Genomic DNA, 53,755 nt, shown 5'->3' with positions numbered 1-53,755 from the left:
CGACGTGCCCGCCGGCGACATCGTCAAGGCCGCCCAGGGCGCAGAGCGCAAGCTGGTCACCGGGGTCGACGTGTTCGACCTCTACGAGGGCCCGGGCGTCCCGGCGGGATCGAAATCCGTGGCCCTCGCGGTGCGTCTGCAGCCCGTGGAACGGACCTTGACCGATGCCGAGATCGAGGCGGTGAGCGCGAAGATCGTGGCCGAGGTTGTGCGCCGGACCGGCGCCACGCTCCGGAGCTGAGGAGCGCCGGATGGATCGGATCGCCCTGCTCATCGCGGATCTCGCGGCGGCCGAACACCGGCCGACCGCGGCGCTGCGGGAAGCCCTGACTCATCCGGAGGCGGTCGCCGAGGCGACCCTGCCGTTGCTCGAGGCGGCAGCCGATGAACGCGAACTCACCCCGGAGGAGACCAACCTCGTCTTCTGGGGCCTGCACGTCATGGCCCAGGCCCGGGACGTGCGCGCCCTCGGACCCCTCCTGCGCCTGCTGCGCCAGGACGAGGAAAGTCTCGACGCGGTGCTCGGCGACGCCCTCACGGCGACCCTGGCGAAGGTCCTGACAAGCCTGTTCGATGGCGATCCCGCGCCGCTGTTCCGCCTGATCCTCGACAGCACCGTCGATGATTACGCCCGGATGGCGCTCCTCTCGGCCTGCACCTTCCTGACACTGGAAGGTCGGATCGACCGCGCCGCGATGCACAACCTCTTGGTCCGCTTCGACGACGCCCAGGCGGCCGTCGAGGCGGCGCCGGTCTGGGTCGGCTGGGAGGAGACGATCGCGCATCTCGGCTTCCGGGACCTCGCACCCCGGGTCGCGGCGGCCCGCGCGGACGGACGTATCACCGACGAAGTCAGTGACGCCGACTGGTTCAAGGAGGCCCTGCGCAAGGCCGAGGCAAAGCCCCAGGACCGGGACCGGCTGGGCCCTTACCAGTACGGCTATCTGGACGATGCGATTGAAGCGCTCGACTGGACCGTCGAGGGGGCGGGAGAACCGCAGCGCAACCCGTTCAAGGATGTCGGGCGCAACGATCCGTGCCCCTGCGGCTCGGGCAAGAAGTTCAAGAAATGCTGCCTCGGCAAGGAGGAGGCCGAAGGGCCCTGGATGCCGCCGGGGCCGTTATTCGGCTGAACGCCGCGTACCGCTGAGCGGATTGTCCGGATCCCAGCCGTAGCGCAGGGTCTCGAACCGCATGGAGCGGGCATCGACCATCAGCAGACGCCCGACCAGCGGTTCGCCGAACCCCGCCACGGCCCGGATCACCTCCATGGCCATCAGCGAACCCATGACCCCGGCGAGCGCCCCCAGAACCCCGGCCTCGGCGCAAGCGGGCACGCTGCCGGGCGGTGGCGGGTTCGGAAACAGGCAGCGATAGGTCGGGTTCGGTGTCCCGTCGGGGCCGGTCTCGTGTGCCCGGATGGTGGTGAGCGTGCCGTCGAACCGGCCGAGCGCCGCCGTGACAAGCGGGCGCCCTGCCTGGAAGCAGGCATCCGAGACGGCGTAGCGGGTGGCGAAATTGTCGGACCCGTCGGCGACGAGGTCGTAGCCGGCGATCAGCTCGACGGCGTTGTCCGGCCCGATGCGAAGCGGGTGCGGGACGACCGTCACGTGCGGGTTGAGCCGCGTCACCGCGTCGGCTGCGCTCCGGACCTTCGGCCGGCCGAGATCCGGCGTGCCGTGGATCACTTGACGCTGGAGGTTCGACAGCGAGACCGTGTCGTCGTCGACGATGCCGATCGTGCCGATGCCGGCGGCGGCGAGGTATTGGATCAGCGGTGCGCCGAGCCCTCCGGCCCCGATGACCAAGACCCGGGCTGCCTTCAGGCGCCCCTGGCCGGGCCCGCCGACCTCGGCGAGGACGAGGTGACGGGCGTAGCGTTCGATTTCGTCGGGAGCCAGGGCCATGGGCAGGAGATAGGCGGTCGCGTCGCCCCACGGAAGCGCCACATGAAAACGCCGCCCCGGTCAGGAGGCGGCGCTGGGCATCGGAATGCGCGGACGAATCAGCGCGGTGCCAGGATCATGATCATCTGGCGGCCTTCGAGCATCGGCTCGCTCTCGACCTTGGCGATCTCGGCCGTCTCGTTCTTGACGCGCTCCAGGAGGCGCAGGCCGATATCCTGGTGAGCCATCTCACGGCCACGGAAGCGCAGGGTCACCTTGACCTTGTCGCCCTCCTCGAAGAAGCGGTGCACCGACTTCATCTTGGTGTCGTAGTCGTGCTTGTCGATGCCGGGGCGGAGCTTGATCTCCTTGACCTCGACCGTCTTCTGCCGCTTGCGGGCCTCATTCTGCTTCTTCTGCTCGTTGAAGCGGAAGCGCCCGTAATCGAGCAGCTTGCAGACGGGCGGCACGGAGTTCGGCGCGATCTCCACGAGATCGAGGCCTGCCTCCTCGGCGAGCGTCAGGGCATCGAAGAAGGCGACGACGCCACGGTTCTGCCCGGTATCGTCGATCAGCTGCACTTCCCGCACCCCGCGAATATCGCGGTTGGCGCGCGGCCCGTCCTTCTGCGGGGCCGGCATGGCTCTCATCGGTCTACGAATGGCTTCGGTCTCCTGCTGCAACGACGAAACGGCGGACCGGACGACCCAATCCGAGGATCTCCCGACCGCCAGCCGCTCCGGTTCCGCCCGGACATACTACGTTGGCGGAAGCACGGCCAGAGTCAACGGCCGACCGGCACGGCACGCGAAATAATCGCCCGGGCACCGGCCCGATCCGCGGGGGGGCGCCCTTGACTTGGAGTGCGCTCGAAGCAGTACCTGTTCGGGCGTCGTGACGAGAACAGGCGTCCATGAAGATCGGGGATCTCGCTAAGCGGTCCGGTCTGTCGGGCCATACGCTCCGCTACTCCGCGCGAATCGGCCTGCTGCCCTACGCCGACCGGGACCGGTCCGGACGGCGAGACTACGACGCATCGATTCTAGCCTGGATCGCCTTCCTCGGCCGCCTGAAGGCGACCGGCTTGCCGATCAGCGAGATGCGGCGCTACGCGACGTTGCGGGCGCAGGGCGATCTCACCGGCCCGGCACGCCGGACGCTGCTCGAACGGCATCGCGAACAGGTCCGGCACCGGATCGACGCGTTCCAGGCCTGCCTTCTCGTCCTCGACTCCAAGACCGCCGGACATGCCGGCACCGACACGGAGACGCAGGATGACGCACACCCAACCCGCCCCCGACGAGAGCCGCTACGACCGCGGGCAGCAGGCCCTCGCCCAGATTGACGGACAGGCCGGCGCACAGGTCGTCGCGTCGCTGGCCGACATCGCCCCAGACTTCGCCCGCTACCTGATCGAGTTCCCGTTCGGCGACATCTACTCCCGCCCCGGCCTCGATCTGCGCAGCCGCGAAATCGCCACCATCGCGGCGCTGGCAGCCCTCGGCAACGCGGCGCCGCAGCTCAAGGTGCATATCGCGGCTGGCCTCAATGTCGGGCTGACCCGCGCCGGGATCGTCGAGATCCTGATGCAGATGGCGGACTATGCCGGCTTCCCGGCGGCCCTGAACGGATTGTTCGCCGCCCGGGAGGTTTTCGCGGCCAATCCGGAGACCACCAACGCGCCGGGATGAGACCCGCCGCTCAACCCTTGCGGCCGAGCAGCGCGGCGTAGACCGCCAGGGTGTCGCCGACCATGCGCTCCAGCGAGAAATGCGCCTCGACATGGGCGCGGCCCCGGCGCGCCAGGGCGTCCCGGGCGCTGGCGCCGAGCGACAGCGCCTCGGTGAGCGCCCCGGCGAGCGCTGAGGCGTCCCCCGGCGGGACGCGCCAGCCGGTGCGCTGGCCGGCGGGAACATCCGGCGGCGCCAGGACGGTCTCCGGTACGGCGCCGAGGTCCGAGACCACCACCGGCGTGCCGAGGGCCTGCGCCTCGACGGCGGAGCGCCCGAAGGCCTCGGGCTCGACGGAGGGCACCGCCACGACAGACGCGGCCCGGAAGGCGGCGGGCATGTCGGTGCAATGGCCGACCCGGCGCACGACGGCGCCGAGGCCCCGGGCGGCGATCAGCGCGTCGAGTTCCCGCTCGTAGGCGGTCCGCCCCTGGGGATCGCCGGCCAGGACTACCGCGAGGTCCGGGACGCCCCGGTCGCGCATCTGGGCGGCCGCCTCGATCAGCACGCGCTGCCCCTTCCAAGCGGTGAGGCGGGCGGCGAGGAGGATCACGCGCTCGTGGGGCGCCACCGACCAGGCCCGGCGCAGGGCCTCGACCCGGCCGGCTCCGACCGCGACCGGATTGAACACCGCGAGGTCGGTGCCGCGGTGGATCACCCGCACCCTCTCCCCGGCCTGCTCGGCATGCATCCTGTGGATCAGGTCGGCGGTGTAGCGCGAATTGGCGATCACCACGTCGCCCCGGGCCATCACCGAATTGTACAGCACCTTGACGCCGGTCCGGCCGGAATAGCTGCCGTGATAGGTCGTCACGAATGGCAGGCCGAGGCGGCGCGCGGCCCCGAGCGCCACCCAGGCGGGGGCGCGAGAGCGGGCATGGATGACCTGCACGCCCTCGCGGCGGCAGAGCGCCATGAGCCGCAGCATGTTGACCGCCATGGCGGCCGGATTCTTCGACGCCGCCGGGAAGCGGAGCCAATGCCCGCCCTTGGCCTGCAGCTCGCCGACCAGGCGTCCGCCCTCCGTCGCCACGAGGGCGCGCGCGCCGACCGCCGCCAGGGCGCCGGCGACGTCGACCGTCGTGCGCTCGGCGCCCCCGGCCTCGAGCTCGGGGATGATCTGGAGGATCCGCGCCCCCGCCAGCACCCCGATCTCGCCGGGGAAGCCCGACAGGCCGTGCGGGCCGTGACCCGCCCGCGGACCGTCGGCAAGGACCCGCAGGCCCCCGGCCGGTATCTGCCAAATGCTCGTTGCCATTGCTTGAGCATCGCCGCCGCGCTTTACGGTCCGGTAAACGGAGTTTGAACCGGACCGGCTCACGGGACGCGTTCTCCCGTGCATGCACAGGGATATTGGATTTCAGCATGACCGATCCGGAGCTCAGCTACCTCACGGTCGGTGCGGGCGCCGCCGCGCGCCGCATCGCGGTGCGCGTGCGCCCCGGCTCGGGCCCGCCCGTGGTCTGGCTCGGCGGCTTCCGGTCGGACATGAAGGCCACCAAGGCGACCGCCCTGGATGATTGGGCGGCTCAGGCCGGGCGCAGGTTCGTCCGGTTCGATTACGCGGCCCACGGCGAGTCCGGAGGCACGTTCACGGATTGCACGATCACGTCGTGGCTGGAGGACGCGCAGGCGGTGCTCGGCGCCCATGTCGAGGCAGCGCCGATCCTGGTCGGCTCCTCGATGGGGGGTTGGATCGCCTGCCTGGCAGCCCGGGATCGGGCGCTCCGAGGCGACAAGACCGCGGGCCTCGTGTTGATCGCGCCGGCCCTGGACTTCACGGAGGATCTGATCTGGAACCGTCTCGCCGAGCCGGCCCGCACGGCCCTTGTCCGGGACGGGATCCTCAAGCGACCGAGCGACTACGCGCCGGAACCGGACCCGATCACGCTGACCCTGATCGAGGATGGCCGCAGGAACTGCCTCCTCGGCGATCCGCTCGATCCCGGCTGCCCGATCCACATCCTGCAGGGAATGCGCGATGCGGACGTGCCGTACACCCACGCTTTGAAGATCCTGGGACGTCTTCCCGCCGAGGGGACGGTGCTCACGCTGATCGCCGATGGCGACCACCGCCTGTCGCGGCCGCAGGATATCGCGCGGCTCGTGGCGGCGGTGGCCGAGAGGGCCTGACGGGTCCGATCCCGGCAGCCTCAGTGCAGGCTGACCGGCTGCAGGTCGTTCGCGACGGCATTGGCCAGGACCACATCGCGGGAATCGGCCAGCATGATCGGCGCGCCGCTCGCCGAGAGCAGCGCGAACAGATCGAGGCCCGGCGTCAGCTCGGGGGCCTGCGGGAAGAAGCGGCGCACCTCGTCGGACCGGATCGGCCGGACATAGGCGATATGCCCCTCACCGAGCGCCGCGAGATCGGCCGGCTGGAAATCGGCCGGGTCGAGGTCGGCGGGCGTGAAGGGAGACGGATTCAAAGCGGTCATCAAGGCCCTCCTGGGGTGGCAGAGCGTCCTCCACCAGTCCCGTAGGCACCGGTGGCACGTCGTTGATGTGGGGATTATTGACGTCCGATCAATCCGGCTCAGTCGCGCGCGCCGATATCGATCTTGCGCACGATCCGATCCGGCTCCGGCCGGACCAGGTCGATCGACAGCAGGCCGTTGGCGAGATCGGCGCCCAGAACCTCCATGCCGTCGGCCAGCAGGAAGGTCCGCTGGAACTGGCGCGCCGCAATGCCGCGGTGGAGGAAATGCCGCTCGCGCTCGTCCACCTGCCGGCCGCGCACCACGAGCTGGCTCTCCTCCAGCATCACATCGAGCTGCTCGCGGGTGAAGCCGGCGACGGCAAGCGTTATCCGCAGCCGTTCGGGTTCGCTCTCGGTGCGCGGCAGGCGCTCGATATTGTAGGGCGGATAGCCATCGTTGGCGGCTTTGGAGACCCGGTCGAGGGCCTGCTCGATCTCGTCGAAGCCGAGCAGGAACGGGTGCCCGAAGGGCGAGTTGCGCGTCATCGCGGCCGTCATCCAGAAGGCGAAGCCTCCGACCCCAGGGCTTGCCGCCGCTCCGGGATGCCTGAGCACCTCGTTGACAGGGAGCCCGCCGGGGCAGCGCTCCGCCGGACGAGACGACGCCGGCAAGGGAACGATATGGCCGCCGTCCCGCGGGCCATCAAGAGAGACGGTCAGTTTCCCTCGCCGGACGGTGGGATGAGCAGAAGTCCGGGCCAAGACGCGTATCGGGACCATTCGGCAATCCGGACCAGGAAAGTATGGCAGGTTCGGAAAAGGTCACGCTCGCCCCTAACAATTTGGAACTGCTCTGATATTCGCGTCGGGCCTTGATCCATAGGCCGTGCGTGGCTTACTGCGCCCCTTGGTGATCGGCCCGCCCGCCGGGACGATCGCCTTGGATTTCGCCTGCGAGCCGAGGCACCGGAGCCCATGAACGCCCCCCAGATCCCGGCGAACGGTGCGGCGTTGCGGCGCGTTGCCGATGTGTGCGGCGACGAGGCCGAGATCCTGGCGTTGTCGGTGGCCCGTTTCGTCGCGGCCGGATACATGACCAGCGACGTGGCCTGCTGGAACGCGGCGTTCGACGGGGCCGAGCAATTGCTGGGACCCGCGGAAGGCTGCCGTTTCGTGGCCAGCGTCGTGGCGATCATCCGAGCTCTGCGCGCCGAGCGGGACGCAGACTGGTCGTTCATGCCGGCGAGCTGCTGCCGCGTCACCGGCCACGAATGCGCGCTGGTCGACCTGATCAACCGGGGCCGCCGCCGGCTCCGGGCGGATCTGGAGGCGGCGGCGGCGGAGATCACCGGGCGCACGGCGGCGCCCCGTCTCGTTGAGGCGGTCCGCGCGGCCGTCGAACCGCTGGAGGCAGCGGCCGCGCGTCTGGCGCCGCCGGCCTGCCGCGGTGGCGTGGTGCTTCATTGATCCTCCGGGGATCGGTCACACCGGCGGGCGCCGCGTCGCCCGACCGGATCAGAAAGGACGACGGTTCGGTGCTAGCCCTGCGTGTTCCCCTGTACCGTCGCCGGATCGGGCGCCTCGCCCTGGACACCGCGGCCTGCGTCGCGATCTCGGCGCTCCTGATCGCCTCCGCTCTCGCTCAGGACGGGGCCGAGAAGGCAGCGCCGCTGAAGCTGCAGCTCAACAAGGTGGAGACCGCCGGTGAGGCGTGCCGGATCACGATGGTGATCGACAACACCAAGGGCGCGGGCCTCAAATCCTACAAGGTCGATCTCTTCGCCTTCGACACGGACGGGGTGGCGCAGAAGCGCGTGGCCGTCGAGCTCGGTCCGCTTCCGCCGCGGAAGACGGTGGTGAAAATCTTCGATTTCCCCGGGATCGCCTGCAACAAGGTCGGGCGAGTCCTCTTGAACGATGTTCTGTCCTGCGACGGTGGCGACGCTGCCCGCGAGGCCTGCCTCGAACGGACCGAGACCGAGACCAAGGCCGGGTTGCCGTTCGACCGCTGATCGCTTCGGTCCGACGGATGACGCGACGAAACCGCCCGGCGCCACGGATCGCCGGGCGGTGAGCGGCACGCGCCGCACCCGATACGGCGGCGGCGCACGGCCGCGTGAGATCTAGGACGCCAGGAGCCCGCGATGGACCCGACACAAGCCCCGATCGAGGCGGCCCACGACTTCTCGTTCCTCGGCCTATTCCTGCAGGCCGACCCGATCGTGAAGGGCGTGATGATCCTCCTGGTGGTCGCCTCCATCGCCTGCTGGACGGTGGTCTTCGAGAAGATCATCCGCCTCGTCGCCGCCCGGCGCCAGGCGAAGGACTTCGCGACTCTGGTTCAGTCCGGCGGGAATCTCGACGGCGAACTCGACGGCATCGCCGGCCACGTCGTGCGCGCCGCCATCGACGCCTGGCGCGACCAGGACGCCTCCGAGACGCGGGCGGAGCGCCGGGAGCGGATCGAGCGGGCGATGAAGGGTGCCCTCACCCTCGAGATGAAGCGCCTGCGCACCGGCCTCTCCTTGCTGGCGACGTCAGGCTCGACCGCTCCGTTCGTCGGCCTGTTCGGCACGGTCTGGGGCATCATGAACTCGTTCTCGTCGATCGCGCGGAGCCAGGACACGTCGCTCGCCGTGGTCGCACCGGGTATCGCGGAGGCCCTGTTCGCCACCGCCATCGGCCTCGTCGTCGCCATCCCGGCCGTCATGGCCTACAACAAGCTGTCGGGCGACGTCGGCGCCGTCCAGAGCATGTTCTCCTCCTACATCTCGATGCTGGGCAACCGCCTCGCCCGCGACCGTGCCGGCGCGAAGCACCGCGCCGCGGCCGAATAAGCCCCCTCCGCGCCCGCACGCTCGGGCCGAACGCACCGGAACCGGAGACGCCCGATGGCGATGGGATCCATTCGCGCGAGCGACGAGGACGACCTCGACGACGTGCCGATGTCCGACATCAACGTGACCCCGATGGTCGACGTGATGCTCGTGCTGCTGATCATCTTCATGGTCGCCGCCCCGCTGATGACCACCGGTGTGCCCGTGCAATTGCCGAAGACCGCGGCCCCCAAGGTGGCGCAATCAAAGAAGCCCCAGGAGGTGACGGTGGACAAGGACGGCAATCCGTCCATCGCCAAGGAGGTGTTCACGATGGACAGCCTCGTGCCGCGGCTTCGGGAGATGGCCGCCGCCGACAAGAACCAGGTGATCCTGGTACGCGGTGACCGGGACGTGCCCTACGGCAAGGTCATGGAGGTGATGGGTCTCGTGGGCCAGGCCGGCTTCACCAAGGTGTCGCTGATCGCGCAATCGCCCGGTGGCGCCGCGCCGGCGGCACCCGCTGTCCCGGCAGGGGCCCCGCGCTGAGCCGATGAACCGCTTCGTGTCGACGGATCTGTCGGATGATCTCGGGGCGCGCCGGCCGTCCGGACTGGTCGCGGCGTTCCTGGTCGCGCTGGGCCTGCACGCCCTCGCGCTGGCAGCCGCGATGTTCCTGCAGCTCGCGCCGCCCACCCCCCCGGGCGAACAGCAGGTCACCGTGGATCTCGCGCCGATCATGACCGATGCGCCGACGGAAGCCCCGTCCGAGCAGCAGATGAGCCAGGCGGCGCCCCCGGAGACGAAGCCGGTCGAACTACCCCCCGACGAGGCGGTCCAGCCCCCACCGCCGGCCGAGACCGCCGAAGTGAAGCCGGAGGAGAGTCCCGCGGTCGAGCCACCGCCGGAGGCCGTACCGGTCGAGCCGCCGAGCCAGGTGATCACCTCCACCTCCGAGGCGGCCGAGCCCGAGGCGCCCCCGCCCGCCGAGGTGGCGAAGACCGAAGAACCGCCGAAGCCGACGCCTGATCCCGCCAAGCTGAAAGCCGAGCGGGAGGCGAAGCTGCGCAAGATCCGGGAGGAGAAACTTCGCGAGCAGAAGCGCGAGGAGGCCCGCCAGGAACGCCTGGAGGAGATCCGCGAAGCCAAGGCGAAGGCCGCGCGGGAGGCCAAGGCGCGTCAGGCGAAGGCCCAGGAAGGCGCCGAGGCGCGCAACTCCGCCTCGGCGTCGCGCCAGAACGCGGCTGGCCGCGCAGCGGCGGGCAACGATCCGAGCGCGCTGCGGCAATGGACCGGGGCGATCAGCGCGGCGATCCACGGGCGGATGAACGCCGGTGCCGCCAACGGCACCGGTGGCGGGACGGCGGTGGTCCGCTTCACCGTCCTGCGCTCGGGCCAGGTCACGGCTGCCGGCGTCGCCCGATCCAGCGGGGTCGGCCAGATCGACAGCGCCGCGCTCTCGGCGGTGCGCGGCAGCCTCCCGCCGGCCCCCAGCGGCGTGGCCCAGCCGAGCCTGTCCGTGTCCATTCCCCTCAACTTCCGGGTGCGGTAAACTGAGCGTCACAACGCTTGGCTAAGCGCGGTGCAGTCTGCACTGATCAAAACTTCCGCCGATCTCAGCGAATATTGTGCGCTGATCGGACGGACCCCCACGGCGGATTCGCCATCGGCTGGGCGAGCATGCTAAAGCGTCACCGGACACGCTCCCGTGTGCCTCCGGTTACGGAACAGGGGAGCGCGTCATCCGGCCTTGCCCTCCCCCCTCGAACAGGCCGGACCCGCCCAGTCGCCGCCCAGCGCAGAGTGCGCAGGGCCGGACCCCCTGGGCCGGGGCGAAAGGCACAGGATGAGCGACGAGACTGAGTTCGACCTCGACGAGGCGAATGCCATCCGCGACGCGGAAGCGGAGGCGAAGACGCGCGCTGAAAACCGCGCCGAACGTGCGGAGCGCGCCGAGCGGATGGCCCGCGAGGGCGCGCAGGCGATGGCGGAGCATCACGCGGCCATCAAGGCGGTCGATGAGCGGACCGTCAAGCTGCGCTCCCTCCGGCTCGCCAAGGAGGCTGCGGAGGCGCAGGCCAAGGCGGCTGAGAAGGAAGCCAAATCGGCCGCGAAAAGCGCGGGCAAGGGTGCCGCCAAGAAGGCTGCGCCGAAAAAGACCGCGGCAAAGGATTAGAGGCCGATGGCCGAAGATCGCAACCGCCGCCGCTTCACCGATCCGCGCGCGGCGGCCGAAGCGGCCTTCCGGGCCGCCACGTCTCCCAAGCCGGAGGCACCGCCACCGCCACCGCAGCAGTCAGCGGCCCCCCGTGCCATCGTGCCCCCCGGGGCGCGGGAGATGGTCAGCCTGCGCCTCGACAGCGCGGTTCTGGCCCATTTCCAGAAGGATGGTCCCGGCTGGCAGGACCGTATCAACGCAGCGCTCAAGGCGCTCGTCCCGGCCGCGCAGGACTGACCCGGCACGGGAACGTCCGGCCTCCGATCCTCAGGCGTTGCGCGGACGTTCGCGCAGGATCCGGTTCACCGCGCGGTCCAGGGCCGACAGGTAGGCCGACCGATCGGCGCGGGAGAACGGCTTCGGGCCGCCGGTGATCGTCCCAGCCTCGCGCAGGGATTGCATCAGATCGCGGGTCGCCAGCGCCATGCCGATCGAAGACTCGCTGAACGGCTTGCCGGTGAAGGCCAGGACCGTCGCGCCAACCTTCACGCACCGGGCGGCGAGCGGCACGTCGGCGGTGAGAACGATGCTCCCGGGCCCTGCCCGCTCGGCGATCCAATCGTCGGCGGCATCGAGGGCGGAACCGACCACGACGCGCACGATCCAGGGTTCCCGCGGCAGGTTCAGGACGCTGTTGGCGACCACGTGAACGGTGAGCCCGTAGCGGGCGGCGACCCGGTAGGTCTCGTCCTTCACCGGGCAGGCATCGGCGTCGAGGTAGATCGGCGGTCCCGCCGGCTCCGTGCTCACGACCGCGGAACGAGCTTGGAGGTGAAGCCCGCCAGGATCAGGAGGACACCGAGGGCGAATTGCCAGCGCTCGATGTCGCCGCCGACCGAGATCAGGACGGCGTGCCCGAAGACCAGCAACCCGATCAGCGGCAGACCGAAGCGCAGCGACATCTTAACGGCCATGAGCAGCGCGGAGGGCGGGGCATCGGCGGAGGCCATCAGCGGGCGGCCGCCAGACGGCGCGGTTCGAGGCCAGTTAGGGGCACGGCCTCGCCATCCCCGCGCTCAAGCGTGGCCACCGCGAGCGGGGCACCGCGCCCCCGCAGGGCGTGGGCCCCCAGCGAGCGCGCACGGACCCCGTCCGGCAGCCGCGCCAGCCGATCGAGGAGATCCTGCGAGATCAGGATCCCGACGCCCAGTGGGCGGCACAGGGCCTCGATCCGCGACGTCACGTTCACGGCATCGCCGAAATACGCGATCTTGTGCCGGTCGACACCGACTTCGGCCGTGACCACCGAGCCGCCGTGCAGCGCCGCCCGGAGCCGCGGCACCGTCCCGAACCGGGTCGTCCAGGCCGCCGCATCGGCTTCGATCCGGTCGATCACGTCGAACAGGCAGGTCACGCAGCGCGCATCCTTGAGGCCGCGGGCCATCGGCCACGTGATGATGGCGAGGTCCCCGACATAATCGTCGACGGACCCGCCGTTGCGGCGGACCGGCTCGGCCAGGGTCGCGAAGACGGCTCCGAGATAATCCTGCGCCCGGAGGTCGCCATGCGCCTCCGCGAAGGCCGTCGAGCCGACCACGTCGAGGAACAGGAAGATCCGCTCCTCCGCCACCGGCCGGTGGTAGCGGCCGATCATGAAGTTCACGAACACCTCGCCCCCGATCAGATCGCGCATCCGGATCACGAAGACCAGGAGGCCGGAGACCGCCAGGGCATAGGCGAGGACCCGCGCGGTCATCCGGGTCGCCGAGGCGAGGTCGTCGGGGGTGAGCGCGAAGGCCCAGACCAGCAGACCGCCCAGGGCGTTGCCGGCCATGATCATCAGAACGTAGGCGAGTTCGGCCGCCACAACGTAGAGCCAGGCCGGGAAACGCCGGATCCGCGCCTGCAGGCCCGCCAGGATCAGGCCGCGATCGAAGGCCAGCACCGTCGCGCCCATGCAGAGCCCGTAGGTGAACCCGGCGAGCGGCGAGGCGCCCGCCGCGAAGATGATGTTGTAGAGCAGTCCGGCGCCCGCGGCCGCCAGCAGGATTAGGACCCAGAAGACGCGGTGGGCGGGCAGCATCGGCGCAACTCCAGCATGGCCAACCGACCGGCCGCAGCCCGATCCCGGTCCCACGCGACCGGCGCGAGGGCGCGGCGGCACCGGCCTGGCGGGCCCGGGCCTCCGGACATCAGGCCATGGCCTAAAGTGCAGCGCCGCCGTCACGCGACCCCCATTGCTCAACAATCCAAGATGGCGCGAGTAAGGCGTGTCGGTCGGCACAATCGCGAAACCGTCGCAGCTCCTGCGGGGTCCGGGTCCTTCGGGGTCCGCGGCCACCGCAGAGCCGCCGAGACAGGGAAGGGAACGATGCCATGCATGCCAGGAGCTTCGGTGCGACCCGCGTCCAGGTGCCGGTGATCGGCCAGGGCACCTGGCACATCGACCGATCGGACCGGGGCGATGCGATCGCCGCGCTTCGCGCCGGCATCGACGCCGGGATGACCCATATCGATACGGCCGAGATGTACGGCGATGCCGAGGCTATCGTCGCCGAGGCGATCGTGGATTGCCGCGAGGAGGTGTTCCTGGTCTCGAAGGTGGTTCCGGGGAACGCGACCCGCCGCGGCGTCGCGCGGGCCTGCGAGGACTCCCTCCGGCGGCTGCGCACCGACCGCCTCGACAGCTACCTGCTGCACTGGCCCGGCCAGCACCCCCTGGAGGAGACGATCGCCGGATTCGAGGATCTGCGGCGGGCTGGGAAGATTCTGTCCTGGGGCGTCAGCAACTTCGATGTCGCGGATCTCGACCGGGCGCTCGCCATCGCCGGGCCGGATCGGATCGCTTGCAATCAGGTCCTGTACCATCTGAACGAACGGGCGATCGAGCATGCCGTGCTGCCCTGGTGCGAGAAGAACGGCGTCGCCCTGATCGGGTATTCGCCCTTCGGCAGCGGCGACTTCCCCGATCCCGCGAGTCCCGGCGGGCAGGCCCTGGCGGGGATCGCTGGGACGCACGGGACGACGCCCCACGCCGTGGCCCTGGCCTTCCTGACCCGCATGACCGGGACGTTCACGATTCCCAAGACCGGGCGCCGGGCCCGCGCCATCGAGAATGCCGGCGCGGCCGACCTGCGGCTGGCGCCAGCCGAGATCGCTTCGATCGACGCGCATTTCCCGAGAGGCCCGCGTCCGCGGATGCTGCCGATGCTGTGAGCATCAGCGGCGTCCGACCCGGCTACGGCCGGCGGTGCTGGTGGCGGAGAACGCCGCAACCGCAGACACGAACAGGGCGTCCGGCGAGATGCCCGTCGACGGTCAGTCCCCGATCCCGAACAGCTTCTCGATGAAGTTGCGGTCATCCTTCGGCGCACGCCGCGCCGCCGCCGCCGGACGCGGTGCTGGGGCCTCCGGCTCGCCAAAGACCTGTCCGAGGATCCCGGCCGGCGTTCCAGGGGCGGCATTGGCCACCGAGGCGGTCGTCTCCGGCGCTTTGCGCCAGCGGTTCAGGCCGGGCAGCGGCACCGGCGTCTGACCCTTAAGCGCCTGGGTCATGTAAGCCTTCCAGATCTCCGCCGGCAGGTTTCCGCCAGAGACCTTCTTGGTGAGTTCGCCATCGTCGTTGCCGAGCCAGACCCCGGTCACGAGGCTGCCCGAGAAGCCGATGAACCACGCGTCGCGGTAATCCTGGGTGGTCCCGCTCTTGCCAGCGAGGTCCCAGCCCGGAATGTCGGCCTTCTTGCCGGTGCCCGAGACGAAGGTCTCGTGCATCATGGCGTTCATCATGCCGTCGGCGTTGGGGTCGATCACCCGGCCCAGCCCGTTCTCGGAGCGCTTGTAGAGCACGGTGCCGCCCTGGCCCTTCACGGCGGTGACCACATAGGGGATGACGCCGGTCCCGCCGTTGGCGAAGGCGCCGTAGGCGCCGACCATCTCCAGCAGGGTCACCTCGGAAGTGCCGAGCGCGATCGAGCCGTTGGCCTGGAGCGGCGAGGTGATGCCGAGCCGTTGCGCCGTCTGCACGACCGCCTTCGGGCCGACCTCCTGGCCCAACCGCACCGCCACGGTGTTGAGCGACTGGGCCAGGGCGGTGCGCAGGGTCACCGGACCCTCGTAGCGGTGGGAATAGTTCTCCGGCGCCCAGGTGCCGATCCGGATCGGCGCGTCCTCTCGCACCGTGTCGGGGGTGGCCCCGTGCTCGACGGCGGCGAGATACACGAACGGCTTGAACGACGAACCCGGCTGGCGCTTGGCCGTGGTGGCGCGGTTGAACTGGCTCTGCGCGTAGTCGCGGCCGCCGATCAGCGCGCGGATCGCCCCGTCGGGGCGCATCGACACCATCGCCCCCTGGCCGACATTGTAGCGCGCGCCCTTGGCGTTGAGCTCATCCGTCAGCGCCTTCTCGGCGGTGGCCTGAAGGGCCGTATCGACGGTGGTCTGGACGGTGATGTCGGTGTCGAACTTGCCGACGTAGTCGTCGAGCACGTCCATCACGAGGTCGGCGACGTAGTTGGCCGAGCCGCCGCCGCGGGCGTTGGCGGGCTTGGCCGGCTGGGCGAGCGCCACCCGCACGTCCTGCGCCGAGGCGAAGCCGAGGTCCTGCATGGCGGCGAGAACCTGCGCGGCGCGGGCCTGGGCCGCCGGCAGGTTGCGGTTCGGGGCCAGCCGCGAGGGCGCTTGGACGAGGCCGCCGAGCATCGCCGCCTGCGCCAGGGAGACCTCCTTGGCGGGCTTGCCGAAATAGCGCTGCGCCGCCGCCTCGACCCCGTAGGCGCCGGCGCCGAAATAGACCCGGTTGAGGTACAGTTCGAGGATCTCGTCCTTGCTGTACTTGTGCTCCAGCCAGAGGGCGAGGATCGCCTCCTGGATCTTTCGCGATGCCGACCGCTCGGGGGTCAGAAACAGGTTCTTGGCGAGCTGCTGCGTCAGCGTCGAGCCGCCCTGCGCGACGCCGCGCCGGGTCAGATTCTGGCCGATGGCCCGGAGGATACCGACCGGGTCGACGCCGAAATGCTGATAGAACCGCCGGTCCTCGATCGCCACGAAGGCGCGCGGCAGGTAGGGCGGCAGTTCCTTGATCGAGACCACCCGGCCGCCGGTCTCGCCGCGGTTGGCGAGCAGCGTGCCGTCGCTCGCCAGGATGGCGATGTTGGGCGGGCGCTTCGGCACCGCGAGCTGGTCGATCGGCGGCAACTGCGAGGCGTGGTAGGCGATGAGCCCGGCGAGCCCGATCACCGCCCAGAGGCCGAGCACCACGGTCGCGTAGACGAGCCGGCCCAGCCACGAGCGCCGCCGCCGGCCCGAGGCCTTCGGACGCGCCGCCGACCTGCCCGGCTTGCGTGCCGGACCACCCGCTCGCTTGCCCACGCCGTCTCCTGCCTTGGGACGATCGTCCCGGGACAGGCGCAGATCGAGTTCGCCGCGATCCCGGACGCGCCCCTCGGGCACGTCGAAATTCGGCTCCATCCTGCCTCGACCCTTGGCCATGCATCCCGTCTGTGACTGATCGGACCGGCGCGCGTCGCCCGAAACGCGTCTCGGTTTCCGCACGCTAAATGCGGCGGTTTAAGGGGCCGTTATCGAACCGTTCGTCACCCGTTCTTCGCGACCGGACGGATGCGCCTTCGCTCAGGCGGACGGATCGACCGACGGCGCCGCACCGAGCACGCGCCGGGCCTCGGCGAGCAGAACCGCGTGCCGCGCTGCCTCAGGACCCGAATCCGGCGTCTGCCGGCCGAGCCGGACGATGCGGGCGCGGAACAGGCGACGGCGCAGGCCGAACCGCCGGAGGCTCATCACCGCGGCGGAGAGCACCAGGCGGACCGCCTCGGTCCGCTCCCGTTCGAGAACGACTTCGGCCGCGAGCGCCCCCGCGCGCCGGAGGGCGTCATCGAGCTCGCGTCGCATGACGGCGCGGCTCGCCTCGCCCCGCTGCGCCGCATCCAGCTGAATCCGGCATTCCTGCAGCGCGCTGAGGAGCAGCAGTTCCTGCGCGGACGTATCCCTCATCAGGCCCTCCCAAGGCGGCGCGCGGCGAGCACCGGGGCGCCGCGTGACGTCCTGACGTCGGTGGATCCGCGCCTGCGCGTGAAATCGAACGCCCGGCCACGCCATAACGAGCGCTGTCGCTGGCCGGAAGCCGTCGGCCGGTTTAAGCGGCACCGTCATCACGCACCATGGGGGAATCGGGGACGTGTGGAATCGGATCGCTCTGGCCGTCGCGGCCGGCTCGCTGGGGGCGAGCCTGATGGGGCTCGCTGCGGCTCATGCCTATCAGCTCGACACGGTGAACCTGGTGGGCTGCGCCCAGGAGGGCGGCGTCTGCCGGATGCCCTACCCCACCAACGTCTATTACGGGGTCCCCGGCCGGACCAACGGCCGCCCGTTTCCGCAGGGCGGCATGGTCCCCTGCAACACGCAGACCTTCGGCGACCCGGCCCCGGGCCAGCCGAAGAGCTGCTGGTATGCACCGCGCATCGCCGCGGGCCGGAACAGCGACCGCGACCGGGACGACGGTTACGATGACCGACGCCGCGACCCAGACCGCTACGGCCGGGACTACGATCGCCCGCCGATGCGTCGCCGTTACGACGAGGATTACGGGCCGGCGCCGCGCCGCTACCGGGGCGACCCGGACGATTATTGATCACCGGCATCCAGAAACGCCTAGTCTGCCGTATCCGGCCTGTTAACCGGCATCCGACATCATCCCGTGCCGCGGAGCCCGGCTCCGCGGGGTCGCGAGGCCGAGGGAGAGGCGCATGACGGAGGACCGCCGCGGCACGTTCCGCAGGAATGCCTTCACCTTCGGCTCTCTTCTGCTCGCCTGCGGCGAGGTCGCCTGCCTGGTCTGGGACGCGACCGAGACGGGTGCGCAGATCGAGGTCGAGACCGACCAGCCGGTGCCGGATCGTTTCCCGGTGCGGCTCACGGAAGGCAGCGATCCGCGGCCGGCCGCCGTGGCGTGGCGGCGCAGCCGCCGGATCGGCATCGCCTTCGAGGGTTGAAATCCCCGGTCAGGTTGCCGGCAGGGCCGGCCTCACCGGCGCGCCGCCCGCCGCGAGGTGGAAGCAGGCGGGCCGGACGAAGAGCAGGCCGAGCGGCGTGTTGCGCACGAGCCGCTCCAGCCCCAGCGGCAGCAGCACCGCGACCAGAATGACGATCAGGCTGACGACGCCGATATCGGTGATCATCCCGGCCCGGACCAGAATCTCCCGCGTCGCGGCCATCGGCAGCGAGAAGGCGAGGTAGATCACGATCGAGCGCTGCCCGCAGGTCCGGATCGCCTCGGCGACGGGGCCGCCCGCCCGGCCGATCAGCGCGGCCGCTACCACGATGGCCAGCGCACCGGCCGCACCCAGGGCAAGGCCGACCACCGGCAGGCTGGCCAGGGTCGGATGCGCGGGATCGGCCGACGGCGTCAGGGCGAGCCAGGCCTCCAGGACGGCCCAGATGCCGAGGCCGGCCAGCGCCGGGCCGACCCGCCGACGCGCCGCGTTTGCGAGGCCGAAGATCCGGTTGGCGAACAGGTACCCGGCGACGAAGTAGACGTAGCGCGCGCAGAATTCCTCGATCAGGGTCGAGTCGCTGCGGATGTCGGCGATCTGCAGCAGCGCCGCCCCCGCCAGCAGCACGCCGCCCGGGACGCGGCGCAGGGCCTTGGTCACCACCGAGAACGCCGCCAGCAGGTAGATGAACCACAAGGTGGAATAGGGCTCGACCAGGGCATGGGCCAGATGGGCCGCGAAGGCCACCGGACCGTCGTCGCCCACGATCTTCCCGTACCGGGCCGCCGACTGGATCACGAGCCACAGCAGGTAGAAATAGGCGAAGTGAACCACGCGCCGGTCGGAGAACAGGCGCCAGTCGCGGTCGATCACCCGGCCCACGAACAGGCCCGACAGCAGGAAGAAATCCGGGATCCGGAACGGCTTCGCGAAGGCGACCACAGGGTGAAGGAAGCCCTCGCCGCCCATGGCCTCGCCGGTACCCGTCACGGCGTGCATCATCACCACCAGGAGGATGCAGATCCCCTTGGCGATGTCGACCCAGGCCAGTCGATCCCGCGCGTCCCCTGCCCCAGCCATCACCGCATCCCTCGAGACAGGGGTGATCCTGGACCAAGCGAGGTTGACGGCAATGCTCGCCGCGCACGACTTCTGTGGACGTGGCGAAGACGGGGTAAACACCCGCCGCTCAGGTCCGGCGCTTGGCCCCCTTCCGGTCGCGGGTCATGCGCGTGGCGGCGTGGAAGTCGTCGGGCTTGCCGCGGACCCAGACGAGGAACCGCGCGATTTCCGGATCCAGCCGCAATGCCGCCACGTCGGCGAGCCGCTTGGCGATCTCGGCCTCGCTGTAGCGGGCGTGGATGGCCGAGTGGCAGATCTGGTGCAGCCGCACGGTGCCCCGATGCGTGCCGCCCTTCAGCTTGGGGGTCAGGTGATGGAGGCTGGAACGGGCGCGCGGCGGAATCGGCCTCTCGCAGAGCGGGCAGATCGGATCGGCCCGGGGGACGCCGTCCTGATGATCGGGATCATCGGCGCTCCAGCGCCGGGATCGCCGTCCGACCACGCGTCTCCTCCCTCACTCCGGCTCTCACCGCACGGCTCCTGACGCGGGCATGCAGGCCGGGCCGACGCGCGCGCCGAAAAGCGCTTCGGCCTCCCGATCCCGGACACCGAAGATGGAGACATGATCGCCCGGGACCACCGCGATCCGCGCCCGCGGCCCGGCCGCCGCGGCGAGCGCCAGGGCGAGCTTGGCCGGCACCACAGGATCGTCGCGGCCCTGGACGATCAGGATCGGCTCGGTGCCGTTCCGGATGCGCAGATCCGAGCGATAGGTGTCGCGCAGGAGCCAGGACGGTGCCAGCGGGACATGGAGCCGCACGGCATGAACCATCGAGTCGAACGGCGCCTCCAGGTAGAGCCCGATCGGCGGCACGCGCTCGGCCACCGCCACCGCCACGGCGGCGCCCAGGGAATGGCCATGCAGCAGGATCGGCGCGCCGGGCGCCCGTGCCGCCGCGGTCGCCACCGCCGCCAGACCGTCTCGGATCAGGCCGTCCTCGGTCGGGTGGCCGGTCGAGCCCGGATAGCCGCGATAGGTCGCGGTGAGCAGGCCCCATCCGGCCGCGCGCCAGGGATCTGCGGAGAAGCGGGCCGCGTGCGGCTCGGGGCGGGAGCCGTTTCCGTGAAAGCTCACCACGATCCCGCAACCCGGAAGCGGCGGCCGCCAGAGGGTATGGAGCGTCTCGCCGTCGGCGGTGGTGACCGTGATCGCCCCGACCCCCGGGGGGAGCGGCCAGGGCGCCGACGGCCAATAGGCACCCGGATAGAGGAACCGGCGTTGACCGAGCGCGAGCGCGGCAAGGGCCAGCCCGTAGAGCAGCAGAAGGGTGAGCGCGAGGCCGGCGAGAACGCGCATGGGGACCGGCTGGCGTGGGCGGTGCGCGGCGGGAGCCTTCCCTAAATCGGTCTCCCGACGTCCGGCAAGACGCGCGCCTGCACCGCCCCGGCTGACGGGAACAGGATCCACGCTGCAAACCCTTCCGGGCTCCGGACCAGGTTTCGCGGATGAATGTTCCAGCGCCCGGGCAGCATTGACAAAGTCGTCCGTAGTTGTGAGTCTCGAACCGTTCCGAGGGGGGCCCCGCAGGGGGCTGAGATTGGGCACGCTGCCCTGACCCTTGAACCTGATCCGGCTCATACCGGCGGAGGGACGGGAACCTGCGGTCGCGCCCGTGCGCCCGCCTCTCTCATCTCAGCCATCGCGTGAACCGGACCGCTCCAGCACGAGGAGAGGCCCACGATGAACGCACCCGTTCTTCCCAAGGACGTGAAAGGCAGCCCCGAGGCCGTGACCACCGGTCCGGTCACCGGATCGCGCAAGGTCTACGCCAGTCCGATCGGCCGGCCCGACATCCGCGTGCCCTACCGAGAGATCGCCCTGTCGGACCCGAAGGAGGCGCCGGTGCGGGTCTACGATCCCTCGGGTCCCTATACCGAGACCGACGCGCGCATCGACCTCAGCGCCGGCCTGCCCGGCGTGCGCGAGCCCTGGATCGCGGCGCGCGGCTACACGTCCGTCGCGCCCCGGGCGGTCAAGCCCGAGGATAACGGCTTTGCCGGCGACAAGCTCGTGGCCCCCTGCCCCGCCACCCGCACGATCCGCAAGGCGGCGCCGGGCCAGGCGGTGACGCAGTACGAATTCGCCCGCGCCGGGATCATCACCGAGGAGATGATCTACGTCGCCCACCGCGAGAACGCCTGCCGGGAGCAGATGCTGGAGGGCGCGGAAGCGACCCTCGCCGACGGCCAGAGCTTCGGTGCCGCGGTGCCGCCGTTCATCACCCCGGAATTCGTGCGGGACGAGATCGCCCGCGGCCGGGCGATCATTCCGGCCAACATCAACCATACCGAGCTGGAGCCGATGGCGATCGGCCGGAATTTTCTGGTGAAGATCAACGCCAACATCGGCAACTCGGCGGTGACGTCGTCGGCCGCCGAGGAGGTCGAGAAGCTGGTCTGGTCGATCCGCTGGGGCGCCGACACGGTCATGGACCTGTCCACCGGCCGCAACATCCACAACATCCGCTCGTGGATCATCCGCAACAGCCCGGTACCGATCGGGACGGTGCCGATCTACCAGGCGCTGGAGAAGGTCGGCGGCGACCCTCTCAAGCTCGATTGGGAGGTGTTCAAGGACACCCTGATCGAGCAGGCCGAGCAGGGGATCGACTACTTCACCATCCATGCCGGCGTGCGTCTCGCCCACGTGCCGCTCACCGCCCGGCGGGTCACCGGCATCGTCTCCCGCGGCGGCTCGATCATGGCCCGCTGGTGCCTGGCCGGGCACCGGGAATCGTTCCTCTACGAGCGGTTCGACGAGATCTGCGACATCATGCGGGCCTACGACGTGTCGTTCTCCCTGGGCGACGGCCTGCGCCCCGGCTCGATCGCCGACGCCAACGACGCCGCGCAGTTCGGCGAGCTGGAGACGCTGGGCGAACTCACCAAGGTCGCCTGGGACAAGGGCTGCCAGGTGATGATCGAAGGCCCCGGCCATGTGCCGATGCACAAGATCAAGGTGAATATGGAGAAGCAGCTGAAGGAGTGCGGCGAGGCGCCGTTCTACACCCTCGGCCCGCTGACCACCGACATCGCGCCGGGCTACGACCACATCACGTCGGGTATCGGAGCCGCCATGATCGGCTGGTTCGGCACCGCGATGCTCTGTTACGTCACGCCCAAGGAGCATCTCGGCCTGCCCGACCGGGACGACGTGAAGACCGGGGTGATCACCTACAAGATCGCCGCCCACGCCGCCGACCTCGCCAAGGGCCACCCCGCCGCGCAGCTGCGCGACGACGCGCTCAGCCGCGCCCGGTTCGACTTCCGCTGGGAGGACCAGTTCAACCTGGGGCTCGATCCGGACACGGCCCGCCGCTACCACGACGAGACTCTGCCCAAGGACGCCCACAAGGTCGCGCATTTCTGCTCGATGTGCGGGCCGAAATTCTGCTCGATGAAGATCACGCAGGATCTGCGCGCCGAGGTGCTGGCGATGGAGGAGGCCGGGGAAGTCGTGGGCGCCGCGCCCGCGATGTCCAAGGCCGAGGCCGAGGCCGGCATGCGGGCGAAGTCGCAGGAATTCCTCGCCGAGGGCGGGAAGCTCTACGTGGACGCCGCCGAATGAGCCGGCGGCACGCCCGATCCGGTCAGGAACGGGCGTGCCGCAGCGTGTTTCCGGATCGCCCGCCATCTGCACCTTGACCGGGAGCGGGGATCCGGGACCAGAGCCATAGTGCAGGGCCGAGAGCCTCAGATCCGCGCGTTGTCGGTTGGGTCGCCTCAACGGTGCGGCCATGCGGGCGCGGCGGACCGCGATGGGTCGATGCCGGCGGATGGCTTCGCGCGGTGTCGCGGTCACCAGCGGGACGTCCCTATGCAACCGGGCTCGCGCATCCCACTGCGACGCCGAAAACAGCATGGATTTGTGCCGCTGCGGTAACCGGATGTTCATCCCATACCCGGACGGCGCGCGGCATTCGGTGGATCAAGGCCAAGCGTTAAGGGACGCTTAGGCGCGCTCGTCCCTGAATCCCTTTTCACAGGATCGCAGGAGATCGACCATGGAGATCCGCCCGCTGACGACGCCGACGCAGGGCCCCCAGGGCCTCGACGCGCTCGGGGCCACAGCCGCCTCCGCCAGCACGCAAGACACGCCGGATCCGTCGGCGGGCGCCACGACGCTGGAGCCGGCGGTGAAGCTCGATATCGCCGCCACCAGCAGCAAGGCGCGCTTCATCCAGGACCCGGACACCAGCGCGATCGTATTCCAGGTCATGGACACCGCCTCGGGTGACGTGATCGACCAGTTGCCCAGCGAGACGGCCCTCCGCAACCGGGCTTACGAGTCCGCGCGGGATACGCACGCGTCGCAATCCGGGAGCCTGTCGCGGGTCGCCTGAGCTGCGCTGATACCTTTGCCGATCACATAGGCGCGGTCCAACGCAGGGAGGCTTTGCCCCGCACGCGCCTGCTGAACACGCACAACGGCCAAGATGTCGGCGTCCCACTCCGCGGAGGCGGCGCGGCGCGTCCCGAAGTTCCGTGTGGCGAAAGTCACGTGCGTTGCTCCGTCCGCAGGTATTGTCCGGTTCCGCGTTGCCCGCGACTCTGTGAGCGCGGCCGCTCAATGTCTGGACGTGGCGGAAAGCTATCCGTCCGGTGCGTATAAAAGGAGACGCGCTTCGTCGAATCCGGCTCCGACGTGCTTCCCAACATGCCGACCGACTCGGCGCCCGTTCTGGGACTTACAGCGAAAGATCGAGCAACCGCCCTTCGAACAGGCGGTCCCGCGACGTGCGGATATGGACGGCCATACAGCTTCGGGCCGCCTCGGCCTCGCCGTCTTGGATCGCGCGGAAGATGCCCTCGTGCTCGTCGAGCACGCCCTTCAGGCCGGAGTTCGGACCGAGAAGGGACAGGCCGTGGATCTTCATGCCGACCGCGATGTGCGAGCGCAGCGCCTGAAGAGAGGCCGCATAGTAGTGGTTGTTCGAAGCTTCCGCGATCGCGTGGTGGAACATGAAGTCGGCATCCTCGCGGTGCTGTTCCTGGCGCGTCGCCGTCGCGAGAAGATCCAGGGCTGCCGCGATGCTATGGAGGGCTGATTCGTCCCGCCGGAGGGCCGCGTGGAAGGCGGCATCCGGCTCGATGGTGAGCCGGAACTCGTAGCAGCGCTGGATGTCGGCGATGCTCTCAACCGGGGCGAAGCCCAGCGTCTGCTTCGCCTCGCTCGCCCGGACGAAGCTGCCCGCGCCGCGCCGGGACACGATGGCTCCCTCGCGCCGCAACCGGTCGAGGGCGGAGCGGACCACGGGGCGCGAGACCCCGAACTGGCCCGCGAGATCGTGCTCGCTCGGCAAGCGGTCGTTCGGTGCGTAGGTGCCGTCCGCCACGCTGGTGAGGATCGACCGGTAGACGATATCCACCAGACTCGTCGGGCGAGGCGTCGATGCCTCCGATGATAGGGCCAAAGGTGCCGTCACTGGCTGTCCGTTCCCGCACGACCACACAGGCAGGGTGTCGGTTCGAGGAGGCGCCAATCTGACACATCTGGGCGTCCCCGTCACGCAACTTGTAAAAAAGATGTCAGGTGCGGCGGGGCTCTCGACACGCCCCGTGTCGTTTCCGCGCCGTAGCAAATTCGCCATTCGGACGACGTTTGTCGCCGGAACCTGTCTGGAATTAGGCGGCCAAAGCCCCTTGACCTGTCCTATAGCCCCGCGTAATTGACTGACAACTTTATAACAAATTTTATGCCGGGGCGGGACCCCGCTCTATGGGAGGTTGCCGTGAGTGATGCTCAAGGCTTCATCGAACTCTTGGCCGCCATCGTCGGCCCTCGGAACGTGATCGGTCCGAGCGACGATCTCGCCCCCTACGTGACCGACTGGCGCGAGCGCTACCACGGCCAAGCCGACGCGGTCGTGAAGCCCGCCAACGTCTCCGAGGTGTCGCAGGTCGTCGCCCTGGCGCATCGCGAAGGCGTGGCCATCGTCCCGCAGGGCGGCAATACCGGCCTGTGCGGTGGCGCCACCCCCACCGCGCCCGGCCGCAACCTCGTGATCCGGCTGGATCGGATGCGAGCGATCCGCGCCGTCAGCCCGCTGGCCAACACCATCACCGTCGAGGCCGGCTGCGTGCTGGCCGACATCCAGGCCGCGGCCGAGGCGGCGGATCGGTACTTCCCCCTGAGCCTCGGGGCGGAGGGCTCCTGCCAGATCGGGGGCAACATTGCCACCAATGCGGGCGGGACCGCCGTGTTGCGCTACGGCCCGACGCGCGACCTCGTCCTCGGCATTGAGGCGGTGCTCCCCGACGGTCGGATCTTCGACGGCCTGCGCGCCCTGCGGAAGGACAACACCGGCTACGACCTGAAGCAGCTCTTCATCGGCGCCGAGGGGACGCTTGGCATCATCACCGGCGCGGTGCTGAAGCTCTTCGCCAAGCCGCGGGTGTCGCTCACGGCGCTCGCGATGCTGCCCGGCGTCGAGCAGGCGCTGGAGGTGATGGGCCTGCTGCGCTCCCATGTTGGCGACCGGCTGGGCTCGCTGGAGATCATGAATCGCAGCCAGATCGAGGCAATTCGCGATCACGTGCCGGATACGGCGATCCCGTTCAGCCTCGACACGCCGTGGTACCTTATCATCGAGCTCACCGACACGCTGGCCGGCGCCGACCTCGCGACGCCTCTCGAAGCCGCGCTCGGTGAGGCCTTGGAGCGCGAGCTGATCTCGGACGCGTTGATCGCATCGAGCGAGGCACAGGCCAAGTCCATCTGGAAGGTCCGCCACAGCGTCTCGGAGGGCAACAAACGCTCCGGCCTCGTCGTCTCCCACGACAGCGCCGTGCCGCTCGATCGTCAGGCCGCCTTCGCCGTGAACGTCGAGACGAGGATCCGCGCGGCGGCGCCGCACGCCGTCGTGGCGATGCACGGCCATATCGGCGACGGCAACATCCACGTCTGCGCGCTGATCGACCGGGCGAGGCTCACGGAGAGCGGCGAGGCCGACCGTGTCGTCGCCCTCATCAACGGCATCGTCGATGACGAGACGCGGCTGCAGCGCGGCGCCATCAGTGCCGAGCACGGGATCGGCCTGTCCAACCGCGGCCGGCTCGCCCGGGTCACCGATCCGCTGGAACTCGATGTGATGCGCGCGATCAAGCGGGTGCTCGACCCAGCCGGCCTGATGAATCCCGGCAAGGTCCTGATGGACTGAAGAAGCACAAAAGGGAGGATCGCGCCGTGACGGGACAGAAAACACGACCGCTGCCGAAGCAACGCTGGTTCATCGTTCTGATGTGCTTCCTCGCGGTGGCGATCAACTACATCGACCGCGCCAACCTCGGCGTCGCCGTGCCGATGATCCAGAAGGAATACGGCATCGATCCGGCCCTGATGGGCCTGATCCTGTCGGCATTCTTCTGGTCCTACGTGCTGATGCAACTGCCGGGCGGCTGGCTGATCGACAAGTTCGGCTCGCGCCTGACCTATACGGTGGCGACGCTGATCATGTCGGTCGCGACCTTGGCGACGGCGTTTGCGGGCGGCGTCGCCTCGCTCATCGCGTGCCGCATGGTGCTCGGGATCGGCGAGGCGTTCTGCTACCCGGTCAACGCCAAGGTGACCTCCCTGTGGTTCCGGCGCTCCGAGCGCGGGCTCGCCACCGGCATCTGGGCCTCGGGCTCGCGCGTCGGATCGGCGATGACCCTGCCGCTGGTGGCCTTCATCATCGCCAATTTCGGCTGGCGCGAAGCCTTCCTCGTCACCAGCGCCATCGGCCTCGTATGGATGGTGCTGTGGTACGTGCTCTACCGCGATCCGAGAAACCATTCCGCCGTCTCGGCCGAGCAGCTCGCCGTGCTGGAAGCCGATTACGCGGTGAAGGCCGGCGCCAAGAAGATCCGTTACGCCGAGCTGTTCCGCTACCGGACGATCTGGGGAATGATGATCGGGTTCTTCTGCTTGAACTTCGTCATCTACTTCTACACCACCTGGTTCCCGTCCTACCTCACGCAGTCCCGCGGCTTCTCCCTGACGAAGCTCGGCACGCTCGGGCTGGTGCCCGGCCTCGTGGCGATCCCGGCCGGCTGGCTCGGCGGCTACCTGTCCGACCGTCTGTTCAAGGCTGGCTGGAGCCTCACCGCCGCCCGCAAGACCTGCCTCGTCGGCGGCCTGCTCGCCTCCTCCGTGGTGGCCCTGGCTCCCCTCGTGCCGGGTGACGCGGCGGCCCTGACCCTGCTGGCGATCTCGTATTCCGGCCTCGCCTTCGCCGGCGCCAACATCTGGACGCTGCCGGGTGACGTCGCCCCGACCCCGGCCCATGTCGCCTCGATCTCCGGCATCCAGAACTTCGCCTCGAACCTCGCGGGCATCGCCATCACGACTTTCACAGGTGTGATGGTCTCGATCACCCAGGGCTCGTTCGTGGTGCCGCTGGCGGTGGCCGGTACGCTCAGCATCGTCGGCGCCTGCTCCTACCTGTTCATCGTCGGCGAGATCGCGCCGCTGAAGAGCCGGGAGGATGAGGCCGAGGACTCCATCTTCGCCGCCGCCAGCCCCTCGAAGGCTTGAGGCAGGCTCCGATGCCGACCCTGCGGCTGATCGCCGACGACCTGACCGGGACCCTCGACACGGCGGCCGGCCTGACCGGCCTCTGTGGCACCATCCCGGTCGCGTGGCCGGAGATCCTACCGGATCGGGCATCGGGCTCGCTCGCCATCGATTCCGGGACGCGCGAGCGCGGAGAACAAGAGGCGGTGCGGATCACGCGCGGGCTTCTGCCCCACCTCGACGGGGCGGATATCGCCTTCAAGAAACTCGACAGCCTGATGCGCGGTCCCTGGGCGACGGAGTTGGCGGCCACGGTGCAGGCAGGCGGCTGGCGACGCTGCATCGTGGCGCCCGCCTTCCCCTACCAAGGCCGGACGACGGTGGAAGGCCGGCAGCAGATGCGGCGCGGTGAGGACTGGGTCCCCGTCTCGACCGATATCGTGCGGATTCTGCGCGAGGCCGGTCTCCCCGCCCGCCGGGCCGCGGTCGCGGACGGGCCGGTGGAGGGCGTCGCCGTCTACGATGCGCGCACCGATGAAGACCTCGCAGCCATCGCGGCTCTGCCGGCGGACGGCTCCGTCCTGTGGTGCGGCAGCGGCGGGCTCGCCGCTGCCCTCGCCGGGAGGACGAAGCCGCCCGGCGATGGCCGGCTGGAAGGCCCGGTCCTCGGGCTGTTCGGGTCCGACCGCGCGGAGACCGAGGCCCAACTCGCGGCCTGCGGGCCCCTCCGGCTCGTGCTCACCCACGGCGCGCCCCGTCGAGACCTCATCATGGACCGTCTGTCCCGCGACGGGGCGGTGATGGTGAGCCTCGACCTTTCCCCCGGCACGGCCCGCCAGGCAGCGGCAGGGCAGATCGCGGAGGCCTTCGCGAGATCGATCGATGAACTCCCCCGGCCGGGGAGCCTCCTCGTCGCCGGGGGCGAGACGCTCAAGGCGCTCTGCCTCGCCCTGTCCGTCGAATGCCTCGACGTGACGGGGCAGATCGCACCCGGCCTCCCACGCTCGACGCTCCGCGGCGGGCGATGGGACGGCCTGCCGGTCGTGTCGAAATCAGGCGCCTTCGGTGCGTCCGGAATCTGGTGCGACATCCTTTCCCAGAACGGCTTTCCGCACGACAGGAGCGGCACATGACCCCCCACCTCGCCATCACCATGGGCGATCCCGCGGGCATCGGCCCCGAGATCATCGTCAAGGCCGCGGCGCGTCTCAAGGACCGGATCGATTCCGGAGACTTGAAGCTCATGATCGTCGGCAGCGTCCCGGCCCTGCGCCGGGCGGAACAGTCGTTGGGCCTCCTGACGGAGCAAATCGCCGAAGTCTCCGAAACGGGTTCCTGGCCCGCCCTTTGTTGCCTCCAGGCCGACGAGGAAGGCGCCCCCATCGAGCCGGGCCAGCTCTCCGCCGATGGCGGTCGCGTCGCCTACAAGGCGATCGAGGCGGGTGTCCGGATGGCGCTGGCCGACAAGATCGGCGGCATCGTCACGGCACCGCTCAACAAGGAAGCGCTGAACAAGGCCGGCTACCACTATGCCGGCCATACCGAGATGCTGGCTGAACTCACCGGGGTGCGCGGCTCGGTGATGATGCTGGCCCACGGCAACATGCGCGTCTCGCATGTCACCACCCACGTCGCCCTGCAGGACGTGCCCAAGCGCCTGACGCCGGAGCGCCTGCGCCTCGTCATCGACCTCACCGACAAGGCCCTGAAGGGCCTGGGCTTCGCCGCGCCCAAGATCGCGGTCGCCGCGCTGAACCCCCATGCCGGCGAGGGCGGCCTGTTCGGGCGCCAGGACATCGATGTCAGCACCCCGGTGATCGCGCAGGCCAATGCCGACGGGCTGAACATCCACGGCCCGGTGCCAGGCGATACGGTGTTCGTGAAGCTGCGCGCCGGCCAATACGACGCGGTGGTCGCGATGTACCACGACCAGGGGCACATCCCGGTGAAGCTCCTGGGGTTCGAGATCGATCCCGCCACCGGCAAGTGGATGGACCTGTCGGGGGTGAACATCACCCTCGGGCTGCCGATCATCCGCACCTCGGTCGATCACGGCACCGCCTTCGACATCGCCGGCCAGGGGATCGCCAACGAGCGCAGCCTGATCGAGGCGATCGAGTATGCCGAGCGGCTCGCCGCCAACCGCCACGCGGCGTGAGGACCAGGATGAACATCGCCTCACCGATCGACCTCGTCCGGCCACAGGAGATCGTCTTCGGCGCGGGCACCCTGTCCCGCATCGCGCGCTTCCTCGCCGAGCGCGGCTGCCGCCGCCCGCTCGTGGTCGCCGATGCCTTCAACGCCGGCCGGGTGGACCTCCTCGGCCTGTCCGGCGAGGTCACCGTGTTCGGATCGGTGAAGCCCGAGCCAGATATCCCGAACCTCGACGCGGTCCTCGCCCTGGCGGAAGAAGTCCGGCCCGATTGCGTGATCGGCTTCGGCGGCGGTAGCGCCATGGATCTCGCCAAGCTCGTCGCGGTCCTGCCGGGCAGCGGCCAGACCCTGCGCGACGTGGTCGGCCCCGAGAAGGTGCTCGGCCGCCGGATCGGCCTCGTCCAGGTCCCGACCACCGCCGGCACCGGTAGCGAGGCGGGCACGCGCTCCCTGGTCACCGACCCGGAGGCGCAGGCCAAGCTCGCGGTGCAGAGCCGCCACATGCTCGCCGACCTCGCGGTGATCGACCCCGATCTCACGATGACCGTCCCGGCCGCCGTGACCGCCGCGACGGGCGTCGATGCCTTGGCCCATTGCGTCGAGGCCTTCACCAGCCGCAAGGCGCACCCGACCATCGATCTCTACGCCCTCGAAGGCGCGCGCCTTGTCGGCCGATACCTCCCGCAGGCGGTAGCCGACGGCTCCGACCACGAGGCCCGAGCCGGGCTGGCGCTGGCCTCCCTGTACGGTGGATTCTGCCTCGGGCCCGTGAACACCACCGCCGGCCACGCCGTGGCCTATCCGCTCGGTACCCGGCACCACGTCGCCCACGGACTCGCCTGCGCGGCGATCTTCCCGCACACGCTGGCGTTCAACGCGCCCGCCGTGCCGGAGAAGACCGCGCTCGTGCTGCAGGCGCTCGGTGCCCCGGCCAGCGCCGACGAGGCCGCCGTCCGCGAATACGCTATCCGCTTCTGCGCCGATCTCGGCGTGGAACTGCGCCTGTCGCGCATCGGCGTGCCGGAGGACGATCTGGATGCGATGGCAGGCGAGGCCCACGCCATCCGCAGGCTCCTTGATAACAACCCGCGGGACATGAGCCGCGCCGACATCCTCTCACTCTACCGCGCCGCTTACTGAAGGCTCCTGCGATGACTGATCCCGCCCTTCATCCCCGCGGCGTGTTCTGCGCCGCCGCCACTCCGCTGACGGCCGATTACGCCCCAGATCACACACGCTTCGTGGCTCATGCCAAGCGGCTCATCGCGCAGGGCTGCGACGGCGTCGCCCTGCTCGGTACGACCGGGGAGGCGAACTCGTTCTCGCTGGCTCAGCGCCAGGCTCTGCTGGAGGCGACCGTCGAGGCCGGCGTCGCCCCGGACAAGCTGATGCCCGGCACAGGCGTCGCGGCGATCTCGGAGACGATCGAATTGACGAACCACGCCCTCTCGCTCGGCGTGAACACGGTCGTGATGCTACCGCCCTTCTACTACAAGGGCGTCACCGATGACGGGTTGTTCGCGGCCTACTCGGAGGTGATCGAACGGATCGGGGATGCGCGGCTTCGCGTCGTCCTCTACCACATCCCCCAAGTCTCGGGCGTGCCGATCTCCCACGACCTGATCGAGCGGCTGCGGGCGCGCTACCCGGAAACCGTCACCGGCATCAAGGATTCCTCCGGCGACATCGCCAACCACGTGGCGATGATCGAGCGGTTCCCCGGCTTCGCCGTGCTGACCGGCGCCGACCCGCTGTTGTTGCCGCTGCTGCCGAAGGGCGCCGCGGGCTGCATCACCGCCACGTCGAACCTCTGCGCGGCGGACCTCGCCTTCGTCTATCGGCACTATGCCGACCCCTCGCAGGCGGACGAGGTCGCCGCAGCGCAGGCCCGCGTGGTGACCGAGCGCGAGCGCACCGTCGGCCCCCGCCAGATGGCCGCGATCAAAGCACTCATCGCGCAGGCGACGGGCGAGGACGGCTGGCTGCGCCTGTGCCCGCCGCTCATGGCCCTCACCGCAGACCAACACCGCGCGCTGCTCGGCGGCTGAGCGAGCGTAAGCGCTCGGTGACGGCTGCCTTGCGGGGATAAGGCTTGGATCTGGATACAGGCAATGGCGCTGTATCGACCCTGTGTCTGGACCTATGGCGACCGGTTCTCACATCGTCGTCGCGGGAACGCGACGGACTTGGTCGCCCGGGCAGAAGCGCGGGATCCTCGCCGGGGCGGAGGGTCCGACGACGACAGCGTCAAAGCACGCGCATGGGCTTCGACGGCTTGGCCAGCCCCGTGCGGGATCACCGCGCGCGTAATCCCTTCCCGGGACCGGCTTCCGTGTTCCGCGGGCGGCAGGGGCACCCGATCCAGGTGCTATCGCGGGACAGCCAGGGCCTTTGCCCGTTCGCCAAGCGCTTGGAGAGGGGTCGCCTCGTCTGGCCGGCGACGGCGGGGGGCCGCCGCGCTGACGCCAGCGCAGCTTGCGATGCTGCTGGAAGGCATCGACTGGCGTGCCCCGGTGCGTGCGGACCGGCCCTGCCTCGCAGGCTGACGCTCGGGCGCCGAAACGGGCTTGCGCGCTGGTCGGGACGGCGTGAGCTCTAGATCCTGGCTCACTCTCCGGTGACGTCGATACGCTCAAGCGCATGATCGTCGGCATGGCGCGGGAAGCTGTCCATGCCAACACGCCGATCGAGGAGCTGCGCAGCGAACCCGCTCGTCACAAGCGTGCGCAGTTTGGCGTCTCGTCCGAAAAGCCGATGGCACGCGTCGAGCACCCCGAACTCGCCACTGAGCCGTCGGAGGTCGACGCAGCCTCCCGCGCTAGGCCAGCCCGCGGTCCCCTGCCCGATCACCTGCCGCGCGAGAACGTGATTTATCCCGGCCTGCGCCTGCCCGTCCTGCGGTGGGGTACTGCGTCGGATCGGTGAGGATGTGAGGAAGACCCTCGATTGCGTGCCCAGCCGCTTCAAGAGGGTCCGGCACATGCGCGAGGCGTTCGCAAGCCGGGTTTGCGAAGGCACCGTGCAGTGGCCGCCCCGCATCACGCCATCGCCCCTGGGCGCGCCGGAGCCGGGCTGCTGGCCCATAGCGCGGTGGCGAAGTGCGACGATCGTCTGCCGCTCTACCGCCGGGCCGAGATCTGCGTTCGTGACGGGGTGGATATGGCCACATCGATCCTGTCGGGCTGGGTGGGGGCGACTGCCGCCGCCCGCTCGCCGCCGGTCGACCTGCTTCACCAGGACGTCCTGGCCGCCTCGGACGGGCTTCCTCGACCGGACGGCCGCCAAGCCCAACGACGCTGACCACGTAACAGGTGTGCGCTGTGCAGTCTGACGGGCGCGGCGATCCGGTTCAACGGCCGCGCCCGTCGGCCGGTCAGGCACCCTGCAAGGCTGCCCGCACCTTGGCCGGCGTGAATGGAACGGACCGCACACGCACGCCGGTCGCATCGAAGACCGCGTTCGAAACCGCAGCCGGCACGATGGCGGCGGACGGCTCACCAGCCCCCCAAGGCTTCTCGGTCGGCCGGTCGATCAGGTCGATCACCACCTCGGGCACGTCCGGGAAGGTCAGGATCGGGTAGCTCGACCAGTCGAGGCTCGTCACGGCGCCGCGATCGAAGGTGACCTCCTCCATCAGCACCCGGCTGACCGTCTGGATGACGTTACCGTCGAGCTGGTTGCGCACACCGTCCGGGTTGATGATCTGCCCGCAATCCTGGACCACGAAGAAGCGTGGCACCCGCACCTGCCCTGTGTGGCGATTGACCTCGACCTCGGCCACACCGGCCACATAGGTGCGGTTGAGCTCGTACTTCACGTAGGAGATGCCACGGCCGCGCAGCACGTCGCCCGCGACGTCCTTCACCGGTGAGGGCCGGGCCTGCCACTTGGCGAGTTCAGCGACCCGCTTCAGAACCTCGATGCCGCGTGGGTCCTTGAGCGCACGCAGGCGATAGTCCAGCGGATCGGCGCCGGCCGCCGCCGCGCATTCATCGAGGAAGGCCTCGTTGGCGTAGGTGTTCTGCATACGCCCGGGGGTGCGGATCCAGGACGGCCGCAGCGGCGTCGAAGCCAGACGGTGGCAGACCGTGCGCACGTTCGGGAAGGCGTAGGGCAGCGCCGAGTTGCCGATGATGTTGCCCGGCGCCATCGTGGTCTCATGCGGCAGGTCGGCCAGCGAGGCCGCCACCAGCGGCACGTTGCCCGCCGCCCCTTCCGGTATGTGGAACTGCGAGGACCAGGCGGTGACGTTGCCCTGCTGGTCGAGCCCGGCCTTCAGGTCGATCAGGGTCGGCGGTCCCTTCGGATCCCAGCCGTGCTCGTCCGCGCGCGACCACTGGACCCGCACGGGGCGGCCGACCGCGCGGGCGAGGAGGGCTGCGTCGCCCGCCGCATCCTCGTGGCCATTGCGGCCGTAGCAGCCTGAGCCCTCCACATAGATGCAGCGCACCGCCTCCGGCGCGAGGCCGATCATCGCCGCGAGCTGCTTGCGCAGGGCGTGCGTCATCTGCGAGGCGGTCCAGCAGGTCAGCAGCCCGTCCTTGAGCTCCGCGATGGCGCAGGAGGGACCGATCGAGCCATGGGTATGGATGGCGAAGTCGTAGCTCGCTTCGAGCCTCCGGGCCGCCTGGCCGAGCGCCGCCTCGGCATCGCCCGTGCTGCTCGTCACGTCGTCCTTGGTCACCTTCGTGGCGCGGACATGCTGCCAGAGCTTGTCCTGCTCGGGCAGCCCCTCCCACTTGGACCACGTCGCCTTCAGCTGTCCGGCCGCCTTGATGGCCGCCCATTCCTTCTCGGCGACGACGGCCAGGAAGTTGCCCTGGCGCACCACCTTGATCAGGCCCGGGATGTTGGCGACCGAAGCCTCGTCCACGCTCTGCAGGTCCGCGCCGATAGCCGGGGGGCGGACCACGCGGGCGTGCACCATGCCGGGCACGCGGTAATCCTGCATGTAGGTGAAGCGGCCGGTCATCTTCTCGGGGATGTCGATCCGCGCCACCGGCTTGCCGACCAGGGCGAACTGCGCCGGGTCCTTCGTCTTGACCGCCGGATCGACCTTGAGGTCGAGGCGCCCGTCATTCACGAGGTCGGCGTAGGAGAGGCCCTGGCCACCGGCTTTCGGCCGCACGGTGCCGTTCTCGCTCACCAGCGCGTCGGCCGGCACGCCGAGCCGCTCGCTCGCGATCTGCACGAGGCGCGCGCGGGCGGTCGCCGCCGCCTGCCGGATCTCGACGCCGCCCTTCTGGATCGAGAGGCTTCCATAGGTCGGCCCCTGATCCGGCGTCAGCGCCGTGTCGCCCTGGACAATGGTCACGCGGTCGAGCGGGAGATCGAGTTCCTCGGCTGCGATCTGTGCCATCGCGGTCTCGACGCCGGTGCCGAGATCGACCTTGCCGGAGAAAATCGTGACGCGGCCATCGGCACCGAGGGCCAGGAAGCTGTCGACCTGGTCCGGGGCGACGGGCTTCGAGAAGCCGGTGGTGGCGACCGGCGCGAAGGTCTGCGCCTCGGCCCGGCGGCTGGGCAGCGAGAAGCCGACCACCAGCGCGCCGCCCTGGAGGAGCAGGCCGCGGCGGGAGAGGAGGGGTGCGTTCATGACGGTGACCTTCCTCAGAGCGTGCCGGCGGCGCGCTGGACGGCGCGCACGATCCGCAGATGGGTGCCGCACCGGCACAGGTTCTGCGCCAGCGCCTGCCGGATCGCGGCCTCGTCGGGTTTCGGGGTCTCGTTGAGGAGGGCCGCCGACTGCATGATCATGCCGTTGATGCAGTAGCCGCACTGCGCGGCCTGTTCGGCGATGAAGGCGGCCTGGATCGGGTGCGGCTGCTCGGGGCTTCCGAGGCCTTCCAGCGTCACGACCTTGGCGCCGACCTTCAGACTCGAGACCGGGGTGATGCAGGAGCGCACCGCCTGACCGTCGATGTGCACCGTGCAGGCGCCACATTGGCCTAGGCCGCAGCCGAAGCGTGGACCATGCAGGCCGAGATCATCGCGTAGCACATAGAGGAGCGGCGTATCGGCGTCGTCCACGCTCACCTGCGCCGCGCGCCCGTTCACGTCCAGCGACATCTGCTGCGCCATCGGGTGTCTCCGTGGAACCATTCTTGAGTGCTCGGCCTATACCCGGCGTAGATCCGGAGCAACGCGACGGCGTGACAGCGGCCCACAATCGCTGCACCGGGCCGAGCTGCCACCAGCACCGTCAGGGATGCGCATGTCCTCGCAGATCCGCCTTTGCACCCTCGCATTTGTGCTCGCGTTGTCTGCCGGTCACGCAGGGGCCGCCGAGGGCGTTGCGCAGGACTGGCCCGCGCCTTCGCGGAAAGCCGCAGAGGCCGTGACCGAAAAGTACGGCGCTCCTCAGGAGCAAACCGCGACCATGATGATCTGGCACCGGAACGGGCAATGGATCCGAACCGTGGTGCACAAGGTCGGGGCCGAGCACGACTTCCCGGCCAAGCACAGCGACGTGCTGGAGCAGAGCCTGCCCTACAAGGTTTCGCTCAACCTCTTCAGCGCCATTGCGACGTTCAACGGCAGTGTGATCCCGGATCGAACGCGAGGTACGCTCACGGCCTACGGCGCCAGTGAAGCCGAGAACGTCCTGAGCTTGAACTTAGCCCGCGCGGTGGTTCGCGGCGAGCTCACGGCGGAGCAGGCGCGCGACAAGCAGGTCGTGGCGGCACAGCAGCTGGCGAAGGGACAGGTGCCAGACCTGGCGTCCAAGCTGACGCTCGACCAGCAACAAGAGGGTGATGTGTCCGACCCGGACACCGCGATGATTATGCCGCCGGGGCAAAAGCCATAGCTCATCACGCTCAGCCAGCCGAACCGATGCGCCTGCGTTGAGCTCAGCCTAAGCGCACGGAAAGATTGCGACCCATCCCGGCCTTGGAAGCCGGTCAGGTAGACACCGTGGATGCGGATATCCGTCTCGTAGCTCGTCCGGCTAGAGGGCGATCCGGGATGTAGCCGATCCGAAGCCGCTCTTTTATCGCGAGGGAGCCGCCAAAGCGTGCCGTTCAGCGCGCCGCCGGGGACGCGACCGCACCCGAACCCATAAAGTTACCCCAAGCCACCCCCAGCGTGGTACTTCGGTGCGATCGCAGCGCATGCCACAACCCTGAAGCGAAGGTTCTGTGCGCATCCTCGTTCTCGAAGATGACCCCGTGCTTTCGGATGGCCTGGTCTCAGGATTGTCTTTGCACGGAATGATCGCGGATTGCGTCGCCACATGCGGGGATGCGGTATCGATCTTTGATGCGACGCAGTACAGTGCGGCGATCTTGGATCTGATGCTGCCAGACGGCTCCGGGCTGGACGTGCTGAGCCACATTCGCGCGCGGGACGACGCCACACCGGTCATGGTCCTCACCGCGATCGACGCCGTGGCCGACCGGATCGCCGGGCTCGACCGCGGCGCGGACGATTACATGGGCAAGCCGTTCGACCTGGGCGAACTCGCAGCCCGGCTTCGTGTGATGATCCGGCGGGCGGCCGGACGCGCCTCTGCTACCTTCGTGTGGCGCGACCTCACGATCGACCTGAGCAGCCGGTTGGTCGCGCGGGCGGGCGTCGCGCTCAACCTCTCACGCCGCGAGTTCGCGCTGCTGGAGGCGCTGATCGAGCGGCCCGGCCGTGTGTTGTCCCGAAGCCAGCTGGAAGCGCGCCTCTACGGCTGGAACGAGGAGATCGGCAGCAACGCGCTCGAAGTCCATGTCCACAATCTGCGCGCCAAGATCGGTCGGGACGCGGTCGAGACCGTGCGCGGCCTCGGCTACCGGATCCGGGAGGACCGCGCGTGAACTCCCTCCGCATGCGCCTGTTCGCCACCCTGGTCACGGCAACCGGGCTGGTCTGGCTCGCCGCCATCGCCTGGACCTACGTCGACAGCCGCGCCCAGTTCGAGAGCATCCTCGACCGCCGCCTCATGGAGGCGGCCCGCATGGTCGACAGCTTGTTCACGCCGGCCCGGGCGGGGGCCGCGCGGCAGGCGGGCGGAGAGGGCGACGCGCTCGCGCGGGTGGTGAGCTACGACCGTCACCTCAGCTGCCAGATCTGGTCTCTGGACGGGCGCCTGATCGGCGCCTCGGACGGGTCGCCGGATCCGGTCTTGTCGGACCAGCACGAAGGGTTCTCGAACCGCGTGGTCGAGGGTCAAGCTTGGCGTGTCTACGCCCTGTCCGACCCGGCCAAGGGCTTCCGCATCCTCGTGGGCGACAATCTCGGGCAGCGGCGGCAACTGGAGCACGGCCTCGTCGAGAGCCTGCTGTTCACCGCCGGTTGCGTCCTGCCGATCCTGGCGCCGCTGATCTGGCTCAGCGTCGGCCGGGGCCTGCGGCCGCTGAACCGCGCGGCCCGCGACCTCGCCGCCCGGGATGCCGACAACCTGGAGCGGGTCGAGACCGGTCGGATGCCGTCGGAGATCCGACCGCTGGTCGATGCGCTGAACCGGCTGTTCGGTAAGGTCGCGGCGGCGCGCGAACACGAACGCACCTTCCTGGCCTATGCGGCGCACGAGTTGCGGACGCCGCTGGCCGGCCTCAAGACGCAGGTGCAGGTGGCCATGCAGGCACCCGGGGCCGCCATGCGGGACGCCGCCCTCGCCCAGACCCTGCGCGCGGTCGATCAATCGGCACGCCTCGTCGAGCAACTCCTGACGGTCTCGCGCCTCGACAGCGGCGGGCGCCCGGCCGCCATGGCGTGGATCCCCGTAGAGGAGCGCCTGCGCGATCTGCTCGCCGGGATGGGCGGCGTGCCGACGCCGGAGCGCGTCGCCCTCGCGCCCGCCCTCACCGGGCTCGAGATCCACATGGACGAGGACCTGTTCGACCTCGCCATGCGCAACCTGATGGAGAACGCCCTGTTGATGACCCCGCCGGAGGGGGCGATCACCTGGGACGCCGCGCTCGGTGCGGATGGAGGCGCCACCCTGTCGATCACCGACGAGGGGCCCGGCATCGCCGAGGCGGAGAGGGCCCTGGTGATCCGGCGCTTCGTGCGCGGCAGCCGGCGGGCGAAGCTCGGCAGCGGCCTCGGCCTCTCGATCGTCACCATGGCGCTGGAGCAATCCGGCGCCCGCCTGCACCTCGACGGACGGGGCGGCGGCCCCGGCCTCAAGGCGAGCGCGATCTTCGGCCCCGGGCTCGCCAGGCGTGCGCCCCCCGCTACGGCTCGCCTTTGACCCGGGCGAGGTAGTCGACGATCACCCGCGCATCCTCCGGCGTGATCGGCGCCTTGTAGGCGGTGATCATCTTGTCGACGACCGCGTGCCACTCCTCCCGGGAGAGGGCCGGCTGGTTCAGGGTGTGGTCGGCGGAGTGGCAAGCCGTGCAGTTCGACGCGATGACGTCGGAGCCCGGCCCGGCGGGGAAACCGACATCGTCGCCGAAGGGCAAGTCGATCTCGGGCGTCGGGCGAAGCTCCAGCGGCGCGGCGGCGCGGGCCGGCGCGGAACCGGCAAGAAGGCCGGCCAGCAGGGCGGTGCGGAGGGATCGGGACATGAGGGATCGGGACATGGTCGCGCTCATCCCTCAGGCCGCCACGAGGTCAAGGGTCTCGACCTGGTTGGACATGTAGCCCCCCGGGTTCCAGACGCGCCGCATCGGCTGCATCACCCGGTCGGTGTTGGTGCAGCGGGCCATCACGGTGTGCGCCCCACGCGCCGGGAGGCTGATCGTGGCCTGCCATTGCCGGAAGCCGTAGGTGCCCTCATCCTTGCCAAGGGTCGTGGGCTGCCAGGTCCGGCCGCCATCGAGCGACAGGTCCACCGCGGCGACCCCGCGGTCGCCCCCGAAGGCGATGCCGCGCACCGGTTGCGGGGCCCCGACCGGGACGCTGTCGCCCGGCTTGAGATTGGTCACGAACGAGCGGGGCAGGTTTCGGGTGATCGGGACCATGCCGAAGCCCTTCTGTCCGGGCTCGACTGTGTAATTGGCCGTGTCCGGCACCCGGTAGCTCCGCGTGGTCCAGACGCTGGGATCGGGGTGGTCTGTCACCGCGATGTCGTCGAGCATCTTGATCCAGTAGACGGCCGACCAGCCGGGGACGATGAGCTTGAGCGGGAAACCGTTCAGCATCGGCAGTTGTTGGCCGTTCATCGCGAAGGCCAGCATGACCTCGCCGTCGCGGGCGTGATCGATGTCCAGGGCCTTCACGAATTTCGGTGCGTCAGGCAGCAGCGGCTCATCGAGGCCGCCGAACTGCACATGGGTGGCGCCGCCCTTCACGCCGGCGCGATCAAGGACATCCTTGAGGCGCACACCGGCATAGAGAGCGTTGCTCATCGAGCCGTTCGCCCATTGGGCGCCGGCGACCCGGGGCTGCGCGTAGAGACGCGAATTGCCGGCGCACTGGCTGACCGCCGCGATCTCGAAGCGCGGCAGATCGTGGATCAACTCACGCAGCGACAGCGCCTGCGGCCGCTCGACGAGGCCGTGGACCTTCAGGGCGAAGCTGTCGGTGTCGACGCGGGTCGGGAAGGTGGCCCAGTGCCAGCTGACGAAGTGCCGATCGTTCGGGGTGAACACACCGGTGTCGAAGACGTCGAACGGCGTCTCCAGCCAAGGCGGTCGGGTGCGCTGGACGATCATGCGCCCCTTTTCGGGATAGGTCGTGGTCATGGGCCGGGTGCTCGGGCCGCCCGGGACATGGAAATCGAAGGTGTCGGCGCGAGCTCTGCCGGCGAGCAGGCCGATCCCGCCGAAGGCGGCGGCCGACAGGAGGCCGCGGCGGCTCGGAGACGATAACGTGTGTTGAGGCATCGGATCGAAGGTTCCGCTGAGCCGGAGCCCAAAGGGCCGGCACAGGGTCTCCGCGCCCCTCAGCTTAAGGGCACCTTAAAGGCGCAGCGGCTCGCCGCGGAACGCGTATGGGTCGAGGAAAGGCGGTGACGTGGGACGTACCGAGCCTGTCGTTGTGTCCGTCGAAGAAACGCATCGTCTTCTCCGTCGCCTCTTCCCGCTCGGTGATGGGGCCCTGAAACGAAGGGCGTCCCCCTGAGGGACGTGTCGGCCGTCGGTCACGCGGCTCCGCGGTCAAGCAGGGCGGGGCAGTTGGTTGGCCGGCATCACCAATGCCCCCACCGCCAGCAGCCTGCCCATCACCGACATGCCGGTCACCATGCTGCCCGTCGCGATCTTCACGCCGAGGATGATAGGGTTGAAGGCGCCGCCGGGCACGCCCACGACACCTATGAAGGCGACGCCACCCGGCGCGGCGCTGCGGTCGAGATCGTCGGCCGGGATCGCCCACGGCACTGTGTACGACGCCCACATCATCGCGGTGGCGAGCGTGATGCCGGGCAGCGCCACGGGAGGGCGAGGGACACCCCCGGCGATGCGGTCGGGGTCCACGAAGCCGTGGCCAAGTTCCTGGCTCGTCATGGGGTCAAACGGCGAGCGTAGACCCTGTCGAACCTGATGTGTTCACAGGCGGTGACCCCTCCCCGACCCGGGGTCCGCTTCGAGAGCGCAGAGGGCGGCGCGGAAGGCCGATTTGGGCGCGAGGCTGCTGTTCGGCTTTCCGTCCGCTCGATGTGACCACGCTCATGGACGGATCTCTCTGTAGACCCCCATCGTCGTGGCCTCTGGTCCTTCGAAGCCGAGAGGCCCGAGATCGACCACCGTTGGCACCCTCGGGCGGTACGACTCGTCAGGCGGCGTCCCGGTTCAGCCGAGCAACAAGCTGATCGGCAAACTTCGCCGCAGCCACGGAGAGTGACCGCCCGCGCAGCTGCGCGAGGACCAGTGTCATCGGCGTCAGATCACGGACGTCGATTGGACGGCTGTGCAGGCGCGCATCCTGGGGGATTCCACTGGGGATCTGCAAGCTGATCACGTCCTCCCGCGCAGTGAGATTGCGCAGGAACTCCAGCGAACCCGATTCGACGACCGGGCGAAGCTCGACCCCGCGCCGCGCGAGCGCATGCTCGATGTGGTGGCGGATGGCGAGCGAATGGTCGGGTAACGCCAGGGCATGGGCCAGGCACTCGCGCAGCCGTACGGGTCCGGTCTCCCGCGCCAGCGCATGTCCCTTGCGCATCAGCGCGCACAGGATCTGGTGACCGGAGAAGAGGAGATGCAGCTCCGCCGAGGGCGGCGGCTGCAGGATCAGGGCGAGATCCGCTTCGAATGCCGCCAGGGCGGTCACCGCCTGCGCGTGGTCGCGGACCTGGACGGTGAAGCCGACCTGGGGAAACTTGGCGCGATAGGCCTCAACCTCCTCCGGCACCACCTGCGTGACGAAGGCTTGACTGCAAGCCAGACCCACATGTCCCCGGCGCACCCCCGACAGGTCGGCGATCTGCGATCGCACCCGGTCGAGATCCGCCGCCTGGTCACGGATGTGACGGGCGAAGAGCTCGCCGGCCGCGTTGAGGCGCATCCCCTGCGGGAGGCGCTCGAAGATCGGCGTGCCCAGCTCGTATTCGAGCTCTTGGATCTGCCGGGTCAGGGCCGACGGCGTCAGGTTCAGCCGCTCCGCCGCGCGCCGAATCGACCCGGCGCGGGCGACTTCCGCGACGTATGTGAGGGTGCGCAGACGCTTCACACCGGTATCCTCCGGTGCCGTTGCCCAGAATGCAACGGCACGCTCAGGGAATAGCACTTCCTTGCAACAGGGCGCGCGCCTAGCATCGATGCGATCAGGACCCTGCAGGAGCCGTTCGATGATCCGCCGACGCACCCTCCTGGCCGGTCTCGGGGCCGGCCTCGCCCTCGGACCCCTGTGCGGCGCCCGCGCCCAGGGCGCGCCCGTCACGATCCGGATGGGGTCGCTCAAGCTGATCCACTCGATCGCGCCGAGCTTCTACGACCGCTTCACCCCGGCTGGCGTAACGGTTGAGGTGGTTCCCTTCGAGAGCCCGACCGAGTGCAAGAACGCCGTCGTCACCAAGTCGGTGGATTTCGGCACCTTCGGCATCGCCGCTGCCACCCTCGGGGCCGCCGCGGGCGAACCGATCGTGGTGATCGCCTCGACCTGCAATCGCGGGATGGCGGTGATCGCCAGGAAGGATTCCGACATCCACGCGATCAAGGACCTGCGCGGCAAGCGGGTCGCGATCTGGCCCGGCAGCACCCAGGAGGTGTTCGTCCTCGAGCGGATGCGGATGGAGGGACTGTCCGTGAAGGACATCACGCCTGTGCGGATCTCCTTCTCGGAAATGCACATCGCGCTCGCGCGCGGCGACGTCGATGCCTATGTCGGCGCCGAGCCCGGACCGGGCGTCAGTCTCGCCTCCGGCGTCGGCCAGCTCGTCGAGTATCCCTACGGCACCGAGATGGGTGCCCTGAACATGGTGTTCGGCGCCCACCGCGACACGCTGACCGAGCGACCCGATCTCGTCCGGACCATGCTGGAGATCCACCGCAAGGCCACGGATTTCGCGGCCGGCGACCGCGACGCGATGATCGCCATGGCGGTGGCAAAGCTAGGTCAGAAGCGCGAGGCTCTGCAACTCTCGGCACCGAACGTCGAGCTAACCTGGCGCCTTGGGCCGGACGAGGTCCGGCAGGCCGGTGCCTACGCGCAGCACATGCTCGCGCTCAAGCAGATCAAGCGCCTGCCAGAGCCCGGCTTCATCGACACACGGTTCGTCGATGCCATGGGGCGGGCGTGAGCACCGGAATCGAAGTCGGCGGGCTGCCGGTATCGGCGACCGTGCCGCAGGCGCCCCGGGCCGACCGGACCGGCGTCGCGCTCGCGCGCCTGAGCCGGCTGGCGCTAGCCTGCATCGTGCCGGCCGTGCTTCTCACGGTCTGGCAGCTCACCACCGCCGGCCGGCCCTACAGCCTGATCCCGCCCCCCGCCGATGTCTGGGCGGAGATGCGGGATCTCGCGGTCGGCGGCATCAACGACGATGCCTTCAGCGGTACCCTCTGGACCCATCTCGCGGCCTCGCTGGGGCGCGTTTACGGCGGCTTCGCCCTCGCGGCCGCAGCCGCCCTGCCGCTCGGCTTGCTGATCGGCCGCATCCCGCTGATCCGGGCGCTCCTCGATCCGGTCCTGCAGGTCCTGCGGCCGGTGCCGGTCACGGCGTGGCTGCCGCTGGCGATGATCCTGTTCGGGCTCGGGCCGCGATCGGCCTTCTTCCTGGTGTTCCTCGGGGCGTTCTACCCGATCCTGGTCAACACCGTGTTCGGAGTCCGCGCGGTGGAGCCACGCCTGTTCGAGGCGGCGGCGATGCTGGGCTGCACCGGGCCGGCCCAGTTCCTCCGGGTGGTGCTGCCGGCGTCCCTGCCGTCGATCTTCACGGGCCTCCGGCTCGGCCTCGGCTTCGCCTGGGTGGTGATCGTGGTCGGCGAGATGACCGGCGTCCAGACCGGTCTCGGGGCGATCATCATGGAGGCGCGCCAGCTCTCGCGCACCGAGATCGTGATTTGCGGCATGGCGGTGATCGGCGTGGCGGGCTTCGTGTCCGATTGGCTGGTCATGCTCCTGGGCCGGCGGCTGCTCGCCTGGAGCCCGACCCATGGATGACTCCGATGGCTGATCCGACGATTCCGATCCTCGACATGCGCGCGGTCTCGAAGACCTACGCGGTCGGCGGCCGCAGGATCGAGGCTCTGCGCGAGGCCGATCTCACCGTCTCCCGCGGGGAGTTCGTCTGCCTGCTCGGCGCGTCGGGCTGCGGGAAGTCGACGCTGTTGCGCATGGCCGCCGGCTTCGAGACGCCGAGTTCGGGCGAAGCCGTGATGTGGGGGCAGCCCATCGCCGGTCCCGGGCCGAGCCGCGGCATGGTCTTCCAGGATTACGGCCTGTTCCCCTGGCTCACCGTGCGCGACAACATCGGTTTTGGCCCGAAGGCCCGCGGCCGGCCCGCCGCAGAGGTGCGCGACATCGCCGAACGCTACAGCACGCTCGTCGGCCTACAGGCCTTCGCGGACGCCTACCCGCACCAGCTCTCGGGCGGGATGAAGCAGCGCGTCGCCATCGCCCGGGTGCTCGCCAACGAGGCCGAGGTGGTGCTGATGGACGAGCCGTTCGGTGCGCTGGACGCCATGACCCGCGAGCGGCTGCAGGACGAGTTGCTCGACCTCTGGTCGCGCACGGGGCTGACGGTCCTGTTCGTCACCCACGCCATCGAGGAAGCGATCTTCCTGGCCGACCGCATCGTGATGATGTCGCCCAGCCCCGGCCGGATCGAGGCGGTGTACGATGTCGGCCTGCCGCGGCGGCGCGACGTGTCGAGCCCGGCCTTCAACGATCTGCGCCGCATGCTGGCCGCGCAGCTCCACAGTTATCACGCCCCGAAGGCTGCCGCCTGATGGCTACGGGCCCCGACGATCCCCGCCGGCCCGAGAACCGCCTCGCCTACCGCGCCACCATCGACCGGCCGCGCCTGACGTTGCCCGGCGGGAAGCACGTCGCCGTCTGGCCCGTGGTCAATGTCGAGCACTGGCTGATCGACAATCCCATGCCGCGCCAGATCCTGGTGCCCCCCACCGCAGCGAGCCTGCTGCCCGATCTGCCGAACTGGGCGTGGCACGAGTACGGCATGCGGGTCGGCTTCTGGCGCTTCCTCGACGCCTTCACCAGCCGCGGTATCCGCCCGACCCTGTCGATCAACGGCTCGGTCTGCACCGCGTATCCGCGGATCGCTCAGGCGGCCCACGAGGCCGGCTGGGAGTTCATGGCCCACGGCTTCCACCAGGTCCCGACGCACCGGGTCGAGGACCAGCCGGAGATGATCGCCCGCACGCTTGCGGCCATCGCGGATGTCACTGGGCGTCCGCCGCGGGGCTGGCTCGGGCCGGGCCTCACCGAGACCCTCGACACGCCCGATCACCTCCACGCCGCGGGCCTCGACTATGTCGGCGACTTCGTGGTCGACGACCGCCCGTGCCGGGTGGCGACGCGCACCGGTCCGCTCGTGGCGCTGCCCTACTCGGTCGAACTGAATGACATCCCGCTGCTCGCCATCCAGCACCACCGCGCCGACGAGTTCGTGGACCGGGCCCTCATCAACCTCGACCGCCTCGCCACGGAGGCGGCGGGCCCCGGCCCCCTCGGTGGCGCCAAGGTGATGGGCTTTGCGATCCACCCCTACATCACCGGCGTCCCGCACCGCATCGGCCTGCTCGAACGTCTGCTCGATGCTCTCGCGGCGCGCAGCGATGTGGTCTTCATGCAGGGTGGCGAGATCCTCGACTGGTACCGCGCCACCGGCGACGAGTCCTGAACCTTCGCGCCGGTCTGAGACGAGGAGCTGTCGTGCCCCCATTCCCGACGATTCCGCTCCTGCATGCCGCCTATGCCGCGGGCCTCGATCGGCGCGATGTCGTGGCCGAATGCTACCGGCGGCTCGCCGCGGCCGATGATCCCGGCATCTTCCTCGCGCTGGTGCCGGAAACCGAGGTGCAGGCGCAGGCGGCGGCGCTCCCGCCGTTCGATCCCGTATCGATGCCCCTCTGGGGTGTCCCCTTCGCGGTCAAGGACAACATCGACGTGGCCGGTCTGCCGACCACCGCCGCCTGTCCGGACTTCGCCTACGCCCCCGCCGAGACCGCCTACGCGGTGGCACGTCTCCTCGCAGCCGGGGCGATCCTCATCGGCAAGACCAACCTCGACCAGTTCGCCACCGGGCTCGTCGGCCTGCGCACGCCCTATCCGGCTCCGCGCAATGCCATCGATCCGGCCTATGTGCCCGGAGGCTCCAGCAGCGGCTCGGCCGTCGCGGTGGCCCACGGGATCGTGTCCTTCGCGCTCGGGACCGACACGGCGGGCTCGGGGCGGGTGCCGGCGGCGCTCAACAACATCGTGGGTCTGAAGCCGTCCCTCGGGTCGGTCTCGAGCCGCGGCATGCTGCCCGCCTGCCGGACCCTCGATACGCTGTCGGTCTTCGCCGGCACCGTGGCCGATGCCGACGCAGCCTTCCGCGTGATGCTGGGTCCCGACAGCGCCGATCCCTGGTCGCGGGCGCTACCCGTAGCCGCGGCGCCGTCCGGACTTCCCCCCGGCCTGCGCCTGGGTGTGCCGGATGCAGCGGGTCTTCGGTTCGGTGGCGACGGACTTTCGCAAGCGGCCTTCGCGGCGACGGTCGCCGATCTCGAAGTGCTCGCCGGCAAGGGGGCCCCCATTGATTTCGCGCCGATGTTCGCCGTCGCGGCGCTGCTCTACGATGGGCCGTGGGTCGCCGAGCGTTACGCGGCGATCCGCCCGGTGATGGAGACGCGCCCCGGGATCCTGCATCCGACAACGCGGGCGGTGATCGGCGCTGCACATCGCTACAGCGCCGCAGACGCTTTCGCCGGGCTTTACAGCCTGGCGGAGCTGCGCCAGTCAGCGGACGCGGTCTGGGACCGCGTCGACGTGCTGGCGGTCCCGACCTACCCGCGCCCGCAAACCTGCGCGGCGTTGATTGACGATCCCATCGGGCCGAACAGCGAACTCGGGACCTATACGAATTTCGTCAATTTGCTCGACTGGTGCGCTCTGGCGGTCCCGGGGCGGCTCCGCGCCGACGGCTTTCCGGCCGGGATCACGCTTCTCGCACCCCGCGGGTCTGACGGGCTGCTCGTGGCGCTGGGCGCCCGCCTGCACGCCGCGTCCGCCGGCCGGATCGGCGCGGGCACGATGCCCGTGCCCGAGGTCGAACTCGGCTCGGTCCAGGCCGGTCCGGGGGAAATCGAGTTGGCGGTCGTTGGCGCCCATTTGTCGGGTCTACCTCTGAACCGGGAACTGGCCGAGCGCGGCGCTCGGTACCTGCGCACGGTCACGACCGAACCGGACTATCGCTTCTACGCCCTATTGGGCGGGCCGCCGCAGCGCCCGGGCCTGCTTCGGGTGGGCGCCGGCGAAGGGGGTGCGATCGAGACGGAGGTCTGGGCGCTGCCACCCGTCGCCTTCGCAACCTTCGTGGCCGGCATCCCGGCACCGCTCGGTATCGGCACTGTGCGGCTCGCAGACGGGACGGCGCCGAAGGGGTTCCTGGTCGAGGCGGCCGGCGTCGCGGGTGCGGCCGACATCACGCAATTCGGCGGCTGGCGCAGCTACATGGCCGGTCGTGCAGCGGCCTAGCAGACCGGCCGCTCCGTATGCCTCCCCCGAACAGGGAGGATCGGCTCCGCCCGTAGCTCTGCCGGGCCCCTGATCCCGATCGATGGGAATACCCCGTGTGGCTGTCCCTCACGCGGGCAAATCCCGGTGCCTGTGCCGCCATTCATGGCCGAAAGCGGCTGGCCTCCCTCCGGGTAACCACGGCAAGGAAGCGGATGCGCCGCAGCCCGCGCGACGATCAGTCCACCGTCAGGCGGGTGCGTGTCTGCGCCGGTATTCCGCCGGCGTCGTGCCGACTCGGCGCACGAACGCCCGCCGGAGCGTGTCGGCGTCGCGGAATCCGCAGGCACCCGCAACCTGCTTCAGGGGGGCATCCTCGGTCTCAAGGAGCCGGCGGACAGCCTCGATCCGGACATTCTCGACGTAGGCAGCGGGCGTGAGACCGGCCTCGGCCCGGAACAGGCGCGCGAAGTGGCGAGGGCTCATCCCCGCCCGCTCGGCGAGGCGGTCGACGCCGTGATCCTCGGCCGGGCGCGTCGCGACCCAACGCTGCACCTCCTGCAGGGCCGAGCGGCCGGCTGGGGCGCTGACGCCACGACGGCTGAATTGCATCTGACCGCCGCCGCGCTTGAAGAACATGACGAGTTGGGCCGCGACCCGGCGTGCGATCTCCGCGCCGAGGTCCTCCTCGACGAGCGCGAGGGCGAGATCGAGCCCGGCCGTGACCCCGGCCGCGGTTCGCAGCGGCCCGTCGAACAGGCAGATCGCGTCCGGCTCGACAGTCGCTTCAGGAAACCGCTCCGCCAGCACCTCCGCCACGGCCCAGTGCGTCGTCACCCGGCGGCCGTCTAGCAGGCCCGCGTGCCCCAGGAGGAACGCCCCGCTGCAGACCGAGCCGTAGCGCCGGCAGCGCCCCGCAGCCCGCCGGAGCCAGTCCAGGAGATCGGCCCGGATCCGGAGCTCCTGTATCCGGGGTGCGCCCGCCACCAAGAGGGTGTCGAGGCGCGTCAGCTCGGCACCGGGTGCAACCAGGTCCGCGACCAGGCCGCGACCGGACGACGAGATGATGTGGCCAGGCTCCGTCCCGATGATGGCCAGGTCGTAGACATCCCGGCCGCTCTGCGCGTTCGCCTCGGCGAAGACGTCGAGGGGGCCGGCCACGTCGAGGAGCTGAACACCGGGAAGCGCCAGGACGGCGACGGATCGGGGGGCCATGCGGGCTCCATGGCTGACGATGTGCGTACGATGGCAGAAATCGTCGCAACAAGACGATTGATGCCACCCGCGGAACCCCGTAGCTCATCGGGAGGACCGACGCAAAGGAGATCCGCCGTGAGCATCCATTCCGAGGCCGCCATCCCCGATAGCACGCTCGCCCGGGCGATCACCGCGTTCGTCCGCGACACCGAGACCGAGCTGCTCTTCAACCATTCGAGCCGAGTCTATCAGTTCGGGGCGCTCGCCGGCGTCCATCGCGGGCTGACGTTCGACCGTGAGCTGCTCTATGCGGGCGCCATGTTCCACGACCTCGGGCTGATGCCGGACCACAGCAGTGCCGAGGAGCGCTTCGAGGTGGACGGCGCCAACGCCGCCCGCGATTTCCTTAAATCGCACGGCGTGCCGGAGACGGACGTCTACACCGTCTGGACGGCAATCGCGCTCCACACCACACCTGGCATCCCGGTCCACATGCACCCGGTGGTCGCGCTGGTGACGGCAGGCGTCGAGATGGATGTCCTCGGCCTGACCCACGGCCAGTATTCCGACGCCGAGCGGGAGGCGGTCGTCTCGGCCTTCCCCCGCACGCCCGACTTCAAGGAGGACATCATCCAAGCCTTCTACGATGGCATCAAGCACAAGCCGGACACGACCTTCGGCAACGTCAAGGCCGATGTCATCGCCGACAAGGAGCCGGGCTTCGTGAAGGGGAACTTCTGCAGCGTAATCCGGGCGTCCCGCTGGCCCGGCGGCGCGCATGCACCGGGTTGCGGATGCGGGCACCACGACTGAGCCGCCCACCCGCCCGGCGGAGCGTTGCCTTCACCGTGGGGCGCGGCGCGCGATCTGCCTGCCGATAGGCAGGCATGGCCGTCGGGTCACGCTCTTGGGCGAGCGCCGGCGAGCATCCGATGTAGCGGCGCCGCGGCGACGACGACCATGGACGGCACGTCCTGCACCGACCGTCCCGGATCGGAGACGCCGACCATGATGACCCGCCGAAGCTTGAACTCTACCCTGTCCGCGATCGCTGCGCTGCTTCCGGGGACCTTCGGCCCAGGATTTCCCGCGGGCGCGCAACTCAGCATGAACGGGCGGGGCCGAGCGGGTTTAGCTGTTGAGACCGGGCCGCTCGGCCCCTATCGAAGCATGGAACCTGGGAAGGATGTCCACTTCGATACTGTGCGCACTGCGGCCCCGTATGGACCGCGGTGAAGGATTACCGGGCGTCAGCCCTTGCGGACCAGCGGCGATACCACCGCAGCCGGCGCCGGAGGCGTGTAGAGCGGGACGATGAACCGGAGAAAGCCATCGGTCGAGTAGTTGTCGCGCGTCCGTCCGAGGGCGTTCGTGTATTGGGCGCCGGTGACCACGTCGCGGGCCACGTAGGCCTGAACGGTGAAGGCCTTGAAGTCGTAGCCGACGAGGCCACCGACCGCGAAGCGGCCGCGATTGCCGCTCGCCGCACTGAACTGGCTCGTGTCGAAATTGTAGACGCCGTAGGCGATCGGGCCGATCTCGAAGTTCCCGAACTTCTTCGTGGCGGTCAGATCGAGCAGGATGGCATCCGAGAGGCGGATCGGGCCGATCGCGGCGCCGACCGGACCGCCGAAGCGGCCGGGGGTGTCGTAGACGTTGCCGGTCAGGTTGGCGGTGATGTTCCAGCCGTCGCCGGTATAGCTGCCGGCGACGCCGAACCGGTAGGTGTTCGACGAGAGTTGCGGCAGAACCGGCGTACCGGACAAGCCGGTCCCAAGTGAACCGCGGCCGGCATCGAGGTCGTTCAGGTGAACGCCACCCAGGAAACTGACGCCGAAATTGTTGCCGAGGTCGAACGCCCAGATGCCGGCGAGCAGGGTACCGACGTTGATCGAGATGTCCTTGTTGCGCTGGCCGGCGCCGTTGCGGGTGAAGGCGAACACGGTGGGCTGCGCGATGAGGGCTTCGATACGGCCACCGAGCGGGGTCAGCGGGGTCGACCAGAGCAGGAACGGGACGTTGATCGCGGTGTCGGGCGAGAACGGCTGATCGGTGCGACGGTAGATGAAGGTGTCCACCGCGTAGAGGCCCTCGGGCAACGGCGCGCCGGCGGCGAGGCCGACCTGCTCGCCCGGAATCGTTGTTGCTTGGGCGAAGGCGGCCGTGGCGCTCAGTGCGACGGCCGCAGCGCCCGCGAGCGTTGCCGTGATCCTGTTCAGCATCCTCAATCCCCTTTTCGCCGGGCGCGGGCCGAGCGTTCCCGTTCGCCGAAAAAACCCCGGCGCAGCTTTCGACAGGTTGTGTTGTTGGACCGCAGGGTCTTGTTTGTATGGAAACGCGATCAATTTGTACGTATTTCCATATCGACTGTGAGTGTGCCATTGTTTGACTTAGAGTCGACTGTAAAAATAGCGGTCGATACAAGGAGACTTACTCGTGTTGCGTTGAGAGCACGCTTGTCGGCAACCGGACTGGCAAAATGCCGGCACGGAAACGTATGGCTCCGGCATTCCGGCGATGCGAAGGAGTGCGGCCCATCGGAATCCATCCGTCACGCTGGTGAAGGCCTGAGCGATCGACACCCGATGGCGGTGTCTCGTCAGCCTCTCGCAGCGCCGATTCTCCGACCGACCATTCGTCGCGAGATGCGCCATACCCATTGTGCAGCGGGCAGCATTCGATGGGGGATGCATCGAGCCTGATGGGCAGACGCAGCGGCCATCGCCCGCACGCCTCTGAAAGGCGGCACGGCAGCAGGTTTCAGGGCTTCATTTCCCCGCATCGGAGAGGAAGCGACGGAGGCGCCGCCGCGGGGGCACCCGGCCTACACGGCGAACTTCAGGGCGAAGCGCTCAGCGCCGAGGCGTTTCTGGATGGCCTGCGCGACGAACTCGGCATCGCGGCCGACCGCGCCGAAGCGGCCGGAGCCCCAGGTGTTCAGCCAGGGCAGTCCGATGAAGTAGACGCCGTCCTCCTTCGTCACGCCACGCTTGTGTTTGGGGCTCCCCGCACCGTTGAAAACGGACGCGTCGAGCCACCGGAAGTCCGGCGTGAAGCCGATGCACCAGACGATCGCGGTGATGCCCGAGCCCGCCAGGGCGAGGCCTGTGACGGGCTCGTCCGGTTCCCAAACGGGGGTGTAATGCTCCTGTACCGGGGCGTCGACGTTGTTCTCGGCGATGTACTTGTCGATGGCCGCGTTGATGCCGTTGTATGTCCGGTCGGCCGCCTCGAGTGAGCGCTTGAGGTTGTCGCGGAATCGCAGAGTCCCGTCGTCATAATCGTCCAGCACGCCGTAGAGCTTCATGCCCTCCTTGGCGAAGCGGCGCAGGTCGATATCCCGGCCGCCGTCGCGACCGGTCACGTAGTGATTGGTGTTGTCGCGAACGCCGTCGCGCAGCGGATGGTTGTCGACGGTCATCTCGTAATAGCCCATATCGGCGAGCCAAGTGACGACGTCGCGACCGCGGTAGAACCGGGCGCAGCGCGGTGCATCGCCCACCGCGCAATGAACCTTACGGCCCGCCAGATGCAGATCCTCGGCGATCTGCGCGCCGGACTGCCCGGAGCCGACCACGAGGACCTCGCCCTCGGGCAGCTGGGCCGGATTCCGGTATTGGTTCGAGTGAATCTGCGTCACCGTCGGCGGCAGCTTCTCGGCCATGCGCGGGATGATCGGCGTGTGATAGCCGCCCGAGGCGACGACGATCTCGTTCGCCGTGTAATCGCCGTCCGACGTGTGGACCGAGAAGATCCCGTCTTCGGCGCGTGCGACGCGTGTGACCGCGACGCCCTCGCGGATCGGCGGATTCACCTTGGCGACGAAGCCCTCGAGGTACGCGACGATCTCGTCCTTCCTCATGAATCCGTCCGGATCCGGCCCATCATAGGGATGGCCCGGCAGGTCGCATTGCCAGTTCGGCGTGACCAAGCAGAACGTGTCCCAGCGCTGGCTCGACCACGTGTGTGCGGCCGTCTGCTTCTCGAAGACGAGATGATCGATCCCGCGCTGCTTCAGGTGATAGCTGACCGAGAGGCCGGCCTGGCCACCGCCGACGATGGCGACCGGGACGTGACGGGGCGTGGACGTCATGGCTCTAACTCCGCGATGGTTCGAGGGGAGGCGCCGGGTTCAGGGTTCGAAGTTCTCGACCGTGACAAGGCCGCCGGGGTCCTGCCGCTGCGCCGCGGCCTCGATCCGGGCGCGTTGGGCCATCGCCGACGGGCACGCGAAGCCGTATGTCTCGCGCACCCGCTCGCTCGCGATCGTGAGGGCCGTACGGGTTTTCTCGACGAAGTCGCCGAGGGCGTAGCGCTCGCCGACCGTGAGAAAATCCCTCACGACGAGGGAGGGCGAATAGCAGGCCTCCCGCCGTCCATCGGGCCAACGGATGTGGACGTGCATCTCAGGCATGGATCGGCTCCCGTTCGACGCGTGCGCAGGCCGCGTAGGTCCCGAGGTGACGCTCGGCGCAGGCGCGCCAGGAATGGGCGGCGGCCCGGGCCGAACCGGCGGCGCGCAGGCCGGCGCGCGTCATCGGTGCCAGGGCGGCCGTCATGGCGTCGGCGATGTCACGGGGATCGCCGGGATCGACGAAGAGGGCGTCGTCGGCCTGGAGGTACTCGGTGAAGGGCGGCCGGCGAGAGACGATCGTCGGGGTACCGCAGGCCATCGCCTCCAGCACGCAGAGCCCGAAGCCCTCCGTCCAGGAGGGAAAGGCGAGAACATCCGCCCTGCGATAGAAGGCCGGCATTTCCTCCTGCGAGACGGGCCC

Annotated in this window: 60 protein-coding genes and 1 riboswitch (2 of these 61 only partly in view); of the genes, 35 read left to right on the top strand and 25 right to left on the bottom strand. The window is 69.5% G+C overall.

Going from position 1 to position 53,755, the window contains the following annotated elements:
• Together pheT and AC3IF1_RS10000 are read left to right on the top strand one after the other, a co-directional pair.
• On the top strand, positions 1 to 241 hold the 3' end of the coding sequence (gene pheT / locus AC3IF1_RS10005; protein ID WP_489217417.1) for a phenylalanine--tRNA ligase subunit beta. It extends 2,180 nt beyond the left edge of the window; only the last 241 of its 2,421 coding nucleotides appear in the window; the start codon falls outside the window, past its left edge; it ends in the stop codon at positions 239 to 241.
• Between the two features lie 10 nt (positions 242 to 251).
• The gene (locus tag AC3IF1_RS10000) at positions 252 to 1,133 is read left to right on the top strand and encodes a DUF1186 domain-containing protein (protein ID WP_489217416.1); all 882 of its coding nucleotides are present in this window, start codon (positions 252 to 254) and stop codon (positions 1,131 to 1,133) included.
• Here the strand turns inward: AC3IF1_RS10000 and AC3IF1_RS09995 are convergent.
• Complete coding sequence (locus AC3IF1_RS09995) at positions 1,122 to 1,907, bottom strand: HesA/MoeB/ThiF family protein (protein WP_489220363.1); 786 nt, start codon at positions 1,905 to 1,907, stop codon at positions 1,122 to 1,124. The genes AC3IF1_RS10000 and AC3IF1_RS09995 overlap by 12 nt on opposite strands.
• Before the next feature lie 98 nt (positions 1,908 to 2,005).
• On the bottom strand, positions 2,006 to 2,527 hold the full coding sequence (gene infC, locus AC3IF1_RS09990) for a translation initiation factor IF-3 (RefSeq protein ID WP_243969688.1): 522 nt from the start codon (positions 2,525 to 2,527) through the stop codon (positions 2,006 to 2,008).
• A 272-nt stretch (positions 2,528 to 2,799) separates the two neighbouring features.
• Here infC and AC3IF1_RS09985 point away from each other — a divergent pair, with 272 nt between their 5' ends.
• Positions 2,800 to 3,231, top strand: coding sequence for a MerR family transcriptional regulator (locus AC3IF1_RS09985; RefSeq protein WP_489217415.1), 432 nt, complete (start codon positions 2,800 to 2,802; stop codon positions 3,229 to 3,231).
• A complete protein-coding gene (locus AC3IF1_RS09980; RefSeq protein WP_489217414.1) occupies positions 3,161 to 3,577 on the top strand; it encodes a carboxymuconolactone decarboxylase family protein in 417 nt (138 codons plus the stop codon). Before AC3IF1_RS09985 ends, AC3IF1_RS09980 begins: the two co-directional genes overlap by 71 nt.
• Positions 3,578 to 3,587: 10 nt before the next feature.
• Here the strand turns inward: AC3IF1_RS09980 and AC3IF1_RS09975 are convergent, their stop codons facing one another.
• Positions 3,588 to 4,874, bottom strand: coding sequence for a glycosyltransferase family 4 protein (locus AC3IF1_RS09975; RefSeq protein ID WP_489217413.1), 1,287 nt, complete (start codon positions 4,872 to 4,874; stop codon positions 3,588 to 3,590).
• A 107-nt stretch (positions 4,875 to 4,981) separates the two neighbouring features.
• Here AC3IF1_RS09975 and AC3IF1_RS09970 point away from each other — a divergent pair, with 107 nt between their 5' ends.
• Entirely contained in the window at positions 4,982 to 5,749 is a 768-nt protein-coding gene (locus tag AC3IF1_RS09970) for an alpha/beta hydrolase (RefSeq protein ID WP_489217412.1), read from the top strand.
• 20 nt (positions 5,750 to 5,769) lie between these two features.
• On the opposite strand, the gene AC3IF1_RS09965 is transcribed toward AC3IF1_RS09970, so the two are convergent.
• Positions 5,770 to 6,054 carry a BQ00720 family protein gene (locus AC3IF1_RS09965; RefSeq protein WP_243973698.1) on the bottom strand — a complete coding sequence of 95 codons (285 nt, stop codon included), beginning with the start codon at positions 6,052 to 6,054 and terminating at the stop codon, positions 5,770 to 5,772.
• Positions 6,055 to 6,152: 98 nt separating this feature from the next.
• A complete protein-coding gene (locus AC3IF1_RS09960; RefSeq protein ID WP_243973697.1) occupies positions 6,153 to 6,581 on the bottom strand; it encodes an Hsp20 family protein in 429 nt (142 codons plus the stop codon).
• 429 nt (positions 6,582 to 7,010) lie between these two features.
• On the opposite strand from AC3IF1_RS09960, the gene AC3IF1_RS09955 reads away from it, so the two are divergent.
• The 7 genes from AC3IF1_RS09955 (at position 7,011) to AC3IF1_RS09925 (ending at position 11,306) form a co-directional block, all read left to right on the top strand.
• Positions 7,011 to 7,502: a hypothetical protein gene (locus AC3IF1_RS09955; protein ID WP_489217411.1), complete on the top strand. Its 492-nt coding sequence runs from the start codon at positions 7,011 to 7,013 to the stop codon at positions 7,500 to 7,502.
• A gap of 68 nt (positions 7,503 to 7,570) precedes the next feature.
• Positions 7,571 to 8,047, top strand: a complete 477-nt coding sequence (locus AC3IF1_RS09950; RefSeq protein WP_489217410.1) for a Tat pathway signal protein — start codon at positions 7,571 to 7,573, stop codon at positions 8,045 to 8,047.
• Between the two features lie 132 nt (positions 8,048 to 8,179).
• A complete protein-coding gene (locus tag AC3IF1_RS09945) occupies positions 8,180 to 8,872 on the top strand; it encodes a MotA/TolQ/ExbB proton channel family protein (RefSeq protein WP_489217409.1) in 693 nt (230 codons plus the stop codon).
• A gap of 54 nt (positions 8,873 to 8,926) precedes the next feature.
• A complete protein-coding gene (locus AC3IF1_RS09940) occupies positions 8,927 to 9,400 on the top strand; it encodes an ExbD/TolR family protein (RefSeq protein WP_243973693.1) in 474 nt (157 codons plus the stop codon).
• 4 nt (positions 9,401 to 9,404) lie between these two features.
• Complete coding sequence (tolA, locus tag AC3IF1_RS09935; protein WP_489217408.1) at positions 9,405 to 10,403, top strand: cell envelope integrity protein TolA; 999 nt, start codon at positions 9,405 to 9,407, stop codon at positions 10,401 to 10,403.
• A 294-nt stretch (positions 10,404 to 10,697) separates the two neighbouring features.
• Positions 10,698 to 11,027, top strand: coding sequence for a hypothetical protein (locus AC3IF1_RS09930; RefSeq protein ID WP_243973691.1), 330 nt, complete (start codon positions 10,698 to 10,700; stop codon positions 11,025 to 11,027).
• A gap of 6 nt (positions 11,028 to 11,033) precedes the next feature.
• Positions 11,034 to 11,306 carry a BrnA antitoxin family protein gene (locus tag AC3IF1_RS09925; RefSeq protein WP_489217407.1) on the top strand — a complete coding sequence of 91 codons (273 nt, stop codon included), beginning with the start codon at positions 11,034 to 11,036 and terminating at the stop codon, positions 11,304 to 11,306.
• A gap of 30 nt (positions 11,307 to 11,336) precedes the next feature.
• On the opposite strand, the gene AC3IF1_RS09920 is transcribed toward AC3IF1_RS09925, so the two are convergent.
• Genes AC3IF1_RS09920 through AC3IF1_RS09910 form a run of 3 tightly spaced genes read right to left on the bottom strand, consistent with a single transcriptional unit; the run spans position 11,337 to position 13,092 of the window.
• Positions 11,337 to 11,819 (bottom strand): YaiI/YqxD family protein, encoded by a 483-nt coding sequence (locus AC3IF1_RS09920; RefSeq protein ID WP_243973689.1) that lies wholly within the window; start codon positions 11,817 to 11,819, stop codon positions 11,337 to 11,339.
• Entirely contained in the window at positions 11,816 to 12,019 is a 204-nt protein-coding gene (locus tag AC3IF1_RS09915; RefSeq protein ID WP_489217406.1) for a hypothetical protein, read from the bottom strand. Before AC3IF1_RS09915 ends, AC3IF1_RS09920 begins: the two co-directional genes overlap by 4 nt.
• The gene (locus tag AC3IF1_RS09910; RefSeq protein ID WP_243973687.1) at positions 12,019 to 13,092 is read right to left on the bottom strand and encodes an adenylate/guanylate cyclase domain-containing protein; all 1,074 of its coding nucleotides are present in this window, start codon (positions 13,090 to 13,092) and stop codon (positions 12,019 to 12,021) included. The genes AC3IF1_RS09915 and AC3IF1_RS09910 overlap by 1 nt, the downstream gene beginning before the upstream one ends.
• Positions 13,093 to 13,385: 293 nt before the next feature.
• Here AC3IF1_RS09910 and AC3IF1_RS09905 point away from each other — a divergent pair, with 293 nt between their 5' ends.
• Positions 13,386 to 14,225, top strand: coding sequence for an aldo/keto reductase (locus AC3IF1_RS09905; RefSeq protein ID WP_489217405.1), 840 nt, complete (start codon positions 13,386 to 13,388; stop codon positions 14,223 to 14,225).
• Positions 14,226 to 14,327: 102 nt separating this feature from the next.
• Here AC3IF1_RS09905 and AC3IF1_RS09900 read toward each other — a convergent pair whose 3' ends face one another.
• Together AC3IF1_RS09900 and AC3IF1_RS09895 are read right to left on the bottom strand one after the other, a co-directional pair.
• On the bottom strand, positions 14,328 to 16,496 hold the full coding sequence (locus AC3IF1_RS09900; RefSeq protein WP_489217404.1) for a transglycosylase domain-containing protein: 2,169 nt from the start codon (positions 16,494 to 16,496) through the stop codon (positions 14,328 to 14,330).
• Positions 16,497 to 16,637: 141 nt separating this feature from the next.
• A complete protein-coding gene (locus AC3IF1_RS09895) occupies positions 16,638 to 17,018 on the bottom strand; it encodes an ATP-dependent helicase (RefSeq protein WP_489217403.1) in 381 nt (126 codons plus the stop codon).
• A gap of 238 nt (positions 17,019 to 17,256) precedes the next feature.
• Between AC3IF1_RS09895 and AC3IF1_RS09890 the strand changes: the two genes are divergently transcribed.
• Together AC3IF1_RS09890 and AC3IF1_RS09885 are read left to right on the top strand one after the other, a co-directional pair.
• A complete protein-coding gene (locus AC3IF1_RS09890; RefSeq protein WP_489220362.1) occupies positions 17,257 to 17,655 on the top strand; it encodes a hypothetical protein in 399 nt (132 codons plus the stop codon).
• Between the two features lie 115 nt (positions 17,656 to 17,770).
• Positions 17,771 to 18,016, top strand: coding sequence for a pilus assembly protein PilZ (locus AC3IF1_RS09885; protein ID WP_243973682.1), 246 nt, complete (start codon positions 17,771 to 17,773; stop codon positions 18,014 to 18,016).
• Positions 18,017 to 18,025: 9 nt separating this feature from the next.
• On the opposite strand, the gene AC3IF1_RS09880 is transcribed toward AC3IF1_RS09885, so the two are convergent.
• The 3 genes from AC3IF1_RS09880 to AC3IF1_RS09870 all read right to left on the bottom strand — a co-directional run bounded on the left by AC3IF1_RS09880 (position 18,026) and on the right by AC3IF1_RS09870 (position 20,435).
• The gene (locus AC3IF1_RS09880) at positions 18,026 to 19,096 is read right to left on the bottom strand and encodes an acyltransferase family protein (RefSeq protein ID WP_489217402.1); all 1,071 of its coding nucleotides are present in this window, start codon (positions 19,094 to 19,096) and stop codon (positions 18,026 to 18,028) included.
• A 109-nt stretch (positions 19,097 to 19,205) separates the two neighbouring features.
• Positions 19,206 to 19,580 carry an HNH endonuclease gene (locus AC3IF1_RS09875; protein ID WP_243973680.1) on the bottom strand — a complete coding sequence of 125 codons (375 nt, stop codon included), beginning with the start codon at positions 19,578 to 19,580 and terminating at the stop codon, positions 19,206 to 19,208.
• Positions 19,581 to 19,604: 24 nt separating this feature from the next.
• A complete protein-coding gene (locus AC3IF1_RS09870; RefSeq protein ID WP_489217401.1) occupies positions 19,605 to 20,435 on the bottom strand; it encodes a serine aminopeptidase domain-containing protein in 831 nt (276 codons plus the stop codon).
• Between the two features lie 206 nt (positions 20,436 to 20,641).
• Positions 20,642 to 20,747: riboswitch (TPP riboswitch) on the top strand.
• Between the two features lie 72 nt (positions 20,748 to 20,819).
• Between AC3IF1_RS09870 and thiC the strand changes: the two genes are divergently transcribed.
• Both thiC and AC3IF1_RS09860 read left to right on the top strand, forming a co-directional pair.
• On the top strand, positions 20,820 to 22,706 hold the full coding sequence (thiC, locus tag AC3IF1_RS09865) for a phosphomethylpyrimidine synthase ThiC (RefSeq protein ID WP_489217400.1): 1,887 nt from the start codon (positions 20,820 to 20,822) through the stop codon (positions 22,704 to 22,706).
• Between the two features lie 436 nt (positions 22,707 to 23,142).
• Positions 23,143 to 23,481, top strand: coding sequence for a flagellar protein FlaG (locus AC3IF1_RS09860; protein WP_489217399.1), 339 nt, complete (start codon positions 23,143 to 23,145; stop codon positions 23,479 to 23,481).
• A gap of 345 nt (positions 23,482 to 23,826) precedes the next feature.
• Here the strand turns inward: AC3IF1_RS09860 and AC3IF1_RS09855 are convergent, their stop codons facing one another.
• On the bottom strand, positions 23,827 to 24,564 hold the full coding sequence (locus AC3IF1_RS09855; RefSeq protein WP_489217398.1) for a FadR/GntR family transcriptional regulator: 738 nt from the start codon (positions 24,562 to 24,564) through the stop codon (positions 23,827 to 23,829).
• A 306-nt stretch (positions 24,565 to 24,870) separates the two neighbouring features.
• Between AC3IF1_RS09855 and AC3IF1_RS09850 the strand changes: the two genes are divergently transcribed.
• The 9 genes from AC3IF1_RS09850 (at position 24,871) to AC3IF1_RS09810 (ending at position 33,086) form a co-directional block, all read left to right on the top strand.
• Positions 24,871 to 26,298: an FAD-binding oxidoreductase gene (locus tag AC3IF1_RS09850; RefSeq protein WP_489217397.1), complete on the top strand. Its 1,428-nt coding sequence runs from the start codon at positions 24,871 to 24,873 to the stop codon at positions 26,296 to 26,298.
• Between the two features lie 26 nt (positions 26,299 to 26,324).
• Positions 26,325 to 27,653: an MFS transporter gene (locus tag AC3IF1_RS09845; protein WP_489217396.1), complete on the top strand. Its 1,329-nt coding sequence runs from the start codon at positions 26,325 to 26,327 to the stop codon at positions 27,651 to 27,653.
• 11 nt (positions 27,654 to 27,664) lie between these two features.
• The gene (locus AC3IF1_RS09840; protein WP_489217395.1) at positions 27,665 to 28,765 is read left to right on the top strand and encodes a four-carbon acid sugar kinase family protein; all 1,101 of its coding nucleotides are present in this window, start codon (positions 27,665 to 27,667) and stop codon (positions 28,763 to 28,765) included.
• Complete coding sequence (gene pdxA, locus AC3IF1_RS09835) at positions 28,762 to 29,790, top strand: 4-hydroxythreonine-4-phosphate dehydrogenase PdxA (protein WP_489217394.1); 1,029 nt, start codon at positions 28,762 to 28,764, stop codon at positions 29,788 to 29,790. The genes AC3IF1_RS09840 and pdxA overlap by 4 nt, the downstream gene beginning before the upstream one ends.
• An 8-nt stretch (positions 29,791 to 29,798) precedes the next feature.
• Positions 29,799 to 30,926 (top strand): iron-containing alcohol dehydrogenase, encoded by a 1,128-nt coding sequence (locus AC3IF1_RS09830; protein ID WP_489217393.1) that lies wholly within the window; start codon positions 29,799 to 29,801, stop codon positions 30,924 to 30,926.
• Between the two features lie 11 nt (positions 30,927 to 30,937).
• Positions 30,938 to 31,834 carry a dihydrodipicolinate synthase family protein gene (locus tag AC3IF1_RS09825; RefSeq protein WP_489217392.1) on the top strand — a complete coding sequence of 299 codons (897 nt, stop codon included), beginning with the start codon at positions 30,938 to 30,940 and terminating at the stop codon, positions 31,832 to 31,834.
• Positions 31,835 to 32,046: 212 nt separating this feature from the next.
• Positions 32,047 to 32,385 (top strand): IS66 family insertion sequence element accessory protein TnpB, encoded by a 339-nt coding sequence (tnpB, locus tag AC3IF1_RS09820; protein ID WP_489217391.1) that lies wholly within the window; start codon positions 32,047 to 32,049, stop codon positions 32,383 to 32,385.
• Between the two features lie 41 nt (positions 32,386 to 32,426).
• A complete protein-coding gene (locus AC3IF1_RS09815) occupies positions 32,427 to 32,711 on the top strand; it encodes a transposase domain-containing protein (RefSeq protein WP_489217390.1) in 285 nt (94 codons plus the stop codon).
• 99 nt (positions 32,712 to 32,810) lie between these two features.
• Positions 32,811 to 33,086, top strand: a complete 276-nt coding sequence (locus AC3IF1_RS09810) for an IS66 family transposase (RefSeq protein WP_489217389.1) — start codon at positions 32,811 to 32,813, stop codon at positions 33,084 to 33,086.
• A gap of 73 nt (positions 33,087 to 33,159) precedes the next feature.
• Here AC3IF1_RS09810 and AC3IF1_RS09805 read toward each other — a convergent pair whose 3' ends face one another.
• Complete coding sequence (locus AC3IF1_RS09805) at positions 33,160 to 35,382, bottom strand: xanthine dehydrogenase family protein molybdopterin-binding subunit (protein WP_489217388.1); 2,223 nt, start codon at positions 35,380 to 35,382, stop codon at positions 33,160 to 33,162.
• Positions 35,383 to 35,396: 14 nt separating this feature from the next.
• A complete protein-coding gene (locus AC3IF1_RS09800; RefSeq protein ID WP_489217387.1) occupies positions 35,397 to 35,867 on the bottom strand; it encodes a (2Fe-2S)-binding protein in 471 nt (156 codons plus the stop codon).
• Between the two features lie 133 nt (positions 35,868 to 36,000).
• Here AC3IF1_RS09800 and AC3IF1_RS09795 point away from each other — a divergent pair, with 133 nt between their 5' ends.
• The 3 genes from AC3IF1_RS09795 (at position 36,001) to AC3IF1_RS09785 (ending at position 38,970) form a co-directional block, all read left to right on the top strand.
• Positions 36,001 to 36,594: a hypothetical protein gene (locus AC3IF1_RS09795; RefSeq protein WP_489217386.1), complete on the top strand. Its 594-nt coding sequence runs from the start codon at positions 36,001 to 36,003 to the stop codon at positions 36,592 to 36,594.
• Between the two features lie 331 nt (positions 36,595 to 36,925).
• Positions 36,926 to 37,591: a winged helix-turn-helix domain-containing protein gene (locus AC3IF1_RS09790; RefSeq protein ID WP_489217385.1), complete on the top strand. Its 666-nt coding sequence runs from the start codon at positions 36,926 to 36,928 to the stop codon at positions 37,589 to 37,591.
• Positions 37,588 to 38,970, top strand: a complete 1,383-nt coding sequence (locus AC3IF1_RS09785; RefSeq protein ID WP_489217384.1) for an ATP-binding protein — start codon at positions 37,588 to 37,590, stop codon at positions 38,968 to 38,970. The genes AC3IF1_RS09790 and AC3IF1_RS09785 overlap by 4 nt, the downstream gene beginning before the upstream one ends.
• On the opposite strand, the gene AC3IF1_RS09780 is transcribed toward AC3IF1_RS09785, so the two are convergent.
• From AC3IF1_RS09780 to AC3IF1_RS09765, 4 genes are all read right to left on the bottom strand, one after another.
• Positions 38,954 to 39,289, bottom strand: coding sequence for a cytochrome c (locus tag AC3IF1_RS09780; RefSeq protein ID WP_489217383.1), 336 nt, complete (start codon positions 39,287 to 39,289; stop codon positions 38,954 to 38,956). The two genes, AC3IF1_RS09785 and AC3IF1_RS09780, sit on opposite strands and share 17 nt — an antisense overlap.
• 30 nt (positions 39,290 to 39,319) lie before the next feature.
• Positions 39,320 to 40,549 carry a molybdopterin-dependent oxidoreductase gene (locus AC3IF1_RS09775; protein ID WP_243970224.1) on the bottom strand — a complete coding sequence of 410 codons (1,230 nt, stop codon included), beginning with the start codon at positions 40,547 to 40,549 and terminating at the stop codon, positions 39,320 to 39,322.
• A gap of 273 nt (positions 40,550 to 40,822) precedes the next feature.
• Positions 40,823 to 41,170 (bottom strand): MFS transporter, encoded by a 348-nt coding sequence (locus tag AC3IF1_RS09770; RefSeq protein WP_243970226.1) that lies wholly within the window; start codon positions 41,168 to 41,170, stop codon positions 40,823 to 40,825.
• A gap of 268 nt (positions 41,171 to 41,438) precedes the next feature.
• Complete coding sequence (locus AC3IF1_RS09765) at positions 41,439 to 42,335, bottom strand: LysR family transcriptional regulator (RefSeq protein ID WP_243970228.1); 897 nt, start codon at positions 42,333 to 42,335, stop codon at positions 41,439 to 41,441.
• Positions 42,336 to 42,453: 118 nt separating this feature from the next.
• Between AC3IF1_RS09765 and AC3IF1_RS09760 the strand changes: the two genes are divergently transcribed.
• The 5 genes from AC3IF1_RS09760 to atzF are packed head-to-tail and all read left to right on the top strand — an operon-like array spanning position 42,454 to position 47,804.
• On the top strand, positions 42,454 to 43,404 hold the full coding sequence (locus tag AC3IF1_RS09760; RefSeq protein ID WP_489217382.1) for an ABC transporter substrate-binding protein: 951 nt from the start codon (positions 42,454 to 42,456) through the stop codon (positions 43,402 to 43,404).
• Positions 43,401 to 44,264, top strand: coding sequence for an ABC transporter permease (locus tag AC3IF1_RS09755; RefSeq protein WP_489217381.1), 864 nt, complete (start codon positions 43,401 to 43,403; stop codon positions 44,262 to 44,264). Before AC3IF1_RS09760 ends, AC3IF1_RS09755 begins: the two co-directional genes overlap by 4 nt.
• 5 nt (positions 44,265 to 44,269) lie before the next feature.
• A complete protein-coding gene (locus tag AC3IF1_RS09750; RefSeq protein WP_489217380.1) occupies positions 44,270 to 45,052 on the top strand; it encodes an ABC transporter ATP-binding protein in 783 nt (260 codons plus the stop codon).
• Positions 45,052 to 45,966: a polysaccharide deacetylase family protein gene (locus AC3IF1_RS09745; protein ID WP_489217379.1), complete on the top strand. Its 915-nt coding sequence runs from the start codon at positions 45,052 to 45,054 to the stop codon at positions 45,964 to 45,966. Before AC3IF1_RS09750 ends, AC3IF1_RS09745 begins: the two co-directional genes overlap by 1 nt.
• Before the next feature lie 32 nt (positions 45,967 to 45,998).
• Positions 45,999 to 47,804, top strand: a complete 1,806-nt coding sequence (gene atzF / locus AC3IF1_RS09740) for an allophanate hydrolase (protein ID WP_489217378.1) — start codon at positions 45,999 to 46,001, stop codon at positions 47,802 to 47,804.
• 228 nt (positions 47,805 to 48,032) lie between these two features.
• Here atzF and AC3IF1_RS09735 read toward each other — a convergent pair whose 3' ends face one another.
• On the bottom strand, positions 48,033 to 48,998 hold the full coding sequence (locus tag AC3IF1_RS09735; protein ID WP_489217377.1) for a GlxA family transcriptional regulator: 966 nt from the start codon (positions 48,996 to 48,998) through the stop codon (positions 48,033 to 48,035).
• A 117-nt stretch (positions 48,999 to 49,115) separates the two neighbouring features.
• Between AC3IF1_RS09735 and AC3IF1_RS09730 the strand changes: the two genes are divergently transcribed.
• Positions 49,116 to 49,793 carry an HD domain-containing protein gene (locus AC3IF1_RS09730; protein ID WP_489217376.1) on the top strand — a complete coding sequence of 226 codons (678 nt, stop codon included), beginning with the start codon at positions 49,116 to 49,118 and terminating at the stop codon, positions 49,791 to 49,793.
• A gap of 437 nt (positions 49,794 to 50,230) precedes the next feature.
• Here AC3IF1_RS09730 and AC3IF1_RS09725 read toward each other — a convergent pair whose 3' ends face one another.
• The 4 genes from AC3IF1_RS09725 to AC3IF1_RS09710 all read right to left on the bottom strand — a co-directional run.
• Positions 50,231 to 51,202: a transporter family protein gene (locus AC3IF1_RS09725; RefSeq protein ID WP_243970240.1), complete on the bottom strand. Its 972-nt coding sequence runs from the start codon at positions 51,200 to 51,202 to the stop codon at positions 50,231 to 50,233.
• Positions 51,203 to 51,804: 602 nt separating this feature from the next.
• On the bottom strand, positions 51,805 to 53,073 hold the full coding sequence (locus AC3IF1_RS09720; RefSeq protein WP_489217375.1) for an MSMEG_0569 family flavin-dependent oxidoreductase: 1,269 nt from the start codon (positions 53,071 to 53,073) through the stop codon (positions 51,805 to 51,807).
• Between the two features lie 39 nt (positions 53,074 to 53,112).
• Complete coding sequence (locus AC3IF1_RS09715; protein ID WP_489217374.1) at positions 53,113 to 53,394, bottom strand: MSMEG_0570 family nitrogen starvation response protein; 282 nt, start codon at positions 53,392 to 53,394, stop codon at positions 53,113 to 53,115.
• Positions 53,387 to 53,755, bottom strand: partial view of an MSMEG_0565 family glycosyltransferase gene (locus AC3IF1_RS09710; RefSeq protein ID WP_489217373.1) — the 3' end only. Its footprint extends 807 nt past the window's final position; only the last 369 of its 1,176 coding nucleotides appear in the window; its start codon lies beyond the right edge, outside the window — the gene reads right to left on this strand; its stop codon occupies positions 53,387 to 53,389. Before AC3IF1_RS09710 ends, AC3IF1_RS09715 begins: the two co-directional genes overlap by 8 nt.

It is taken from the genome of Methylobacterium sp. E-012, assembly GCF_057836545.1.
This window is presented reverse-complemented; position numbering and strand designations above follow the sequence as displayed.

What these genes read in the sequence shown, in the direction of transcription:
- AC3IF1_RS10000 (WP_489217416.1), top strand. Translation starts at nt 252, where the DNA reads ATGGATCGGATCGCCCTGCTCATCGCGGATCTCGCGGCGGCCGAACAC.
- AC3IF1_RS09995 (WP_489220363.1), bottom strand. Translation starts at nt 1,907, where the DNA reads ATGGCCCTGGCTCCCGACGAAATCGAACGCTACGCCCGTCACCTCGTC.
- infC (WP_243969688.1), bottom strand. Translation starts at nt 2,527, where the DNA reads ATGCCGGCCCCGCAGAAGGACGGGCCGCGCGCCAACCGCGATATTCGC.
- AC3IF1_RS09985 (WP_489217415.1), top strand. Translation starts at nt 2,800, where the DNA reads ATGAAGATCGGGGATCTCGCTAAGCGGTCCGGTCTGTCGGGCCATACG.
- AC3IF1_RS09980 (WP_489217414.1), top strand. Translation starts at nt 3,161, where the DNA reads ATGACGCACACCCAACCCGCCCCCGACGAGAGCCGCTACGACCGCGGG.
- AC3IF1_RS09975 (WP_489217413.1), bottom strand. Translation starts at nt 4,874, where the DNA reads ATGGCAACGAGCATTTGGCAGATACCGGCCGGGGGCCTGCGGGTCCTT.
- AC3IF1_RS09970 (WP_489217412.1), top strand. Translation starts at nt 4,982, where the DNA reads ATGACCGATCCGGAGCTCAGCTACCTCACGGTCGGTGCGGGCGCCGCC.
- AC3IF1_RS09965 (WP_243973698.1), bottom strand. Translation starts at nt 6,054, where the DNA reads ATGACCGCTTTGAATCCGTCTCCCTTCACGCCCGCCGACCTCGACCCG.
- AC3IF1_RS09960 (WP_243973697.1), bottom strand. Translation starts at nt 6,581, where the DNA reads ATGACGCGCAACTCGCCCTTCGGGCACCCGTTCCTGCTCGGCTTCGAC.
- AC3IF1_RS09955 (WP_489217411.1), top strand. Translation starts at nt 7,011, where the DNA reads ATGAACGCCCCCCAGATCCCGGCGAACGGTGCGGCGTTGCGGCGCGTT.
- AC3IF1_RS09945 (WP_489217409.1), top strand. Translation starts at nt 8,180, where the DNA reads ATGGACCCGACACAAGCCCCGATCGAGGCGGCCCACGACTTCTCGTTC.
- AC3IF1_RS09940 (WP_243973693.1), top strand. Translation starts at nt 8,927, where the DNA reads ATGGCGATGGGATCCATTCGCGCGAGCGACGAGGACGACCTCGACGAC.
- tolA (WP_489217408.1), top strand. Translation starts at nt 9,405, where the DNA reads ATGAACCGCTTCGTGTCGACGGATCTGTCGGATGATCTCGGGGCGCGC.
- AC3IF1_RS09930 (WP_243973691.1), top strand. Translation starts at nt 10,698, where the DNA reads ATGAGCGACGAGACTGAGTTCGACCTCGACGAGGCGAATGCCATCCGC.
- AC3IF1_RS09925 (WP_489217407.1), top strand. Translation starts at nt 11,034, where the DNA reads ATGGCCGAAGATCGCAACCGCCGCCGCTTCACCGATCCGCGCGCGGCG.
- AC3IF1_RS09915 (WP_489217406.1), bottom strand. Translation starts at nt 12,019, where the DNA reads ATGGCCTCCGCCGATGCCCCGCCCTCCGCGCTGCTCATGGCCGTTAAG.
- AC3IF1_RS09910 (WP_243973687.1), bottom strand. Translation starts at nt 13,092, where the DNA reads ATGCTGCCCGCCCACCGCGTCTTCTGGGTCCTAATCCTGCTGGCGGCC.
- AC3IF1_RS09905 (WP_489217405.1), top strand. Translation starts at nt 13,386, where the DNA reads ATGCATGCCAGGAGCTTCGGTGCGACCCGCGTCCAGGTGCCGGTGATC.
- AC3IF1_RS09900 (WP_489217404.1), bottom strand. Translation starts at nt 16,496, where the DNA reads ATGGCCAAGGGTCGAGGCAGGATGGAGCCGAATTTCGACGTGCCCGAG.
- AC3IF1_RS09895 (WP_489217403.1), bottom strand. Translation starts at nt 17,018, where the DNA reads ATGAGGGATACGTCCGCGCAGGAACTGCTGCTCCTCAGCGCGCTGCAG.
- AC3IF1_RS09890 (WP_489220362.1), top strand. Translation starts at nt 17,257, where the DNA reads ATGGGGCTCGCTGCGGCTCATGCCTATCAGCTCGACACGGTGAACCTG.
- AC3IF1_RS09885 (WP_243973682.1), top strand. Translation starts at nt 17,771, where the DNA reads ATGACGGAGGACCGCCGCGGCACGTTCCGCAGGAATGCCTTCACCTTC.
- AC3IF1_RS09880 (WP_489217402.1), bottom strand. Translation starts at nt 19,096, where the DNA reads ATGGCTGGGGCAGGGGACGCGCGGGATCGACTGGCCTGGGTCGACATC.
- AC3IF1_RS09870 (WP_489217401.1), bottom strand. Translation starts at nt 20,435, where the DNA reads ATGCGCGTTCTCGCCGGCCTCGCGCTCACCCTTCTGCTGCTCTACGGG.
- thiC (WP_489217400.1), top strand. Translation starts at nt 20,820, where the DNA reads ATGAACGCACCCGTTCTTCCCAAGGACGTGAAAGGCAGCCCCGAGGCC.
- AC3IF1_RS09860 (WP_489217399.1), top strand. Translation starts at nt 23,143, where the DNA reads ATGGAGATCCGCCCGCTGACGACGCCGACGCAGGGCCCCCAGGGCCTC.
- AC3IF1_RS09840 (WP_489217395.1), top strand. Translation starts at nt 27,665, where the DNA reads ATGCCGACCCTGCGGCTGATCGCCGACGACCTGACCGGGACCCTCGAC.
- pdxA (WP_489217394.1), top strand. Translation starts at nt 28,762, where the DNA reads ATGACCCCCCACCTCGCCATCACCATGGGCGATCCCGCGGGCATCGGC.
- AC3IF1_RS09830 (WP_489217393.1), top strand. Translation starts at nt 29,799, where the DNA reads ATGAACATCGCCTCACCGATCGACCTCGTCCGGCCACAGGAGATCGTC.
- AC3IF1_RS09825 (WP_489217392.1), top strand. Translation starts at nt 30,938, where the DNA reads ATGACTGATCCCGCCCTTCATCCCCGCGGCGTGTTCTGCGCCGCCGCC.
- tnpB (WP_489217391.1), top strand. Translation starts at nt 32,047, where the DNA reads ATGGGCTTCGACGGCTTGGCCAGCCCCGTGCGGGATCACCGCGCGCGT.
- AC3IF1_RS09815 (WP_489217390.1), top strand. Translation starts at nt 32,427, where the DNA reads ATGATCGTCGGCATGGCGCGGGAAGCTGTCCATGCCAACACGCCGATC.
- AC3IF1_RS09805 (WP_489217388.1), bottom strand. Translation starts at nt 35,382, where the DNA reads ATGAACGCACCCCTCCTCTCCCGCCGCGGCCTGCTCCTCCAGGGCGGC.
- AC3IF1_RS09800 (WP_489217387.1), bottom strand. Translation starts at nt 35,867, where the DNA reads ATGGCGCAGCAGATGTCGCTGGACGTGAACGGGCGCGCGGCGCAGGTG.
- AC3IF1_RS09795 (WP_489217386.1), top strand. Translation starts at nt 36,001, where the DNA reads ATGTCCTCGCAGATCCGCCTTTGCACCCTCGCATTTGTGCTCGCGTTG.
- AC3IF1_RS09780 (WP_489217383.1), bottom strand. Translation starts at nt 39,289, where the DNA reads ATGTCCCGATCCCTCCGCACCGCCCTGCTGGCCGGCCTTCTTGCCGGT.
- AC3IF1_RS09775 (WP_243970224.1), bottom strand. Translation starts at nt 40,549, where the DNA reads ATGCCTCAACACACGTTATCGTCTCCGAGCCGCCGCGGCCTCCTGTCG.
- AC3IF1_RS09770 (WP_243970226.1), bottom strand. Translation starts at nt 41,170, where the DNA reads ATGACGAGCCAGGAACTTGGCCACGGCTTCGTGGACCCCGACCGCATC.
- AC3IF1_RS09760 (WP_489217382.1), top strand. Translation starts at nt 42,454, where the DNA reads ATGATCCGCCGACGCACCCTCCTGGCCGGTCTCGGGGCCGGCCTCGCC.
- AC3IF1_RS09750 (WP_489217380.1), top strand. Translation starts at nt 44,270, where the DNA reads ATGGCTGATCCGACGATTCCGATCCTCGACATGCGCGCGGTCTCGAAG.
- AC3IF1_RS09745 (WP_489217379.1), top strand. Translation starts at nt 45,052, where the DNA reads ATGGCTACGGGCCCCGACGATCCCCGCCGGCCCGAGAACCGCCTCGCC.
- AC3IF1_RS09735 (WP_489217377.1), bottom strand. Translation starts at nt 48,998, where the DNA reads ATGGCCCCCCGATCCGTCGCCGTCCTGGCGCTTCCCGGTGTTCAGCTC.
- AC3IF1_RS09725 (WP_243970240.1), bottom strand. Translation starts at nt 51,202, where the DNA reads ATGCTGAACAGGATCACGGCAACGCTCGCGGGCGCTGCGGCCGTCGCA.
- AC3IF1_RS09720 (WP_489217375.1), bottom strand. Translation starts at nt 53,073, where the DNA reads ATGACGTCCACGCCCCGTCACGTCCCGGTCGCCATCGTCGGCGGTGGC.
- AC3IF1_RS09715 (WP_489217374.1), bottom strand. Translation starts at nt 53,394, where the DNA reads ATGCCTGAGATGCACGTCCACATCCGTTGGCCCGATGGACGGCGGGAG.